Source organism: Nocardia anaemiae NBRC 100462, assembly GCF_001612725.1.
GTDB classification, from domain to species: domain Bacteria; phylum Actinomycetota; class Actinomycetes; order Mycobacteriales; family Mycobacteriaceae; genus Nocardia; species Nocardia anaemiae.
On the sequence record NZ_BDAZ01000025.1, the window covers coordinates 1 to 56752 of the forward strand.

General features: G+C 65.8%; 56 protein-coding genes (1 of these 56 cut by a window edge). 23 read left to right on the forward strand and 33 right to left on the reverse strand.

The features are described from left to right. Positions 1-345: 345 nt before the first annotated feature. From tyrS to NA5_RS41640, 6 genes are all read right to left on the reverse strand, one after another. Positions 346-1635 (reverse strand): tyrosine--tRNA ligase, encoded by a 1290-nt coding sequence (gene tyrS / locus NA5_RS16245; RefSeq protein ID WP_062986661.1) that lies wholly within the window; start codon positions 1633-1635, stop codon positions 346-348. Positions 1636-1857: 222 nt separating this feature from the next. Then, on the reverse strand, positions 1858-2295 hold the full coding sequence (locus NA5_RS16250) for a DoxX family protein (protein WP_063813427.1): 438 nt from the start codon (positions 2293-2295) through the stop codon (positions 1858-1860). A 106-nt stretch (positions 2296-2401) separates the two neighbouring features. Then, positions 2402-3013 (reverse strand): DNA-3-methyladenine glycosylase, encoded by a 612-nt coding sequence (locus NA5_RS16255; protein WP_062986663.1) that lies wholly within the window; start codon positions 3011-3013, stop codon positions 2402-2404. 22 nt (positions 3014-3035) lie between these two features. Then, positions 3036-4184, reverse strand: coding sequence for a low temperature requirement protein A (locus NA5_RS16260; protein WP_062987175.1), 1149 nt, complete (start codon positions 4182-4184; stop codon positions 3036-3038). A 44-nt stretch (positions 4185-4228) separates the two neighbouring features. Then, positions 4229-5119 carry an RNA polymerase sigma-70 factor gene (locus tag NA5_RS16265; protein ID WP_062986666.1) on the reverse strand — a complete coding sequence of 297 codons (891 nt, stop codon included), beginning with the start codon at positions 5117-5119 and terminating at the stop codon, positions 4229-4231. Positions 5120-5305: 186 nt separating this feature from the next. Further along, positions 5306-5563 carry a hypothetical protein gene (locus tag NA5_RS41640; RefSeq protein ID WP_174555236.1) on the reverse strand — a complete coding sequence of 86 codons (258 nt, stop codon included), beginning with the start codon at positions 5561-5563 and terminating at the stop codon, positions 5306-5308. A 118-nt stretch (positions 5564-5681) separates the two neighbouring features. Between NA5_RS41640 and NA5_RS16275 the strand changes: the two genes are divergently transcribed. The 4 genes from NA5_RS16275 (at position 5682) to NA5_RS16290 (ending at position 9440) form a co-directional block, all read left to right on the forward strand. Beyond that, positions 5682-7199 (forward strand): multicopper oxidase family protein, encoded by a 1518-nt coding sequence (locus NA5_RS16275; protein ID WP_062986670.1) that lies wholly within the window; start codon positions 5682-5684, stop codon positions 7197-7199. Between the two features lie 77 nt (positions 7200-7276). Next, positions 7277-8008: an ABC transporter ATP-binding protein gene (locus NA5_RS16280; RefSeq protein ID WP_062986672.1), complete on the forward strand. Its 732-nt coding sequence runs from the start codon at positions 7277-7279 to the stop codon at positions 8006-8008. Further along, positions 8005-8796, forward strand: coding sequence for an ABC transporter permease (locus tag NA5_RS16285; protein ID WP_062986674.1), 792 nt, complete (start codon positions 8005-8007; stop codon positions 8794-8796). The genes NA5_RS16280 and NA5_RS16285 overlap by 4 nt, the downstream gene beginning before the upstream one ends. After that, the gene (locus tag NA5_RS16290; RefSeq protein WP_245672258.1) at positions 8793-9440 is read left to right on the forward strand and encodes a TetR/AcrR family transcriptional regulator; all 648 of its coding nucleotides are present in this window, start codon (positions 8793-8795) and stop codon (positions 9438-9440) included. Before NA5_RS16285 ends, NA5_RS16290 begins: the two co-directional genes overlap by 4 nt. A gap of 35 nt (positions 9441-9475) precedes the next feature. Here the strand turns inward: NA5_RS16290 and NA5_RS16295 are convergent, their stop codons facing one another. The 4 genes from NA5_RS16295 to NA5_RS16310 all read right to left on the reverse strand — a co-directional run bounded on the left by NA5_RS16295 (position 9476) and on the right by NA5_RS16310 (position 14752). After that, positions 9476-9709 carry a Trm112 family protein gene (locus NA5_RS16295; RefSeq protein WP_040689305.1) on the reverse strand — a complete coding sequence of 78 codons (234 nt, stop codon included), beginning with the start codon at positions 9707-9709 and terminating at the stop codon, positions 9476-9478. Between the two features lie 21 nt (positions 9710-9730). Beyond that, the gene (locus tag NA5_RS16300) at positions 9731-10240 is read right to left on the reverse strand and encodes a GtrA family protein (RefSeq protein ID WP_062986676.1); all 510 of its coding nucleotides are present in this window, start codon (positions 10238-10240) and stop codon (positions 9731-9733) included. Then, on the reverse strand, positions 10237-12480 hold the full coding sequence (locus NA5_RS16305) for a hypothetical protein (protein WP_371856429.1): 2244 nt from the start codon (positions 12478-12480) through the stop codon (positions 10237-10239). The genes NA5_RS16300 and NA5_RS16305 overlap by 4 nt, the downstream gene beginning before the upstream one ends. A 67-nt stretch (positions 12481-12547) precedes the next feature. After that, positions 12548-14752 (reverse strand): hypothetical protein, encoded by a 2205-nt coding sequence (locus tag NA5_RS16310; RefSeq protein ID WP_062987181.1) that lies wholly within the window; start codon positions 14750-14752, stop codon positions 12548-12550. A gap of 258 nt (positions 14753-15010) precedes the next feature. Here NA5_RS16310 and NA5_RS16315 point away from each other — a divergent pair, with 258 nt between their 5' ends. Next, a complete protein-coding gene (locus NA5_RS16315) occupies positions 15011-16111 on the forward strand; it encodes a glycosyltransferase family 2 protein (RefSeq protein ID WP_084484183.1) in 1101 nt (366 codons plus the stop codon). After that, positions 16101-17240 (forward strand): dTDP-4-amino-4,6-dideoxygalactose transaminase, encoded by a 1140-nt coding sequence (rffA, locus tag NA5_RS16320; RefSeq protein ID WP_062986678.1) that lies wholly within the window; start codon positions 16101-16103, stop codon positions 17238-17240. Before NA5_RS16315 ends, rffA begins: the two co-directional genes overlap by 11 nt. A gap of 7 nt (positions 17241-17247) precedes the next feature. Here the strand turns inward: rffA and NA5_RS16325 are convergent, their stop codons facing one another. The 3 genes from NA5_RS16325 to NA5_RS16335 all read right to left on the reverse strand — a co-directional run bounded on the left by NA5_RS16325 (position 17248) and on the right by NA5_RS16335 (position 21314). Further along, positions 17248-17847, reverse strand: coding sequence for a class I SAM-dependent methyltransferase (locus NA5_RS16325; protein ID WP_157110448.1), 600 nt, complete (start codon positions 17845-17847; stop codon positions 17248-17250). A 132-nt stretch (positions 17848-17979) separates the two neighbouring features. Then, a complete protein-coding gene (locus NA5_RS16330) occupies positions 17980-18279 on the reverse strand; it encodes a hypothetical protein (protein ID WP_062986680.1) in 300 nt (99 codons plus the stop codon). A gap of 83 nt (positions 18280-18362) precedes the next feature. Then, the gene (locus NA5_RS16335; protein ID WP_084484184.1) at positions 18363-21314 is read right to left on the reverse strand and encodes an acyl-CoA synthetase; all 2952 of its coding nucleotides are present in this window, start codon (positions 21312-21314) and stop codon (positions 18363-18365) included. 550 nt (positions 21315-21864) lie between these two features. On the opposite strand from NA5_RS16335, the gene NA5_RS16340 reads away from it, so the two are divergent. The 5 genes from NA5_RS16340 (at position 21865) to NA5_RS16360 (ending at position 26989) form a co-directional block, all read left to right on the forward strand. After that, entirely contained in the window at positions 21865-23271 is a 1407-nt protein-coding gene (locus tag NA5_RS16340) for a family 2B encapsulin nanocompartment shell protein (protein ID WP_062986682.1), read from the forward strand. A 15-nt stretch (positions 23272-23286) separates the two neighbouring features. Continuing rightward, positions 23287-24840 (forward strand): family 2 encapsulin nanocompartment cargo protein terpene cyclase, encoded by a 1554-nt coding sequence (locus NA5_RS39305; protein ID WP_084484185.1) that lies wholly within the window; start codon positions 23287-23289, stop codon positions 24838-24840. Between the two features lie 51 nt (positions 24841-24891). Further along, the gene (locus tag NA5_RS16350; RefSeq protein WP_062986684.1) at positions 24892-25764 is read left to right on the forward strand and encodes a geranyl diphosphate 2-C-methyltransferase; all 873 of its coding nucleotides are present in this window, start codon (positions 24892-24894) and stop codon (positions 25762-25764) included. Further along, on the forward strand, positions 25761-26339 hold the full coding sequence (gene idi / locus NA5_RS16355; RefSeq protein ID WP_084484186.1) for an isopentenyl-diphosphate Delta-isomerase: 579 nt from the start codon (positions 25761-25763) through the stop codon (positions 26337-26339). The genes NA5_RS16350 and idi overlap by 4 nt, the downstream gene beginning before the upstream one ends. Before the next feature lie 305 nt (positions 26340-26644). Further along, positions 26645-26989: a hypothetical protein gene (locus NA5_RS16360; RefSeq protein WP_062986686.1), complete on the forward strand. Its 345-nt coding sequence runs from the start codon at positions 26645-26647 to the stop codon at positions 26987-26989. Between the two features lie 4 nt (positions 26990-26993). Here NA5_RS16360 and NA5_RS16365 read toward each other — a convergent pair whose 3' ends face one another. The 3 genes from NA5_RS16365 to NA5_RS16375 all read right to left on the reverse strand — a co-directional run bounded on the left by NA5_RS16365 (position 26994) and on the right by NA5_RS16375 (position 30016). Next, positions 26994-27725: an aspartate/glutamate racemase family protein gene (locus NA5_RS16365; protein WP_062986688.1), complete on the reverse strand. Its 732-nt coding sequence runs from the start codon at positions 27723-27725 to the stop codon at positions 26994-26996. Beyond that, positions 27725-29209, reverse strand: a complete 1485-nt coding sequence (locus NA5_RS16370; protein WP_062986690.1) for an NCS1 family nucleobase:cation symporter-1 — start codon at positions 29207-29209, stop codon at positions 27725-27727. The genes NA5_RS16365 and NA5_RS16370 overlap by 1 nt, the downstream gene beginning before the upstream one ends. A gap of 84 nt (positions 29210-29293) precedes the next feature. Beyond that, positions 29294-30016, reverse strand: coding sequence for a GntR family transcriptional regulator (locus tag NA5_RS16375; protein ID WP_062986692.1), 723 nt, complete (start codon positions 30014-30016; stop codon positions 29294-29296). Positions 30017-30178: 162 nt separating this feature from the next. Here NA5_RS16375 and NA5_RS16380 point away from each other — a divergent pair, with 162 nt between their 5' ends. Both NA5_RS16380 and ilvA read left to right on the forward strand, forming a co-directional pair. Continuing rightward, positions 30179-31348, forward strand: coding sequence for a serine hydrolase domain-containing protein (locus NA5_RS16380; protein ID WP_062986694.1), 1170 nt, complete (start codon positions 30179-30181; stop codon positions 31346-31348). A gap of 39 nt (positions 31349-31387) precedes the next feature. Next, positions 31388-32608 (forward strand): threonine ammonia-lyase, encoded by a 1221-nt coding sequence (ilvA, locus tag NA5_RS16385; protein WP_062986696.1) that lies wholly within the window; start codon positions 31388-31390, stop codon positions 32606-32608. A 36-nt stretch (positions 32609-32644) separates the two neighbouring features. Here the strand turns inward: ilvA and NA5_RS16390 are convergent, their stop codons facing one another. The 4 genes from NA5_RS16390 to NA5_RS16405 all read right to left on the reverse strand — a co-directional run bounded on the left by NA5_RS16390 (position 32645) and on the right by NA5_RS16405 (position 35929). Further along, the gene (locus NA5_RS16390) at positions 32645-33619 is read right to left on the reverse strand and encodes an ABC transporter substrate-binding protein (RefSeq protein WP_062986698.1); all 975 of its coding nucleotides are present in this window, start codon (positions 33617-33619) and stop codon (positions 32645-32647) included. Between the two features lie 54 nt (positions 33620-33673). Continuing rightward, positions 33674-34714 carry an ABC transporter permease gene (locus NA5_RS16395; RefSeq protein ID WP_062986700.1) on the reverse strand — a complete coding sequence of 347 codons (1041 nt, stop codon included), beginning with the start codon at positions 34712-34714 and terminating at the stop codon, positions 33674-33676. Next, a complete protein-coding gene (locus NA5_RS16400; protein ID WP_062986702.1) occupies positions 34711-35487 on the reverse strand; it encodes an ATP-binding cassette domain-containing protein in 777 nt (258 codons plus the stop codon). Before NA5_RS16400 ends, NA5_RS16395 begins: the two co-directional genes overlap by 4 nt. A 118-nt stretch (positions 35488-35605) precedes the next feature. Further along, complete coding sequence (locus NA5_RS16405) at positions 35606-35929, reverse strand: DMT family transporter (RefSeq protein WP_062986704.1); 324 nt, start codon at positions 35927-35929, stop codon at positions 35606-35608. 159 nt (positions 35930-36088) lie between these two features. On the opposite strand from NA5_RS16405, the gene NA5_RS16410 reads away from it, so the two are divergent. After that, a complete protein-coding gene (locus NA5_RS16410) occupies positions 36089-36760 on the forward strand; it encodes a hypothetical protein (protein WP_157110449.1) in 672 nt (223 codons plus the stop codon). Between the two features lie 6 nt (positions 36761-36766). On the opposite strand, the gene argH is transcribed toward NA5_RS16410, so the two are convergent. The 3 genes from argH to NA5_RS16425 form a co-directional block, all read right to left on the reverse strand. Beyond that, the gene (gene argH / locus NA5_RS16415; protein WP_062986709.1) at positions 36767-38188 is read right to left on the reverse strand and encodes an argininosuccinate lyase; all 1422 of its coding nucleotides are present in this window, start codon (positions 38186-38188) and stop codon (positions 36767-36769) included. Beyond that, positions 38185-39090 (reverse strand): SAM-dependent methyltransferase, encoded by a 906-nt coding sequence (locus NA5_RS16420; RefSeq protein WP_062986711.1) that lies wholly within the window; start codon positions 39088-39090, stop codon positions 38185-38187. Before NA5_RS16420 ends, argH begins: the two co-directional genes overlap by 4 nt. 111 nt (positions 39091-39201) lie before the next feature. After that, a complete protein-coding gene (locus NA5_RS16425; RefSeq protein WP_062987193.1) occupies positions 39202-40404 on the reverse strand; it encodes an argininosuccinate synthase in 1203 nt (400 codons plus the stop codon). Positions 40405-40658: 254 nt separating this feature from the next. On the opposite strand from NA5_RS16425, the gene NA5_RS40415 reads away from it, so the two are divergent. Continuing rightward, positions 40659-40814, forward strand: coding sequence for a hypothetical protein (locus tag NA5_RS40415; RefSeq protein WP_157110450.1), 156 nt, complete (start codon positions 40659-40661; stop codon positions 40812-40814). Positions 40815-40919: 105 nt separating this feature from the next. Here NA5_RS40415 and NA5_RS16430 read toward each other — a convergent pair whose 3' ends face one another. The 7 genes from NA5_RS16430 to NA5_RS16460 all read right to left on the reverse strand — a co-directional run bounded on the left by NA5_RS16430 (position 40920) and on the right by NA5_RS16460 (position 47853). Next, entirely contained in the window at positions 40920-41432 is a 513-nt protein-coding gene (locus NA5_RS16430) for an arginine repressor (RefSeq protein ID WP_062986713.1), read from the reverse strand. A gap of 115 nt (positions 41433-41547) precedes the next feature. Then, complete coding sequence (gene argF / locus NA5_RS16435; RefSeq protein ID WP_062986715.1) at positions 41548-42522, reverse strand: ornithine carbamoyltransferase; 975 nt, start codon at positions 42520-42522, stop codon at positions 41548-41550. Beyond that, a complete protein-coding gene (locus tag NA5_RS16440; RefSeq protein ID WP_062986717.1) occupies positions 42519-43733 on the reverse strand; it encodes an acetylornithine transaminase in 1215 nt (404 codons plus the stop codon). The genes argF and NA5_RS16440 overlap by 4 nt, the downstream gene beginning before the upstream one ends. Continuing rightward, a complete protein-coding gene (gene argB / locus NA5_RS16445; RefSeq protein WP_062986719.1) occupies positions 43730-44665 on the reverse strand; it encodes an acetylglutamate kinase in 936 nt (311 codons plus the stop codon). The genes NA5_RS16440 and argB overlap by 4 nt, the downstream gene beginning before the upstream one ends. Continuing rightward, complete coding sequence (gene argJ / locus NA5_RS16450) at positions 44662-45879, reverse strand: bifunctional glutamate N-acetyltransferase/amino-acid acetyltransferase ArgJ (protein WP_062986721.1); 1218 nt, start codon at positions 45877-45879, stop codon at positions 44662-44664. Before argJ ends, argB begins: the two co-directional genes overlap by 4 nt. After that, positions 45876-46934, reverse strand: a complete 1059-nt coding sequence (gene argC / locus NA5_RS16455; RefSeq protein WP_062986723.1) for an N-acetyl-gamma-glutamyl-phosphate reductase — start codon at positions 46932-46934, stop codon at positions 45876-45878. The genes argJ and argC overlap by 4 nt, the downstream gene beginning before the upstream one ends. 214 nt (positions 46935-47148) lie before the next feature. Further along, positions 47149-47853, reverse strand: a complete 705-nt coding sequence (locus NA5_RS16460; RefSeq protein WP_062987195.1) for an ArsR/SmtB family transcription factor — start codon at positions 47851-47853, stop codon at positions 47149-47151. 142 nt (positions 47854-47995) lie between these two features. Between NA5_RS16460 and NA5_RS16465 the strand changes: the two genes are divergently transcribed. The 5 genes from NA5_RS16465 to NA5_RS16480 are packed head-to-tail and all read left to right on the forward strand — an operon-like array spanning position 47996 to position 51177. Then, positions 47996-48565 (forward strand): dihydrofolate reductase family protein, encoded by a 570-nt coding sequence (locus NA5_RS16465; RefSeq protein WP_062986725.1) that lies wholly within the window; start codon positions 47996-47998, stop codon positions 48563-48565. 9 nt (positions 48566-48574) lie between these two features. Continuing rightward, positions 48575-48916 (forward strand): YciI family protein, encoded by a 342-nt coding sequence (locus NA5_RS41810; RefSeq protein ID WP_062986727.1) that lies wholly within the window; start codon positions 48575-48577, stop codon positions 48914-48916. Continuing rightward, positions 48913-50133 carry an RNA polymerase sigma factor gene (locus tag NA5_RS16475; RefSeq protein WP_062986729.1) on the forward strand — a complete coding sequence of 407 codons (1221 nt, stop codon included), beginning with the start codon at positions 48913-48915 and terminating at the stop codon, positions 50131-50133. The genes NA5_RS41810 and NA5_RS16475 overlap by 4 nt, the downstream gene beginning before the upstream one ends. A gap of 37 nt (positions 50134-50170) precedes the next feature. Further along, positions 50171-50305, forward strand: a complete 135-nt coding sequence (locus NA5_RS42860; RefSeq protein ID WP_281201719.1) for a hypothetical protein — start codon at positions 50171-50173, stop codon at positions 50303-50305. After that, on the forward strand, positions 50302-51177 hold the full coding sequence (locus NA5_RS16480; RefSeq protein WP_218020101.1) for an NAD-dependent epimerase/dehydratase family protein: 876 nt from the start codon (positions 50302-50304) through the stop codon (positions 51175-51177). Before NA5_RS42860 ends, NA5_RS16480 begins: the two co-directional genes overlap by 4 nt. A gap of 40 nt (positions 51178-51217) precedes the next feature. Here the strand turns inward: NA5_RS16480 and NA5_RS16485 are convergent, their stop codons facing one another. Further along, positions 51218-51970 carry an SDR family oxidoreductase gene (locus NA5_RS16485; protein WP_062986731.1) on the reverse strand — a complete coding sequence of 251 codons (753 nt, stop codon included), beginning with the start codon at positions 51968-51970 and terminating at the stop codon, positions 51218-51220. Positions 51971-52080: 110 nt separating this feature from the next. On the opposite strand from NA5_RS16485, the gene NA5_RS16490 reads away from it, so the two are divergent. Beyond that, the gene (locus tag NA5_RS16490) at positions 52081-52983 is read left to right on the forward strand and encodes a LysR family transcriptional regulator (protein WP_062986733.1); all 903 of its coding nucleotides are present in this window, start codon (positions 52081-52083) and stop codon (positions 52981-52983) included. A gap of 166 nt (positions 52984-53149) precedes the next feature. Here NA5_RS16490 and NA5_RS16495 read toward each other — a convergent pair whose 3' ends face one another. After that, on the reverse strand, positions 53150-53641 hold the full coding sequence (locus tag NA5_RS16495; RefSeq protein WP_062987197.1) for a pyridoxamine 5'-phosphate oxidase family protein: 492 nt from the start codon (positions 53639-53641) through the stop codon (positions 53150-53152). A 63-nt stretch (positions 53642-53704) separates the two neighbouring features. Here NA5_RS16495 and NA5_RS16500 point away from each other — a divergent pair, with 63 nt between their 5' ends. Continuing rightward, positions 53705-54685, forward strand: a complete 981-nt coding sequence (locus NA5_RS16500) for a helix-turn-helix transcriptional regulator (protein WP_062986735.1) — start codon at positions 53705-53707, stop codon at positions 54683-54685. A gap of 23 nt (positions 54686-54708) precedes the next feature. Here the strand turns inward: NA5_RS16500 and NA5_RS16505 are convergent, their stop codons facing one another. Beyond that, positions 54709-55863, reverse strand: coding sequence for an epoxide hydrolase family protein (locus NA5_RS16505; protein ID WP_062987198.1), 1155 nt, complete (start codon positions 55861-55863; stop codon positions 54709-54711). Positions 55864-55926: 63 nt separating this feature from the next. Here NA5_RS16505 and NA5_RS16510 point away from each other — a divergent pair, with 63 nt between their 5' ends. Next, positions 55927-56752, forward strand: the 5' portion of a protein-coding gene (locus NA5_RS16510; protein WP_062986737.1) for a helix-turn-helix transcriptional regulator. Its footprint extends 137 nt past the window's final position; only the first 826 of its 963 coding nucleotides appear in the window; the start codon lies at positions 55927-55929; the stop codon falls past the right edge of the window.

The following is a 56752-nucleotide window of genomic DNA, read 5'->3' on the forward strand; positions in this document are numbered from 1 at the left end:
ACGCACACAAGGTGACCCCAGATTCTCTCCGGGGGTCTTCTTGAGGCAACTGTCCTAGCCTAGCCAACCGCCCGCGCAGAGTCAAGTCCGCTCGTCCGATCCGGCAATGCTGATCGCCAGGCGCTCCTCGTCCTACCTCGTTTCCCAGGCCGCTGTGCTCAACGTTTCCGCTGCGCTTTGGGCTCCGGGTCGGTGTCCGTGTCGCTCTGACTCGGACAAAGTTACGCGGCGGGGAACGCGGAGTCAAATCCGCACTACACGCATGTCATTTCGCAGGTCAGAGGCCGTCTGAGAGCCCGAAAAACGGGCTGAGGCCACCTGAATGTGACCCGAGCCACGTGATCTTCATGCGCCTGCCCGCAGTACGCCAGCGAAGTTCCGCTTGCCGCGGCGCAGCACCAGCCACCGTCCGTGCAGGTAGTCGGCGTCGGCGGGCGTCCATTCCAGATCCGAGATCCGCTCATTGTTCACCGACGCTCCGCCTTCGTTCACCGCCCGACGGGCGGCGCCACGGCTCTCCGACAGTCCGGAGGCGACCAGCAGGTCGACGATCGTGCTCGGTTCACCCGCCCCGACTTCAGCGACCGTGCCGTCGACCGCGGCTTCGCGCAGGGCCGCCGACAGCGTCGGCTCATCGAGTTCACGCAGATCCGCGCGGCCGAATAGGGCCTGACTCGCCAACTGCACGGCACGGGTATTCGCCTCGCCGTGCACCAGATTCGTCATTTCCTCGGCCAGCTTGCGCTGGGCCTCCCGCGCGTGCGGACGCTCGGCCGTGGCCAGCTCCAGCTCGGCCACCTCCTCGCGGGACAGGAAGGTGAACCAGCGCAGGTACCGCACAACATCGGCATCGGCGGTATTCACGAAGTACTGGTACCAGGCGTACGGGCTGGTCATTTCCGGATCGAGCCACAGGCTGCCGCCGCCCGTCGACTTGCCGAACTTCTTGCCGTCGGCCGAGGTAACCAGCGGCACGGTCAACGCGTGCACCGATGCACCGTCGACGCGCCGGTTCAGCTCGACGCCCGCGATGATGTTGCCCCACTGGTCCGAACCGCCGACCTGCAATGTGCAGCCGTAGTTGCGGCGCAGCTGCAGGTAGTCGTTGGCCTGCAGCAACATGTAGCTGAATTCGGTGTAGGAGATGCCCTCGCCGTCCAGGCGGCGCTTGATGGTGTCGCGGGCCAGCATGACATTGACCGAGAAGTGCTTGCCGATATCGCGCAGGAAGTCAACGGTCGACAGCTGACCGGTCCAATCCATGTTGTTGGCGATGATCGCGCCGGTGGGTGAGTCGTCGAGGGAGACGAAGCGCTCGAGCTGCGAGCGGATCCGGCCCGCCCATTCCGCGACGGTATCGGTCGAATTCATGGTGCGCTCGCCAACGTCGCGCGGGTCGCCGATGAGGCCGGTGGCTCCACCGGCCAGCACGATCGGGCGATGGCCCGCGCGCTGGAACCGCTTCAGCGCCAACAGCGGCACCAGATGTCCGGCGTGCAGGCTGGCCGCGGTGGGATCGAAACCGGCATAGAGGGTCAGCGGCCCAGCGGCTACCGCCGCGCGCAGGGCGTCCAGGTCGGTGGACTGCGCGATCAGTCCGCGCCAGGTCAGTTCATCGATGATGTCGCCGCTCACGTTTCCGCCTCGCTGGCGCTCGGCTTCAGCGTGCGCGATGCGCGCTGGCACATGGTTCGCTCACTTCGTTCGCTCACGCTGCCCTATCTTTCCGCACCGGTCCCGGCGACCGGCATGCCCCTCAGTGTCGCCGTGAGCCGCCACGCACGGCGAACCATTTTCGGTAAACGCGACGACGATCGGCAGACCGCGGTCTGCCGATCGTGTGCGTTGTTCAGATGTTCAGCGGGCCAGCAGCTCCCGCACCGCGATGATGCTGTCGCGACGCTGCCAGGCGATCCAGACGAACACCACGCCGAGTACCAGCGGGAAGGGCGCCAGCGCGGCCGCGCCGAGCAGGAACACCTGGGTCAGGGCGGCGCAGACCATGGTGATGGTCAGGCCGACGGCCGCGGGGCCGGTCAGGCGGGGCACCAGCAGGCCGATGCCGCCTGCGAGTTCGACGAGGCCGGTGAAGTAGCGGAACCACTGGCCCCAACCGATCGTGTCGAAGGATTCGACCGCCGCATGCGCACCGAGCAGCTTCGGGGCGGCGGAGACGATGATGAAGAACAACGCGAGCAGGATCTGCACGGTCCAGAGCGCGACATTCATCTTCTTGCCGGGACGCTGGGCAACGGCGGTGGTGGTGATCGGGGCGACGGGGGCGATGGCGGTCATCTGTCTTTCCTTCTGGTCGGTCGCGCCGGGTGGAGCGCGTCAACAGATAGGACGGACACCGCGGCGAAAACTCATCGCCGACCCCGAAAATTCTTGTGACCTGGCGTCATACCGCTTCGATCGGAGCGCGCGGGCTGCGCCGGTAGACCGAGACCGCCGGTGAAGCGAGCCAGAATCGCCACGGCACATCCGCCGCACTGCTGACCCCGACGCGCGGTCCATTGGAAATCTCGGCGGGGTCGATCGCACCGTTCAGCTCCAACCGGATCGGCGACGCCGGGTCGAAGAGCGGAGTTCCGTAGTCGCTCAGCGTGATTCCGAGCGCGCTGCCGAGATTCCCTGGGCCCCTTGCCAAATCGGCGTCGCTACGGGCCGCGGGTCGTCGCGACCTGGCCGCCTCCACCCCGGCGATCACCTCGCCGGACCGGATGAGTACCGCACTGGCCGTGCCATCTGGGCCGCTGGTCACGTTCACGCACATGTGCATGCCGTAGCTGAGGTAGACGTACAGCACTCCGGCGGGCCCGAACATCACCGCATTGCGCTTGGTCCGCCCGCGTCCGGAATGGGATGCCGGATCCGGCCATGGTCCGGCCGGATCGCCGCCATATGCCTCTACCTCGACGATTCGCACGCCGACCGGTCCGGACCACAGCGTCGAGCCGAGCAGTCGGCGAGCCGCGGCGGGGGGTTCGACCGCGAGTTCCTCATTACGCACGACTCTCCATTGTTCCCGAAAGTCAGACGTAGCGGCTGTGCTGGCCCGAGCGCAGCGTGACGAGATCATCGATGATCACCGCGGCATAGCCGACCGCGACCAGCACCGCGAGCTGTGCCCAGGCGAACCACGCGATACCGATCGGGATGGTCGCGGCCACCGCGGCGGCGGCGAGCAGTCGCGACCACGGGCGCGGCAGACCGAGGGCGAGCCGGAAACAGAATTGGCCGAAAAAGTACAGCGCGACACCGCCGGAGAGCGCGGAGGCGGCGGCGATGGAAGCGGGTTCATTGCCGTGCGCGATGGTCATATTGATGCCCGCCGCGGTGACGGTGATGCCGATCAGCAGCGGGTAGAGCGCGTAGCCATAGGCGAGCACCGCGGGACGTGAGCGTTCCCGAGCCGGGACCGCGGCGAGTGCGTGCTCACCGCGCTCGTCATCGATGCCGAAATAGGCCCACCACAGCACATAGGCCAGGCAGAGTCCGAGCGCGACGGTGGCGGTCAGCGGCACAGTGAGCTTCTCCCCCGCCAGACCAAGTCCGATCGCGACGACCGATTCACCGATGGCGACGATGATCACCAGCCCGTTGCGCTCGCAGAAGTGGCTGGCCCGCACCACGAAATCACGGGTATCGACCAGGTACGGGCTCAGTATCTGCACCGCGAATGCCAGGCCCCAGCACAGGTATTGCCACCAGCCGTTGACGAATCCGCCCGCGAGCACGAGCCCAGCCGCGAGGGCGTTCAGGGGCGCGATGCGTTTGATCGCTTGGCTGGCCGAGGTACCGCCACTGACCCAGAACAGCCCGGTGTGCACCGTGTTGACCAGGACGTACCCGAGACCGAAGGCGAGACCGGTGCCGTGGAACGCGTCCGGGATCGCCAGCGCGAGCACGAAGAAGCCGAACATGCCGATCAGCAGCAGCGTGCGGCGCTGCGGATTGCTCGGCGCCACTTCGTTGGTGAGCCAGACGTAGCCGCTGTACATCCACCAGATCACCCCGAACAGCACCACTACCTGGGCCAGCGCCTCCCAGCCCGGATGGTGGGTGAAGACGTGGGTGAGCTGGGTGATGGTGAAGACGAAGACGAGATCGAAGAACAGCTCCAGAGTGGAAACCCGAACCTGACCTCCGTCCACGTTTGTTTCGGTGGTCTGGCTGGTCACGGCAGGATCGTAGAGCAACACGCGGGGGCGGGCCCGCCGAGTGGTCACCCGATGACGTCGGTTCCCATGTAAAGCCCCCTGAGCTTGCTCGGGTTCACCTGGAAGCGCAGGTTGTGGATGTGGCCATCGATGATGTCGTAGGTGAACGCCGCCACCGGGTTTCCGTCGATGCGTGCCAGCGCACCGAGTTCGCCATTGATATGCGCGGGTTCGAGGACGAGGCCCGCGACCGACGGCTTGGCGAGTACGCCGAGGACCCAGCGCGCCACATGATCCGGCCCGTACAGCGGCCGCCGGGCCGCGGTGACCACGCCGCCGCCATCGGACCACGACGTGACATCGGGCGCGAGCAGATTCATCAGGGCGTTGAGATCGCCACCGGCGCAGGCGGCCATGAACTGCTCGGTGATGTGGGTGCGCTCGGCCTTATCGGTATCGAAGCGCGGGCGGCGCGACTGCACATGTGAGCGAGCCCGGTGCGCGATCTGTCGGACGGTGGCCTCGGGCTTGTCGAGGGTGTCGGCGATTTCGGCGTGGCTGTAGCCGAAGACCTCGCGCAGCAGGAAGACCGCGCGCTCCACCGGATTCAAGGTCTCCAGGACAACCAGCATCGCGGTGGAGACGGTGTCGGCCAACTCGGTCTCCTCGGCGATATTCGGTGAAGTCAACAAGGGCTCGGGAAGCCAAGGGCCGACGTAGGTTTCGCGTTTGGCTCTGGCGGAGGTGAGCCGATTCAATGACAGGTTGGTGACCGTGCGCACCAGATACGACTTGGGATGCTGGACTGTCGACTGATCGGTCTCATTCCACTTCAGCCAGGTGTCCTGCAGGATGTCCTCGGCATCGGTGACGGTGCCCAGCATCCGGTAGGCGGTGGAAAACAGCAGCCGCCGGTGCTCGATAAACGGATCCTGCGTGGACGTTGCGTCGACCATCGGGCTCGTCCGCCTCTCCGGATATTCAGGCCATACAAGTGAGGTGCGCGTGAGCCACGTTCACGTCCTGCGTGAAGTGCGCAGTCGGGCGTACACGGCGAGCTACCCATGTACTTCCGACACATCGGCGCAAGACAATCTACCGCCGCCGATGGTGTTTCCCGGCGAGCGGTAGATTTTGTGCCTTCATGCGGGCCGATGCGTGGCCTTGCCGCCTTTGGACAGCTGGACCGAGACGGTCATCTTCTTGCCGAGCTTGTAGCTCGGCACCGGGCTGCTGCTGACGCTCTCCTTGTACGACACGGCGGCGCGTCCGGTCAGGTAGAAACCGGCCCGGGGTGTCGTCGGCCAAATCCTGCCCGCCGCGGTCTGGTGCATGCGCGGCCGTTCGGTGAAGCGGGCGGAGGGGTTGACGATGCTGGTTGGTGAGGACCATCGGACCAAAGCACCGCCACCGGACGTGACAGCCGCGCTATTGGGCGTCGGACACACATCGGATCAGGGGCGAAATGGGGACGCTCCCGGATGTGGTCAGGGGTCGTTGATCCATAACGTCAGCGGCATGTCTTCGGTTTCCCGTCCGCGCCGGTTGCGGCGGTTTCTCCTGGTTCTCGCGACGGTCACGACGGTGGTGCTGCTCTCGGTCGGCGGCTGCGTCACGTGGGTGTACAGCGGTGCGTCCGTATCCACCGTCGGCAGTGGCGAATTCGACAATGAGCTTGTGATTCCGCCGCTGGCGCAGTCGCGGTTGCGAGCCGATGGCACGCGCGTCTTCGAGCTCGAAATGCGTTCGGGGCAAACGGAATTCCGTGCCGGGCAGGCGACCACGACGTGGGGGTTCAACGGGAATTATCTCGGCCCGACGCTGCGGGCGCGGCGCGGTGAGAAGGTGGAAGTCGAAGTTCGGAACAATCTTTCGGAACAGTCGAGTGTGCACTGGCACGGGATGCATTTGCCCGCGGCGATGGATGGCGGTCCGCACCAGGTGGTGCAGGCCGGTAGCACCTGGACACCGCATTGGACCGTGGACCAGCCCGCCGCCACGCTCTGGTACCACCCGCATCCGCACGGCGCGACCGAACAGCACGTCCGGCGTGGACTCGCGGGACTGTTTCTCCTCGATGATGAAGTGTCCGAGGGACTTTCGCTGCCGAACAACTATGGCGTCGACGATCTGCCGGTCATCGTCCAGGATGTGAAATTCCGTGGCAATCAGCTCGATTCGTCGCACCGCATATTTCGCGACATCGGGTTCCTCGGCGACCGGACCATAGTGAACGGAACCCTGACGCCGTATCGGAATGTCGGTGATGAGCTCGTGCGATTGCGGCTGCTCAATGCTTCGACGGCGCGGGTCTACACCTTCGGCTTCGCCGATGACCGCCGCTTCTCGCTGGTCGGCACCGACGGCGGGCTGCTGGAGCGTCCGGCCGTACTCGATCGGGTGCGATTGTCGCCGGGCGAACGCGCCGAAATCGTGGTTCGCGTGCGCCCCGGCGAGCGGACGATGCTGCGCAGCACGAAACTCGATGCGGGACTGGACTTCTGGACGCAGCGATTCGCGGGCGGTGACGACAGCTTCGACATCCTCGAACTGCGCGCGGCACCGACATTGCGGCCATCGCCGGAATTGCCTGCGGCACTGGCACATCCGTCCACACCGGACGGCTCGGATTCGGTGCGCGAACGTGATTTCGAATTGAATCTGAGTGGTATCAACGGCAGTCCGATGGCAATGGACCGAATAGATCTGACGGTCACTCGCGGCACGGCCGAAACCTGGGTGGTGCACAACAACGATGGCATGCCGCACAACTTCCACATTCACGATGTGCAGTTCCGCGTGCTCGAACTGAACGGCGCACCGCCGCCAGACGCACTGACCGGGCCGAAGGACACCATCTTCCTGCCGCCGAATGCCACCGCGAAGCTCGCCATGCGGTTCGACGGACCCGCCGATCCGAATTCGCCGTACATGTACCACTGCCACCTGCTCTGGCATGAGGACCAGGGCATGATGGGCCAGTTTGTCGTGGTCGAGCCCGGTCAGTCGGCCGGTACACCGGCACATCATCACTGACGGGTCTTGCCCGAGGAGCCAGAGCGCGCTAAATTCATCACACAGTGAATTCAACACTCGATGAATTGAGGCGTCCCATGACGGACCTGCACTCATCCCACGCCGTCGAGGTGCGCAACCTCACCGTGCGCCGCGGCGGCCGCGAAGTCCTACACAACATCTCGCTGACCATCCCGCGCGGTTCCATTACCGGACTGCTCGGACCGTCGGGATGCGGTAAGACCACGCTCATGCGCAGCATCGTCGGCACCCAGATCGTGGCGTCCGGCGAGATCTCCGCGCTCGGATTGCCCGCGGGCTCAGCGGAACTACGGCACCGGATCGGCTATGTGACCCAGGCGCCGAGCATCTACTCCGATATCAGCGTGCGCGAGAACGTCGCCTACTACGCCGCGCTCTACGGCCGCGATCGCGATGACACCGACGAGGCCATCGGTGCGGTCGGCCTGCTGGATCACGCCCATCAGCGCGGCGACGAACTCTCCGGCGGTCAGAAGACCCGCGCCTCGCTCGCCTGCGCCCTGGTCGCACAGCCGGAGATGCTGATCCTGGACGAGCCCACGGTCGGACTGGATCCGGTACTGCGTGTCGATCTGTGGAAGAAATTCCACGAATTGGCCGCGAACGGAACGACCTTGCTGGTCTCCAGCCATGTGATGGACGAGGCCGAACACTGCGACGAACTGCTGCTGATGCGCGAGGGCGACCTGCTCGCCGAGCTCAGCCCGGACGAACTGCGCACCGAGACCGGTGAGCAGAACCTCGAACAAGCCTTCCTCACCCTGATCACGATGGGACGTGCGGCATGACCACCACCCTCGTACCGCGCCACCGGACGCCGACGCTGCGCCCCTATGCCGCGACAACCGGACGCATCCTGCGTCAGCTGCGCAACGACCACCGCACTGTCGCCATGATTCTCGTGGTTCCCGCAGTGCTGATGGCGCTGCTCTATTTCATCTACAAGGACACTCCGACCAACCCGTTCAACCCGGTGCCGATCTTCGACCGTGTCGGCATCAGCATGCTCGGCATCCTGCCGTTCATCGTGATGTTCCTGATCACCGCGATCGCCATGCAGCGCGAACGCACCTCGGGCACCCTGGAGCGGCTGCTGACCACCCCGCTGTCCAAGCTCGACCTGCTGGCCGGATACGGCACCGCCTTCTCGGTGGCCGCGGCGGCGCAGGCGGCGGTGGCCTGTCTGGTCTCTTTCGGGCTGCTCGGGCTGGATTCGGCGGGCAGTCCGGCCTGGGTGGTGGTGATCGCCATGATCGATGCGGTCTGCGGCGTCGCACTCGGGCTATTGGCAAGTGCCTTCGCGCGCACCGAATTCCAGGCCGTGCAGTTCATGCCGGTGGTGGTCGCACCGCAGATCTTCCTGTGCGGCTTACTTGTTCCGCGCGGGCAGTTGCCCGGTTGGTTGGAGGTGATCAGCAATGTGATGCCGTTGAGCTATGCGGTCGATGCGCTGCAACAGGTTTCGACCCATCCGGATGTCACCGGTGAGATGCTGCGTGACCTGGCGGTGGTCGCCGGATTCGCGATTGTCGCGCTCTGCCTCGGCGCGGCCACGCTACGACGGCGGACCGCGTGACAGCCGAAGAGATCGCACCGGACCCGACGGCCAACGGTGACCGGGGCACTCGCTCCGGTCGTCGGCCTGGTCGGTCGGGCGCGCGCGAGGACATCCTCGCGGCCGCCCGCGCCCGCTTCGCCGAAATCGGTTTCGACAAGACCTCGATCCGTGCCGTCGCGGCCGACGCCGGGGTCGATCCCGCGCTGGTCCACCACTATTTCGGGACCAAACAGCAACTCTTCGCCGCGGTGGTCGAGTTGCCGATCGACCCGGAGGCCACGCTGCGCCTGATCGAGGCCGCGCCGCTGGATCGGCTCGGCGAAACCATTCTCGGCTCGGTGGTCGCGGTATGGGATTCCCCCGCTGGTCCCGGGATAGTCGCGGCCGTGCGCAGCATTCTCGCTGGCGGCGATACCGCGCTGGCCAGGACATTTGTCCTCGATGTCGTCCTGGAACGGGTGCGGATGCGGATCGCGAAACCCGAGGATGACGGTCGTGCGCGGGTCGCGCTGGTGGGAACACAGATGATCGGCGTGCTGGTCGCGCGCAAGATCCTGGAGATAGAACCGCTGGCCTCGATGCCGAGTCCCGAATTGGTCGCGGCCGTGGCCCCCACGCTGCAGCGCTATCTCACCGGTGAAATCGACACTCCCGCATCATGATTAGCGCTATCGTGCGCCATCGAGCGGATAGCTGCTCAGGCGTCGGCGTGCTGGCTGGTGAACGCGGCGTGCTCGGCGTCGGTGACATCGCGGGCCTCATCGATCAGCAGCACAGGAATGCCGTTCTCGATCGGATAGGCGCGGCGCAGGCGGGGGTTGTAGAGGGCGGTGGCGCCCTTGTCGTCGCGGACCAACAGCAGCGGACCCTTGTCCTGCGGGCAGGCGAGCAGGCTCAACAGGGTGGCGTCCAAGGCGGTTTCCTCCGGCATATTCGATAACTTACCCGGCGCCTAGGTTCGCTCCGCACCCGAACCCGCGGATGGCGATTCGGGCACCGGCGCCCGGTGGAACGAGATGTAGCGATGCCCGAAGAAGCTGGCGACGGCGACCAGACCCATCACCACCACCGCGGACGGTCTACTCGGCAGATGCAGCACCGAGACGGCCAGCGACAGCAGTGCGATATTCATCAGCAGCCCCCCGGAATTGACCGCCACGAAGCGAACGAAATCGCGCAGCATATGTCCGCGCACCCGGAAGACCAGCGTGCGGTGCAGCACGAACGCGATGACGATGCTGACGGCATAGGCCGCGACGACCGCGACCGCGGGCGGCACATTACTACCGAGCACCGATAGCCACAGCACCGTCAGCCCCATACCGAGCGCGGTATTGAACGCACCGACCATCGCGAAGGCGATCTCCTGCCGACGCACCAACCGCAGCAGCAGACCCGGATCCTCGGCACCGGTCGCACCCGCGTGATCCGCCGCGAAATCGGCCTGCTGGTCAGCTGTCAACGAGCGGCTCCCGCCAGATCGGGTTCCGAGACCGTCGCGGTCACCGGCGGTTCGGACCGGTCCACGTCCACGTCACGCTCGCGACCGCGCACGAACATCCATTGCAATGCGCCGATTCCGAGCAGCCCGAGCAGGATCGCGACGCCGCCGATCTTCCACCCCGGCGGCCGCCAGGTCAGCACCAGATCGCCGTTCTCGGTACCAGCCGGAATATCCACGGCGACAAAGGTTTTCGCGACCACATCGAATGGGATCGCGCGGCCGTTCAGCGTCACCTGATAGCCCGGCCAGCCCAGCCGCGCGAAGACCACGCGGCCCCCACGGTCCGAACTCACGCGGACTCGGCTGGTCAGCTCCGATTCCGACACCGATGTCGCGGTGCCGCCGGAAACCGCAGAGACCCTGCCGTTCTGCGCGGACAGCAGCCCACCCACTCGCTCGAGCACCGCGATGTACTGCTCGTGGCCCGGGTAGTCGACCCACTGCCAGCCGGGCGGTGCGGGTTGATTGCGCGCATCGGGGTACAGCGCCTTCTGCAGCACTACCCGATCCACCTTCATCAGGTCGACGATCGTTCGACCGGTAGTGGGCTCCGTCGCGAAGGCCCGCCGGAAAGCGTCGGGACAGACGCTGGTGTCCCAGCGCATGCACAGCATTTCACCGAACCAGAAGTGCCCGTTGGGCGTATAACCGCTGACGTAGGTCTTCTCCAGATCCTTGGCGTAATTACCGAAGACCAGCGATCCGTACGCGCCACGCAACGAACGATCCTCCGGCCGGATGAGTCCGCGATCGGCCAATTGCAGTGTGGTGCCAGGAAATTTGGGGAAGGCGGCGCGCATCTCGGACCGCAGCTCGGGCAGGTTCCAGCTCATCGGTGTCGGCTGTGCCGCGTACACCTGTAGGAAGGCGATCGGGAACACCGAGACGATTGTCAACGCGCAGGCCGCGGCCATGCTCTTCTTCATCCCGAGCCATACGACAGCCGCGCCGAGTACGGCGATGCCGACCGCCGCCACCACATGCCAGACGACCTCGCGCGGCGCCGCCGAGAACGACCGCACCCACAGCAGCCCGATCAGCACACCCGCGGCGATACCGCGACCACGCCAATTGTCGAAGGTCGCGAAGCGCCCGAGCAGCACGCACACCAACACCAACAATCCCAGCGCCAGCATCGGCAACACCCGCGCTGGCCAGCGCAGCGGCCCGATGGTGCCCGGTCCCGCCGTCCACATCAGCGCCATCAACGCGACCAGCGCGATCGCGCTGAACTCCCGCCAGGACGCACGCGCCTTGCGCCAGTCGATGAAGGCCAGCGCCGGAATCAGGAACCAGGCGATATAGACGACCGGCATCGGCTGCACATAACCCCACCAGGAGTTGTACGCGGGCAGCGAGCTGGGCAAGCTGGCATTGAGCGATTCCGACCACGGCACGGTCAGGAACTGGTCGTTATTGATCTGAGCCGTACCGCGCCAGGTCACCTTGGCCGACAGCATGCTCGGCAGGTAGGTGGCCAATCCTGCCACCGCGGCGCACCCCGCGACCGCGAGCAGTCGCAGCGACGGCTGCCATTTGCGTTGGAAGACAACCTCACCCACGGCCACCGCGCCGATCATCAGCCCGGCCTCGACCGCGGGGAAAATGTATTGCACCGAGATGGCCAGGTACAGGAAAACGAAGGTGGGGATCGGCCCGCCCCGCCCCCGTGCGTAGCGAACGCCGGATGCCCAGGCGTGCACCAGCCACGCGGTACCGGTGAAGGCGGTGTACCAACTGGCCTCGTCGAAGAACAGTAGCCAACCGGTGAACGGAATCGACACGCCCGCAACGGCGGCCCACGGCAGCCGCGCCCCATATTCCAGGCAGACGCGGTACACACCGGTCCCGAGGATGACCGCGAAAATCAGCTTGACCACGGTGGTGTAGAGCGCGATGTTGTCGATCGAGGGCGCGATCAGATCGATCAACAGCTGCGGCGGATTCAGCAGGCCCGCCTCCTCGATGGCGTAGTTACCCGCCATCCAGTGCTCGGGGACCAGCACCGGGAACCGTCCATCGCGCAGAGACCGGCCGAGCATCACCCACAGCGGGCCGTACTGCGACTCGCTGTCATCGGTGTAGAAGTGCCTGGCATTGGCCAGCAGGACGGCACCGTATCCGGCGATCACACCGAGCGCGGTTATGAATCCCCACTTGTACACGTCCCGCCGGGCGGGGGCGCTACTTTCCACCACGAGTTCCAGACCCTACAGGGCGCACTGGTCGAGGGACACCTCCGATCGGGCCTGCGCGGATCGACCGCTATGAGACCGCGTCCGCCAGTTCACGATCCGGCTCGCCGGGGCTCGGGTCCGCCGCTGGCGGCTCCGGGTTCCGACGCCGCGATCGCACCCACAGCCACTGCAGCACCCCGATGGCCGCAATACCGACCGCGGTGGTGCCGATGCCGATCTTCCAACCCGGCGGCCGCCAGGTCAGCACCAGTTCGGCGTTCTGCGTGCCAGCGGGTACGTCGACGGCGACAAAGGACTTGGCCACGGTGGTGATCGGGATCTGCTTACCGTTCAGGGTCACCCGATAGCCCGGCCAGCCGAGGCGCGCGAATACCACCTTGCCGCCACCGGCGGAGGACACCCGCACCCGGCTGGTGGTATCGGTCTCCGAAATCGATGTCGCTGTCACATTTTTCGCATCCGCGACCCGGCCGTTCACCGCCGAGATCGGACCGTCGACGCGTTCCAGTACCGAGATGTAGCGCTCATGGCCGGGATAGTCGACCCACTTCCAGCCCTCCGGTGCCGCCTGGCCGCGCGCGTCGGGGAACAGGGCGCGCTGCAATACCACCCGGTCCAGCTTCATCAGATCGACAAGGGGACGCCCGGTGGTCGGCTCCGGGGCGAACATCCGCCGGTAGGCATCCGGGCAGACGCTGCTGTCCCAGCGCATGCACAGCAGTTCGCCGAAATAGAAGTGACCGGTCGGGGTGTACCCGTTGACATAGGTCAACTCGAGCGATTTGGCGTAGTTGCCGAAGACCAAGGATCCATAGGCGCCGTCGAGGCTCATATCACCGCGCTGCAGCAGCCCACGCTCGCCGAGTTGGATCGTGGTCCCGGGAAAGTCCGGGAACGCGGCCTTCGCTTCGGACCTGTTGGTCGGCAGATGCCATGTCATCGGTGTCGGCTGGGCCGCATTGACCTGATAGAACGCGATCGGGACCATCGCAACGATGGTCAGCACACCCGCAGCGGCCAGACTCCGATTACGTCCGAGCCATACCACCCCGGCGGCGAGCGCGCCGATCGCGGCGGCCGCCAGCACATGCCGGATCACATTGTGTGGATCCGCGGAGAAGGACCGCACCCACAGCAGCCCGACCAGCAGCCCGGCGGCGATGCCGCGACTCTTCAGATCACGGACGGTGGCGTAGCGCCCGAGCAACACGCAGACCAGCACGAGCAGGCCGAGTGCGAGCATCGGCAGCACCCGCACGGGCCAGCGCAGCGGACCGATCGAACCCGGTCCGGCACTCCACATCAGCATGATGATCGCGAACAGCGCGACCCCGCTGAGTTCGCGCCAGGATTCGCGGGCGCGCCGCCAGTCGATGAAGGCCAACGCCGGAATCAGGAACCAGGCGATGTAGGTGACCGGCATCGGCTGGATATAGCCCCACCATGAGGTGAACGCAGGCAACGTGCTCGGCAGACTGGCATTCAGCGATTCCGACCACGGCACCGTCAGGAACTGGTCGTTATTGATCTCCATGGTGCCGCGCCAGGTCACCTTCGCCGAGAGCATGCTCGGCAGAAAGGTCAGCAATCCGGCCAGACCGGCACCGGTCGCGGCGACGGTCAACCGCGCCACCGGCTGCCATGTTCGTTGGTAGACGAGCTCGCCCACCGCGACGGCGAGCAGCATCAGCGCCGCCTCTACAGCCGGGAAGATGTACTGCGTGGAGATGGCCAGGTAGAGGTAGATGAAGACCGGAATCGGCCCACCCAGGCCGCGGGTGTATCGCACCGACGACGCCCAGGCATGGACCAGCCACGCGGTACCGGTGAGCGCGGTCATCCAGCTGGCTTCGTCGAAGAACAGGAAGAAACCCGACAGCGGGAAGGCGACACCCGCGACCGCGGACCACACCGGCCGCGCGCCGTACACCAGGCAGATCCGGTAGACACCGAGCGCAGCGATGATCGCGAAAATCAGCTTGACGACGGTCGCGTACACCGCCATGTTGTCGACCGACGGCGCGATCAGGTCGATCAGCAGCTGCGGCGGGTTGAACAGGCCCGCATCATCCATCGTGTTGTTGCCCGACATCCAGCGCTCGGGCACCAGCACCGGGAAGGTGCCGTCACGTAGCGCGTGTCCCAATCCCACCCACAATCCGGTGTACTGGGATTCGGTGTCGTCGGTGTAGAAGTGCCTGGCATTGGCCAGCAGGACCGCCAGGTATCCCGCGATGACGCCGAGTGTGCAGACACCACCCCACCGGTACACCTCCCGACGCGAATCGGGGTCCCTGTCGCGGGCGTCGGGTCCTGCGTCTTTCGCCTCCGTCACTGCACCAACCGTCACGAGTTCCAAACCCTACAGCGCACGGTCGAGCTTGGCACCGAACCACGGACACCACCATGATGGTGCGATGATCTGCTCGGGAATGCCGCATGCGTACCGTGTTAAAGTTCACGGCGGCTCGGGCTCCGCTGTCCAGCGGAGAGTACCGGCACGCACCGTCATCGAAAGTTGATCCAGCTGATGCCGATTCCCACCGCCCATTCCAACCGCGCGCCCGCGGGGGCGACCAACGGACGCTCCGCTCGACCGGGAGCCGACCAGCCGCACGCGGTATCGGTCGTGGTCCCGATCTATCGGGGCGAAGAAACCATCGGTGGCCTGGTCGAAGAACTGCACCGGCTGACCGGTCCGACCGAAACCCCGGGCGGCGTCGCGTTCACGGTCGACGAGATCATCCTGGTACACGACCATGGGCCCGACCGCTCCGATGTGGTGCTGCAGGAATTGGAGCAGACCTATCCGGAGGTCCGCATCGTCTGGCTCAGCCGCAACTTCGGACAGGACGCCGCAACCATCGCCGGAATGTCGGCCGCCCAGGGCGACTGGATCGTCACCATGGACGAGGACGGCCAGCACGATCCCGCCTTCATCGGCGCATTCCTGGACGCGGCCCTGGCCGAGCGCGCCGATCTGGTCTATTCGAAGCCGACCAACACCCGCCCGCACGGATTCCTGCGCAACATCACCTCGCGCGGCGCGAAGGTGGTGCTCGCGACGATCTTCGCCTTCCCGGACTCCACCCGGTTCGAAAGCTACCGGCTCATCCGCGGCGATATCGGCCGCCAGCTCGCCGAGGTCGCCTCCAATGGCGCCTATCTCGACGTCGCGCTGACCTGGGTTGTCGGCACCGTCGCGCAGGTGCCGGTGACTTTGCGCGCCGAGGGCCGCGAGGAATCCGGCTACAACTACCGCCGCCTGTTCTCGCTGTTCTGGAAGATGGTGCTGTGCAGCGGTACCCGGGGCCTGCGGCTGGTCAGCCTGCTCGGGGTCACGCTCGCGCTGGCCGGTGGCGTGATGGCCGCGTTCGTCATATACGAGGCGCTCACCACCGATAATTGGGCGCCCGAGGGCTGGGCCTCGATGATCGTTGTGCTGCTGCTATGTTCGGGAACGATCTTGTTCTCGCTGGGACTCATCGCCGAATACCTCGGTGTGGCTTTGCATATCCTCGTCGGCAAGCCGCTGTATCTGACCGTAGGGTCGCCGACACCGCGCCCGGCCGAGAATCGAGAAATGACCACGACCACCGCCAGCAGGGGGAACGACCGGGTTGAGCACTGATCGCGTCATCTTCAGCCGCCCGTTCCGGGCCCGCCGGGAACTGGCCAATCTGGAGGCCGTTCTCGCCTCCGACCACAGTCACGGCGACGGGCGGTTCACCGCCTCGGCCACGGCGAAGCTGAAGGCCATCACCGAGGCGCCGCACGCGCTGCTGACCACCTCGTGCACCTCCGCACTGGAGATGGCGGGTCTGCTGCTCGAGCTCGGCCCCGACGATGAGGTGATCGTGCCGAGTTTCGCATTCACCTCGACCGCGACGGCGATGGCACTGCGCGGCGCAACCTGCGTCTTCGCCGATATCGACTCGGAAACGGGCAACCTGGATCCCGAATCGGTCGCCGCGGTGATCACCGAGCGAACCAAGGCCGTTGTCGTCATCCACTACGGCGGGGTGGCCGCCGATATGGCCGGGTTGCTCGCACTCGGTGACGCGCACGGCATCGCCATCGTGGAGGACAACGCGCACGGCCTCGGCGGCCGATGGCGCGATCGCCCACTCGGCACCCTCGGCACCCTCGGGACTCTCAGCTTCCACGACACCAAGAACGTGCACTGCGGCGAGGGCGGTGCGCTGCTGCTCACCGACGAGATCCTGATGTCACGCGCCGAGATCATCCGCGAGAAGGGCACCGACCGGGCCCGCTTCCTGCGCGGCGCGGTGGACAAGTACTCCTGGCAGGATATCGGCTCCAGCTATCTGCCCAGCGAGCTCAACGCGGCGGTGCTGGACGCGCAGCTGGACGAATTCGAGACGATACAGACCGGGCGGCACCGGGTTTGGGACGCATACGCCGCCGCGCTGCCGGACTGGGCAGCCCGCAACGATGTCCGGCTCATGGCGGTGCCCGAGGACCGGACACATACCGCGCATCTGTACTACTTGCGCACACCGACCGAGCGACAGCGCGACGATCTGATCGCACATCTGGCCGCACGCGGCATTTCCGCACCGTTTCATTACGTTCCGCTGGATTCCAGCCCGGCCGGACTCAAACTGGGCCGTACCCCGCGGCCCTGTGTGCGCACCGCCGAATTCTCGGGAACCGTTGTGCGCCTGCCACTTTGGCCCGACCTCACGGACGAGCAGATCGCCAGGGTCATCGACGCTGTCACCGCGTACACCGTCTAGGCGCCCCTCACGGGCTCAGCACGAACAGTTTCTCCCTGCCACCGGCGATCAGCGACCGCTGTACCACCCGCGGTTCGTAACCGCGGAAGAACGCGTCCAGGCTCGCCTCGCCGAACCGACGCGCCTGTGCGCCGTCGCCCGCATCGGTGAACCGCTGTCCGATCGCGGCGAGCAACCGGTTGTCGCTGGTGGCCAGGTTGCGAATCGGCTCCGCGACGATCACCTGTTTTCTCGCCGCCGCCAGCATCCGATCGATGACCGGAGCGGGCTCGGGCAGAAAGTGGTACAGGCTCGCCTGCATGATGACGTAGTCAGCCTCGGGCAGCGGCATATCGGAACGCAGGTTCCACACCGCACCGTGTCCGCCCGCCCGGGCCAGTCTGGCGATGAATCGACCGTTGAGGTCGAGTCCGGTGTAGTCGATGCATCGGTTGCGCAGATAGCGGGTGTACAGCGTCGCGGGCCCACAGCACACGTCGACCACGCTGGCGCCATCCGGTACGAGCTCGGCGATCGCGCGGAACCGAGCCGGGTAGTGCCGACCGTACAGCCCACGCATCAACAGCTCGTAGATGGTTCCGTTGCGGTAGATAAGGCTCGGCCTCACATCACCCCTGAACAGTTGTCGACCCGGCAACTATGCCATCCCGGATGCACCGGCAGCCCGCCCGGGCCGCACCCTCTCGGTAATGAATCAACCGGCTCGCCAACACGATCCGGCGCGCCAAGCGTACCCCGCCTATCGCTGCCCCTCGTGGCGGGCAGCTTCCTCGCGGATCTCGCGGAGTCTGGTCGCCGCATCCTTCGTCGGGCGGGTCGGGAGCGCGGGTGCTGTGGTGTTCGGCAGCTGTGGGGCTTGGACTTTGGCGTCGGTGGCTTTGCCGCGACTGCCGACATACAGCCGATATACGCCATAACCGGCCAACAGCAGGATCGCCAACGGCACCAGGGACAGCACCAGACTCTTCACGAACCCGATCACCATCAGCGCGCCGAGCAGCGCCAATATGCCGACGCCCAGTTTGACCTTCCACGACATCTCGAAACCTCCGTTGTCGCCGCGGACCTGGCATCCACGCTACCCCGCCGTTCCGGCCGCAACCGGAACGACGGGGCGCGGATTCATTCAGCGCCGAAGATGGTTCCTGCCTCGTCCGCGGTGAGGATTTCATAGGCGTCGGATTCCCGGTTGTACCACCAGGTATCGGGCCCAGGCTCGGGACGGCCCGCGGCCTGCACGGCCCGCGTCGACGGGCGGTAGGAGGAGCTGCGCGGGATCTCGTCGACGACGTAGACGATGTCGGGGCGCTGGTTCGGATCGAGTGCGCGGACCGCCTCGGTCACATCCTTGGGTTCGAGCCGGAAACCCTGGCGGACGCTGACCGCCGCCACCGCGAGCGCATGTTCGCCGACGGGCAGTCCGTAGGCGACCTCCATATCGACCGCGGTGATGTCGTTGAGCACGTCGACGATGGGCTGGGTGAAGACCGGGCCGCGTTCGGTGTGGATCACCGTGTCGGTGCGATCGACCAGCCAGTAGTCGCCGTCGCTGTCGCGGCGGAACAGATTTTCGGTCGGCATCCACGCATCGCCCGCGGTGAACACCCCGCGGAGCCCGCCGTCGGAGAGGTCGATGCCCTCGGTCGCCTTACCGATCAGCAGACCGACTTCGTTGTCCGCGCACCTGCGCACGAAACCGGACCCATCGGTCTGAATCCGCTCGGTGACCGGGTCATAGGCGACCAACTCCACCTTGGCGGTGCCGGGCACGGGGCGCCCCTTGCAGCCCGCCTTCACACCGGTCACATTGGCCAGCACCACATCGCCTTCGATGGAGGCGTAGAACTCCAGCACCCGGGCGGGGGCGAACTGTTCGGTGGTGCGTCGCCACAGGCCCGCGGGCATGCCCGAGCCGATGAACAGGCGGATCGGATGCTGATGCCCGGCCGGGAAGACTTCGGCGTCGAGGATGTCGCGCAGCATGGTCCAGGTGTAGGTGACCACCGTGACGCCGTAGCGGTGCACCTCCTCGCCGAACCGCGCCGGATCCAGCGACCTGGCCAGTGCGATCCGGCTGCCGCCCGCGATCGCACCGCCGAGACTCACCAGCAAACCGGACGAATGATGCAGCGGCGCAAGGCAATAGACGGTGTCCTTGCGATCCAGATCGGCCGAGGTCGCGGTGCCGAAGGCGGACAGCGCCCAGCGGTGGTTGGTGATGTATTTGGTCTCCAGGCGGTCGCCGGTGCCGGTGACGAGCACGAATGCCAACTCCCGAGCCAGACCCGGATCCGGGCGGTACCAGGCGGGCAGCTGCACCCGCGTGGGATCGATCTGTTCCAGATCGGTCACGTCCGCGCCTGACGGAATGTCGAGAGTGCGCGCGCTACCGCCGCCGAGGACCAGCACGGGGGTACCGGTAGCCGCTGCCGCTCGCAGATTCTCCGGATCCGAGATCAGGATCTTGATCCCGGTGAGTTCGATGGCGCGCTCCAACTCGCTACCGGGGGCGAGCAATACCGATACCGCGCCGAGGCGAGAGAGCGCGGCCACGCTGGCCAGCGCGCTCGGCCTGGTCTCCATCACCACACCGACGCGCATGGCAGGGCGGATGCCCACGGAGATGAGCCCGCGCACGACGTTATCGATGCGCGCGTTGACCGCCGCGTTGGTGTGCACGCGATCGTCGAACAGGAACAGATCGCGCAGCGGCGCTCGCCGACCCTGCTCGGCCACCAAGCGGCCCAGCGAGATACGGGTATGCGGCTGGATCATGCCGAGCCGGGTCAACCGCGGCAACGCGCGTGCCGCCTCACCGGCGAGTTCGATCGAACCGCGCACGGTATTGCCGGCAATGCCCTCCAGCGCCTTGCCGACGCCCGCGCCCGCCTCGGCCAGGGTGGCCGCGGTGTGCACGACCCGGGTCGCCGCCGAATTCGGACGGTTGCTCGCGACATGTTCGGCCATCGGCTTGATCTCCGGCGGCAGCGGCTGATCGCCGTCCATCCAATCGACCCACTGACGCACCAACGGCCAGGTGTGTCTGGTCGCCATGCTGCCTGCGACGAGGCCGAAATGCCCTGCGACCAAACTGGCTTCGTATACCTCGGCATTGGGTGCGGCCCGGACGATGCCGCGCACCGCGGCGGGCTGGCCGATATCGTCGACCTCGCCGACGAAGGCCAGGATCGGGCACTTCAGCTCGGCCAGCGAAATCGGCTGGTCCCGGATCACGAAGCCACCGAGCATCATTCGGTTGTGCGCGACGAACTGCTTGAGCAGGTCCGCCGCGGCCGGACCGGCGTAGCCGACCCAACCGTCGTTATTGAGGAACCGACGCTGACGTTCCTTCGGCAGCAATGCTTCCCGATCGTGCAGCTGGCGCAGGAAGTCGATGCGCGATTTGGCGGTCTTCACCGGATCGAGCATCTGGAAGCCGAGCCGGACCATCGAATCGGTGATCGGCAGCCGGGTCACCACATGGTCGGCCAGGAACTCCGCGACATCGGAGACCATGCCGTAGGGCAGTCCGAACGGCATACCCGCGACCACATCCACCGGGCTGCCGAAGGTCACGATGCTCGCCACGCCCTTGCCGAAGCGGTAGGCGGTGGTCTGATAGGCGAACATGCCGCCCTGCGAGTACCCCATCAGGTGCACATTGCTGCCGGTCGCGTCGCAGACCGTATCGATCGCGCTGTTGACCGCGAGGACGTGATCGGCCAGATCCCGTTCCCAGCCGCCCTCCTCACTGGCGGGCGAACCGAAATCGACCACCCAGCAGTCGATTCCGCCGCGGTGCAGAATGCCGACCGCGCCGTCATCGGCGTTCACATCCCAGATGTCGGCATTGACCATCAGCGGAGGTACCAGGACCGCGACCGGGCGACCCGGCGTCGGATCGTCGGGGAAGTAATGGCGCAGCCGATACATTCTGCGCCGTTCGACGATCTCGAACGGCGACGACTCGACATCGTGGGTCAATCCGCCGAAGCGGATGACCTCGAGGCCGTTCTGGGCCGTTGCCATCAACCGCTGCACCGACCCGACCACACTTTCCACATTCAACTTCACGATCGCTCCTGGCCCTACCCTGCAAAGTGACCCACATCACACACCCCGATGTGCTCAGACGAGCTTCCCACACCGTGTATCCATTATGGGGCGGCTGTGACGGGTTCCATGCCAGGTCGGGGCCGATGATGCGGGATGTTCGCGGCGGCGGTGCGCAAAAGATACCGACCGTACAGCCTTGCTCGGTCCGCGCCGATTCGTGCCAGGTCGTTATCGGCAGTTATCCACATCGAGGTCATGTCGTAACCATCCGAAAAACATACCAGCATTCTCGTGGCTTCATCTTCGAGATTCGTGTGCGCACAGCATCTTTCGCGGTTTAGGATCGAGGCCGTTCGGAACGCAATGTCGCGTAAGCCAATTCGCACGGGAGAGTCGGTTACCGTTCGCATGTCTCGGTCCTGCCACTTCTCCCGGCAACCATGCCGCCATACCCAGCAGGCCTGCCGCCTGTCGAATTGTTGTGCACCACCGCAGATTTCGAAAAGCCATCAACCACAAGTACAGCACAATCGACCGTCTCGGTGACCATCTCAGGTGAGGACCACGCATGACCATCGAAATGCCAGTCCAAGCAGAAACCAACGGGCGCAAGAGCCTCAGCACCGGTGCCGCCCATCAGCTCGCGCACACCACCAAGTCCGAGCCGCAGATGCAGGGCATCACCTCGCGCTGGCTCACTCGCATGCTGCCGTGGACGCAGGTCAACGGCGGTATCTATCGAGTCAACCGACGCCTGACGCACACCGTGGGCAACGGTGAGGTCGAGTTCATCATCGACGGCTCGCAAGCCAGAGTGATCCCGATGGAACTCACCGAACTTCCGCAATTGCGGGACTTCGACGACGAAGAGGTGTTGAGCGCACTCGCCCAGCGTTTCGAGCAGCGCGATCTCGAACCCGGTACGGTGGTCGCCGAATTCGGCAATCCGATGAATCAGGTCATGCTGATCGTGCACGGCAAGCTCAGCAAGATCGGCACCGGGGAATTCGGCGAGCAAACCAAGCTGGGCATGCTCGGCGGCGGTGATTTCTTCGGCGATGAAACCCTCATCGATGGTTCCGGTATTTGGCCGGTGACCGTCAAAACCGTCACCCGGACCACCATGCTGGTACTGCCCCGGCAAACGCTCGAAGAAATGCTCGAGTCGACCCCGGCGCTGCGCGAGCAATTGTCCCGTGTCGCCGCCGCACCGGCGCGCCCGCAAAACCACAAGGGCGAAGCGAATATCGAGATCTCCTCGGGCCACTTCGGTGAACCGTTGCTGACAGGTACCTTCGTCGACCTCGACGCCGCCCCGCGCGAGTACGAGCTGAGCCTCGCGCAGAGCGTGCTGCGGGTGCACACCCGCGTCGCCGATCTGTTCAACGATCCGATGAACCAGATCGAACAGCAGCTCAGACTCACCATCGAGGCGCTCTACGAGCGGCGCGAGAGCGATCTGGTCAATAATCCCGATTTCGGGTTGCTGCACAATTGCGACCTGAAACAGCGCATCTACAGCGAGTCCGGGGCACCGACACCGGACGATATGGATGAACTGCTGAGTATGCGGCGCAGCACGAAACTGTTTCTGGCACATCCGAAGGCGATCGCCGCTTTCGGTCGTGAATGTAGTAAGCGCGGCCTGTATCCGGATCCGGTCGAGGTGGACGGACACCGCGTGTTCGCCTGGCGCGGCGTCCCGATCTACCCGTGCAGCAAGATCCCGGTCAGCGATACCCAGACCACCTCGATTCTGGCCATGCGCACCGGCGAGAAGGATCAGGGCGTCATCGGCCTGCACCAGACCGGAATCCCGGACGAATACGAGCCGAGTCTGAACGTCCGCTTCAAGGGCATCGACGACCAATCGATCATCTCCTACCTGGTCAGCTGCTACTACTCGGCGGCCGTGCTGGTGCCGGACGCGCTGGGCGTGCTCGACAACGTCTTGGTCGCCCGGCAGGCGGACTGACCGGGGTGATGACCGATGTCGGTGCTTTCCCGCGCCTCGGCACCACCCGCCACCCACGAGGTGGCCGCCGCTGTCGCGGCACTGCTGTCCAATCTCGATACCACCGCTCCACCGACACTCCCGCTGGAGGTTCCGGCACCGGAAACCTCGGCTTCACCTGAAAACACCGAAATACCGGAAAGTACGGAAACACCCGAATGCACAGCAACACCCGAATCATCCGAAACCCAGGCGGTGGAAGCTGATTCGCCAGAACTGGACCGACCTACCCAACCTGAGACGATTGTTCCGCGCAGCCTGCTCGGACCCAGCGGCCTGGGTGCGGCTGCACTCCTACTTCCGACGTCCACCACCACCCAAGCGGGATTACCTACTACTGAGGTACCCGACCCCGCACGCACACCTACTATTCGGGCGGCTGGTCTCCAGCCGCCACCGATAGCGTTTCATGCCCCATCGACCGCTGTCGGCGTGGCGCAGGGGGCCGCGCCGACAGCTACCGAACCGGAATCCCCTCGGAGTCGAATTCCACTCGGCCCCACCGGATTAGGTACCGCGTCGGCCTACCTGCACGGCACCGCGGCACCGATTCCACCGCTGTACTGTCCACCGCCGCTGCGCGATGACCCGGCGTTGGCCGAACTGGTCAACGACGGGCTCATCGACTGGGCGCGGGATATCGGTCTCTACGCCGGGCGCCTGGACGAACTGCGCGATGCCGACTTCGGCCAGTTGATCATGCTCGCCCATCCGGACAGCGACGATCCCGACCGGCTGCTCGCGGCCGCGAAATGCGCCGTCTCGGAATGGTCGGTCGACGATTACTACTGCGAGGAAGGAGCCGATGAGACCGCACCAGACGGCACACCGTCCAGTGCCGAGGCCGAACTCGGTCCCCGACTCGAATTGGCGGCCGCCGCAATGGATCCCGTCCATCTCCCGGCGCGCTACCAGGCCCAGTTGGAACGGGCGTTACAGGCCGATCCGATCCTGCGCGCGTTCCGTACCTCCTTCGAGCATCTGTCCCGGTATGCGACCCCGGCGCAGCTGGCTCGACTGCGTACCGAGATCGCCGGATGGTTCATCGCGCTCGGCGCGGAGGCCGGTTGGCGGGCCGCACACCGGATGCCACCGGTGTGGGAGTACCTGACCAATCGGCAGCCGCACAGTTTCCTGCCATGTATGGCGCCGATCGATGTGGTCGGCGGCTATGAGCTCCAGGCCGCCGAGTACACCGACCCGCGGGTGCGCCGGGTCGTCACCACGGCCGCACTCGCCAGTCAGATGGTGAACGACCTGTATTCGATGGCACGCGAAGACGTTTCGGACGGAAGGGAATTCAATCTCCCGACGGTCTTGGCCGCGGAGGAGCACTGCTCTCGGCGCGAGGCCGTGCTGCGCACCGCCATCGTGCACGACGAGCTGGTGCACCGATTCGAACAGGAGGCCGGTCCATTGGCCGCCGCCGGATCGGCCGAACTGCGGCGTTTCCTCGGCGGACTCTGGGCATGGATGGGCGGCAACCGCGCCTGGCATGCCGCGAGCAAGCGCTACAACGAATCGAATTAGCCAGTACCGCAACGAAATCAGTAGTACCGGAACACGAGAGGATGATCAGGCATGACCATGCTCAATCCCGCCACGGGGTCCGTCCTGCGCACCAGCTACCAGAAAGCCGTTGCCGAGTACTGGAACAACAATCCGAACGACGACCGGGTCAATACCAAACTCGGTGAGGTCGACGGGCTGTTCCACCACCACTACGGCATCGGCGAACCCGATCAGGCGGCGCTGGCCGGGCCCGCGGATTCCCGCGAGGAACGGATCGTCAAGGAACTGCACCGCCTCGAGACCGCCCAGGCATCGCTGCTGCTGGACCACCTCGGCGATATCCGGCCCGGCGATCGGCTGATGGACGGGGGGTCCGGCCGCGGTGGTACGAGTTTTATGGCCAATCAGCGTTTCGGCTGTCAGGTCGACGGCGTCACCATTTCCGAATACCAGGTCGGCTTCGCCAATGATCAGGCCGCCCATCGCGGTGTCGCGGACAAGGTGCGCTTCCATTTCCGGAATATGCTCGACACCGGTTTCGACAACGGATCCATGCGCGGCATCTGGACCAACGAAACCACCATGTATGTGGATCTCGGTGAGCTGTTCGAGGAGTTCTCCCGGCTGCTCGAACCCGGCGGTCGCTACGTCTGCATCACCGGCTGCTCCAACGATGTCAACGGCGGACGCTCGGCCTCGGTCAGCTGGATCGATGCCCATTACGGCTGCATGATCCATCCGCGCAGCGAGTATTTCCGGGCCTTGGCCGACAACAATCTGGTGCCGGTCAATGTGATCGATCTGACCGCGGCCACGATCCCGTACTGGGAGCTGCGCACCGAATCCGAACTGGCGACCGGGGTGGAGAAGCCTTTCCTGACCGCTTATAAGGAGGGGAGCTTCCAATACCTGCTGATCGCCGCCGATAAGGTGGGTCGGTGACCGAAACGCTGGCCAAACCCGTCACCGACCGCGAGGCCCTGCCCGTCGAGCTCGTCGACGCGGCCGGGCACGCGGTCGGTGTGTGCCCGGTAGCGCAGGCGCATACCGCGCCTGGGCTGCTGCACCGCGCGTTCTCGGTGCTGCTGTACGACGATGCGGGTCGGGTGCTGTTGCAGCAGCGTGCCGCGGTGAAGACGCGGTTTCCGCTGCTGTGGGCCAACACTGCCTGTGGCCATCCCGCGCCGGGTGAGCCGGTGGCGGCGGCCGCCGCGGTCCGGTTGGCCGAGGAGTTGGGTTTGGCCACCGCGCTGACCGAGGTCGGCATCTTCCGCTATCACGCGCAGGATTCCGCGACCGGTCGGGTGGAGCACGAATGGGATCATGTGCTCATCGGGCGTCTGGATGCCGAGTTCCTACGGACCGCGGCGCCGCGACCGGATCCGGCGGAGGTCGCCGACTACGCGTGGATTCAGCCGGAGGCACTGCGGGATGCGATCGCCGACGATCCTGGCAGCTACACCCCATGGTTGCTCGGTGTGCTCGATATCGCGGAAGAAGCTGTTCGGGTCATCTGAAGGTCATCCCACCGACCCGGCCGAAGCCGGTACATAGGCCGAGGCAGTCACCGATCATCTCTGGCGCGATCTCGTAGTCGGTGATCCGCGCGTAACTGCCTCGGCCGAGTCCGGTCAGCTCGAGTGGGCCGGGCTCACATATTTAGATGCGCATATCTACGTTTCAGCAAGTATTCCTCCGGAAATGGCGGTACTTGTAACGCCGAACAAAGCCTTCGAGAAATCACAGGCACGACACAGGGTGCGAACAGGAGCGACTCGGATCCTGGATCGCGTACGAGGTCTTGAATTCAGCGAGGTGCACGATGGTCGAAGTCGAAGTCACGGACGATAAGGTGACGGTTCATGTGCTCGGCGGGCATCGACTGCTGGCCCTGCGCGAGCACGTGACCTTCGATCTGGCCGATATCAAAGGGGTAACACCCGCCCCGGTCGATCTGCGCCCGCCGTGGGTCCGCGCGCCGGGCACCTTCTTTCCCGGCGTGATCGCGGCGGGCACCTACCGCGGCAGGCGCCGAAAAGAGTTCTGGGACACCAGGTTCGACGGCAAGGCCATTCTCATCGACCTCGCCGGTCCCGGGTTCACCCGTCTCGTCGTCGATGTCGACGATCCCGATGCGGCCATGGAAACCCTGACCGCCGCCGCCTGACGGATCACGGGTTCGAGCCGAAGGAGCGCAGCAGACCGCGATACGACTTCGGTGCGGGCGTGGCGAACTCTCCCCTACCCGATTTGCGCAGGCCGAGGGTGATCAGCGACTGCACGGTGAGGGTGGCCGCCGCTACGCCGTCGATCACCGGTACGCCGATCTGGTCGCGAATGTGGTCGCACAGGTCGGCCATGCCCGCGCAACCGAGGACGACCGCATCGGAGCCATCGGCGTCGACCGCATCACCGCATGCCTCGGTGATGATCTTGCGGGCATCCGGATCTTCCAATGCGAGCACCGGGATTTCGCAGGCGTGGATGCCGCGGCAAAAGCGTTGCATGCCATAGCGGTACACCAGTTCATCCGCCCGTCCGATGGTCCGGCTCAGCGTCGTGACGATGCTGAAACCGCCGCCGAGGTGACTCGCGGCATGCATTGCCGCCTCCGCGATGCCTATCACCGGGCCGCGTGCCAGTTCTCTGGCCGCATCCAGGCCCGGATCGCCGAAGCAGGCGATCACGTAGCCGTCCATACCTTCCCGTTCGCCGCGTTGGATGGCGGCAAGAATGCCTGGGACGCTGAGGGCTTCGTCGTAGTGACTCTCGATCGAGGCCGGGCCCATCTCGGCGGTAACCGCGTCGAGCAGTGTGCCCCGGCCCGTTACGGCGCGGGCACACTGCTCGATCGTGTCGGTCATCGCCCGAGTGGTATTCGGGTTGACGACCTGGATGCGCATCAGGCACTGACTCCCCGCACCGCCAACCGGGTTCGGGTGGCCAGCAGATAGTAGGTGAGGAAGCCGATGCCGCAGCCGATGAACCAGCTGTACTGTGCGGCGGTGTACATGCCGGTGACATCCTTGGCGAGTACCGGGATCACCGCGACGATCGCACCGACGGCGGTGGCGACGATCGCCGCCCGATTGTAACCCTTACTGTACCAATAGGTTCCGGTCTGCGACAAGGTGAACAAGTCGTCGACGACAACCTGTTGTTTGCGCACCAGGTAGTAGTCGGCGATGAGGACACCGAACAGCGGGCCGATGAATGCGCCGAGCACTTCCAGGGTGTAGTGGATGACCTCCGGATTGTTGTACAGATTCCAGGGCGTGATCAGCACCGAGCCGACCGCGGCGATCATGCCGCCCGCGCGCCAGCTGATCCGCTGCGGGCTGACGTGGGAGAAGTCGAAGGCCGGTGAGATGAAGTTGGCGACGATATTGATGCCGATGGTGGCGATGGTGAAGGTCAACGCGCCGAGGACGATCGCGAAGGTGCTGTCGATACGGGCCACCGTCGCAACGGGATCGGTGATCAGCTGACCGTAGACCGGGACCGTCAGCGATGCCGTGATCACCACCAGCAGCGAGAACAGCAGGAAGTTGACCGGCAGCCCGAGCAGATTGCCGCGGCGCACCGCCGCGAAACTCTTTCCGTAGCGAGAGAAGTCGCCGAAGTTCAGCATCGGACCGGAGAAGTAGGACACCACCAGTGCGATGGCACCGAGCATGACCGGCACCGAGGCCCAGCCGGTGTACTTCACCTCGCCGAGCTTCAGGTCGATGGCGCTCCAGCCCGCCTTGGCGATCAGATAGCCGCAGAGCAGGAACATCACCACATACACAGCGGGACCGCAAAAGTCGATGAACTTCCGAATGGATTCCATGCCGCGCCAGAACACGCAGGCCTGCACCACCCACAGCAATAGATAACTGCCCCACCCGAGCAGCGAAAGACCGAGGAAGCCATAGTCGTCGACGACCGCATACGGGGCCAGGCTCGGAAACAGTTTCACCAGTACGACATCCAGCGCCGCCGAGGCGAGGAAGGTCTGAATCCCGTACCAGGCGACGGCGATCAGACCGCGGATGACGGCCGGAATATTCGCACCGAGCACCCCGAATGCGCTGCGGCACATGACCGGATACGGCACCCCGGTCACCTGACTCGGCTTGGCGACCAGATTGCAGAAGAAATAGACGATGGTGATGCCGATCAGCAGCGCAGCGAGCACCTGCCAGCTGGCCAGTCCGAGTGCGAACAGGCTGCCCGCGGTGACGTAGCCGCCGACGCTGTGCACATCCGACATCCAGAACGCGAAGATGTTGTAGGACCCCCAGGTCTGCTTGCGCAGCGGGGCCAGATCCGCATTTGTCAGCCGTGGATCGTAGGCGGGCGGCGTGGATACGGCCGGGGCCGGGGTGGTGAGCGTTTCGGTCATGGTGTTCCCATCCGAGGGTGAAACTGTGATCGAAACGACGGTAAGAACCACGCATTGCCCAGCCATTGCGCAGTTATTGCCCGGCTATTGCGCGATCGATATATCTTCCGGTGCGAGCAGTCCGGTATCGGTGGGCAGCGTCGCTATTACCGTCTCCAACCTGCGGTGATGCCGTTCGGCGATCAGCAGCAGGCGATCCACATCGCGGGCCATGAACGCATCGAGCATCAGCGCGTGATCGGTGTGCAGGCGCACGCGGTCACCGCGGCCGATATGCACCATGGACTGCACCGGCTCGGTGACATTCCACGCCGATTCGAGCATGTGCAGCAGCCGGAACATCCGCGACGGTTTGGTCAGTGCCACGTGGAAATGGCGTGACTGGCGGTGGTAGGCGACCGGGTCGTCATCCCGAATCGCCTGTTCCAGTAGCGAATTCACCTCGAGTAAGCGGGCGCGGTCGGCGTCGCTGGCATTGCGCGCCGCGGCGGCGAGTGAGGCGGTTTCCAGGGTCTCCCGCACGATATACATTTCGCGCAGCTCGTTGGAGGTCAGCTGGGCCACCGCGTAGCCGCCGTGCGGCCGATGCGTGACCAACCCCTCCCCGATCAATGTCTTGAGCGCCTCCCGCACCGGAATGTGGCTGACGCCGAATAATTCGGCGACCTCGCGCAGCGGTATCACGGTGCACGGCGGCACGGCCCCGTCCAGAATCACCCGGCGCAGTTCGCCGAGGATCACTTGCGGTCGGCCTGGCTCGTCGACAACCAACCTGGCCAGTAGCGCCGATCGTCGTCTCGGGGGCATACGGCCACGCTATGCGAGCCGTGTTGCGATCTCCGTCGCGGATGTGACGGTCAGGAAAAGTTCACCGAACCGACTGGTCTCACGGTTGGAAGTTCGGCACCCCGATGGGCCGCGACACCGTCGTGCCATGCTGTTGGTCGGTCGAATGACAGAGGTATTCCCATGACACTTACGACAACGCAGTCGGTCGACCGTCGCTATGTGCGCCTGGTCGCCGAATTCGACAGGCTGTTTCGCCGACCGAGCGACGGCGGCGGCGCACTCGTGGTCTATCAGCACGGCGAACCGGTGGTGGATGTGTGGGCCGGATTCGCGCGGCCGGGCGTGCCGTGGGCCGCCGATACCGTGGCCATGGCCTATTCCACCGGCAAGGGTGTGGTCTCGACACTGGCGCACCGACTGGCCGAGCGCGGACTGTTCGACTACGACGAGCCGGTCGCCACCTACTGGCCCGAATTCGCGGCGGCGGGCAAGGAGCGCATTACGGTGCGGGAAATGCTCACGCACCGGGCGGGCCTGCATCGGCTGCGCGATCTGTTGCCGGGGCCGGTGCCGCGCTACTTCGACGATGCCGAGGTCACCGCGGCACTCGCGGCCTGCTCCCCGGATCCGCGCCATACGATTACCAGCGGCTATCACGGAATCTCCTTCGGGCATTTGGTCGCCGAGCTGATCCGGCGGGTCTCCGGTTCGGATTTCACCGAGCTGTTGCGCACCGAAATCGCGGAACCTCTTGCGGCCGAAGAGCTCTGGTTCCGGGTGCCGGAATCCGAGCGCGGTCGCATCGCCACGAACTTTCCTCGGCTCACCGTCGCGGGGATGAGTTGGGACAGCAGTGCCCGGCTCATGGGCCGGACTCGTTTCGCTGCGGCCGCCGAAACCACGCCGCGCGGATTCGCCGATATGGTTTCCGATCCGCGCCTGCACGATTCGGTGATACCGGGCGTCAACGGGGTCTTCTCGGCGCGCGCCCTGGCGCGGATGTACAGCGCGCTGGCGACCGATGGGCGACTCGGCGACTTCCAGTTGCTACGGCCGGAAACTATCGAGCAGATCACCCAGCGTCAGGTATTCACTCCCGATTACGTTCTGGCATTTCGCATTCCGTGGGCGCTGGGGTATCACGGTGTGCCGATGAAGCCGTCGAAGGCCGAACCGGTTTCCGCCTTCGGGCATTTCGGCCTCGGTGGTTCGGGTGCTTTCGCTGATCCGGCCACCGGCATGTCGCTGGCCTTCGTCACCAATCGGCTCGGCGGGAGGCTGACGCCGCTCGGTGATGCTCGGCTGGCGCGGCTCGGTGCCATTGCGCACAATCTCGCGAAGACCGGATAGTCGCGGCGCATTCGTGCCATGGGCTGGCAGCATGGGCGCATGGAGTTGCTGGGACTGGAACGGATCGAGGCGGCCGCGGCGGCATTGGCGCCGGTGATTCGGCGGACGCCGGTGGTCGCGTCACGGGTGTTGTCAGAACGTGCCGGAACCGAGGTGCGGCTGAAGTGCGAGAATCTGCAACGCACCGGCTCGTTCAAGCCGCGCGGGGCGTATTTCCGGATCGCGAACCTCCCGGCCGACGATCGGGCGCGCGGCGTGGTGGCGGCCAGTGCGGGCAATCACGCACAGGGAGTGGCTTGGGCCGCGGCTTCGCTCGGGATTCACTCGACGGTGTTCATGCCGGTGGGAGCTTCGCTGCCGAAATTGGTGGCCACCAAGGCATACGGGGCCGAGGTCCGCCAGGTCGGCGAGACCATCGACGACTCGCTCGATGCCGCACTCGATTTCGCCGAGCGGACCGGTGCCACACTGATCCATCCGTTCGATCACGCCGATATCGTCGCCGGACAGGCCACGGTGGCCCTGGAGATCATCGAACAGATGCCCGAGGTCGGAACGGTGATCGTGCCGACCGGCGGCGGTGGGCTACTCGCCGGGGTCGCCATTGCCCTGCATCATGTCGTACCGCACGTACGGGTGGTCGGGGTGCAGGCGGCGGAGGCGGCGGCCTGGCCGGATTCGCTGGCGGCGGGCAAACCGGTACGGGTGGCGCGGATGTCGACCATGGCCGACGGTATTGCCGTCGGGCTACCGGGTGAGGTGCCGTTCGCGCACGTCGCGGCGCATGTGCCCGCGGTGGTGACGGTGGATGAGGATGCGCTGTCCAAGGCACTGCTGCTGTGTCTGGAACGCGCGAAGTTGATCGTCGAGCCCGCCGGTGCCGCCGCCGTGGCCGCCCTGATGAGTCGCGAGCCGACCGAACTCGGATTGCGGGGGCCGGTGTGCGCGATCCTGTCCGGCGGCAATATCGATCCGATGATGCTGACCAGGATCATCGGGCACGGTCTGGGGGCGGCAGGGCGCTATCTGGCTGTGCGCGTGACGATTTCGGATCGGCCGGGTGGGCTGAGCGGATTGCTCGCGGTAGTCGGCAAGACCGGTGCGAGCGTGGTGGATGTGGTGCACTCGCGGACCAGTGGGTGGCTCGCGGTCGACGAGGTCGAAGTATCGCTTACATTGGAGACCCGTGGTCCGACACATCGCGACGAAGTGCTTGCCGCTCTGGAGAATTCGGGGTACGCGGTTCGAGTGGAGGATTAGTCGGGTCCGAGCATGCTCGGACCCGACGTCGACCCGTCAGCACTTGCGCTTGTAGAAGTACTTCGAGTTGGCGTCCATATCGGCCTGGGTGATGGCCACCATATCGGTCTGGATATTGCGGGTGACCGGCTTACCCTCCAGTGCGGCCGCGGCCTCGTCTACGCCCTTCGCACCGATCCCCGCCGGATCCTGTGCGATAAGTGCCTGCACTGTACCGGCTTTCAGATCCTCGACCTGTTTGGGACTTGCGTCGAAGCCGACCAATTTGACCTGGCCGAGCTTGTTGGCATTGCGCAATCCGGTCGCCGCGCCCTCGGCCGAGCTGAGATTGGTGGCGAAGATCCCGGCGAGGTCGGGATGGGCGGCCAGCGTCGCGGTGACGATCGAAGCCGCCTGTGCCGCTTCATTATTGTTGTACTGTACGCCGAGTGAGGTGATGCCGGGGAAGGCCTTCACCGCATCTTCGAAGCCCTGTGCGCGCGCGTCGGTGGTGGAGGTTCCGGCCTTGGTGTTGATCACCAGCACGGGTCCCTTGTCGCCGATGAGCTTGGCCAGCGTCTGTGCGGCCAGTTCGCCGCCCTTCTTGTTATCGGAGGCGATCGATGACAGCGCGATCGAGGTGTCGTCCAGTGCGGTATCGACCTCGATGATCTTGATCCCGGCGTCCTTGGCCTGTTTGATCGGGTTCGCCATCGCCTGCGCGTGTGTCGGGGCGATCAGGATGCCGCCCGGCTTGTTGGCCACCACTCCGGTCAGTACCGGCGTCTGCGCGCCCGCATCGAACTTCGTCGGCGCCTGCGTCTCCAGCTTGTAGCCGAGTTTGCTCGCTTCGTCCTGTGCGCCGCACTGCATGGAGATGTAGAACGGTTCGTCGGCGACACCGGGAATCAGCACCAATTTCTTGGCATCAGTGCCGCCGGAATTGTTCACCGAGCCACCGCATCCCACCACCAGCGCGCCGACCGCCGCGATTGCGCCGATCACCACCGCGGTCCGCTTCGCCACCCTCATTTGGCTACCTCCGCCTTATTTTCTTATCGCGCAGTGTTGTAACTGCATACCTCTCTACTTGCGGTCCCGGGCCCGGCGGCGCAGTTGGTCGAACCACACCGCCCCGACCAGCACCGCGCTCACCGCGATCGGCTGCCAGAACACCGGCACCCCCGCGATAACGAAACCCTTGCGCAGCACCGACGGAATGAAGACCCCGATGACCGTGCCGACAATGGTGCCGATCCCGCCGAAAAGGCTTGTTCCGCCGATGACTACACCGGCGATGGCATCCAGATTGTCGGTGCCGTGTCCGCCGATGGTGGTCGTGCCGAAGTAGGCGAGATTCATGAATCCGGCCAGCCCGGCGAGCAATCCGGTCATTAGATAGACCAGCACGAGGTGACGGGTGACCGCGATGCCCGAGCGCCGCGCGGCCTCCTCGTTGGAGCCGATCGCGTAGGTGTAGCGGCCGAATCGGGTGGTGTGCAGCACCCAGGCCGCGAGCACGGTCACGGCGGCGGCGACCAGCACCAGATTCGGTACCCCACCCAGTGACGTGCCGAAACCCAAGGAATTGCGCAATTTATCGGGCACGGTTCTGGTGTCGACACCGCCGGTGATGAGTTGTGCCGCACCGAGTGCCGCGCCGAAAGAGCCCAGTGTGACGATCAGCGGTGGAATCTTGGCCTTCGCCACCAGGATTCCATTGAGCAATCCCCAGATACCGCCGCCCGCAATGGAAATCAGGAAGCCGATTCCGATAATCCCCCAGCCCGCCCCGGTGGCGTTCTCGTCGGGACTCAGCCATTCCATCGTTTTCGCGCCGAGTACGCCCGCGAAGATCAGCACCATGCCGACCGACAGGTCGATGCCGGAGGTGATGATCACGAAGGTCATGCCGACCGAAAGGACCAGCAGCACCGAGGTTTCGATCAGCAGGGTCTGCAGGGTGAAGCGGGTCGGAAACGCGTCGGGACGAAGGATGCTGAAGACGACGCACAGAACGACGAGCACCACACCGATCCACAGCGTGCTCGCGCCCAGAAGTCGTTGCAGTACAGTGCGTTCCGGCAAATCGGGGCCGCCGTTCGGCTCCGCCGCGGTTTTCGTCATGCGGCGTCCTCATCTGACAGCGCGCCGGTCATCGCGCCGACCAACTGCTCCAGGCTCGCGTCGGCGGCGACGAATCGGGCCACCCGCTTGCCGAGGCGCAGCACCTCGATCCGGTCGGCTACCGCCAGTACCTCGGGCATATTGTGGCTGATCAGGACGACCGCAATGCCCTGGTCGCGCACATTGCGGATCACCTCGAGCACCCGCTCGCGCTGTACAACGCCGAGCGCCGCGGTCGGCTCGTCCATGAAGACGACCTTGCTCGCCCACAGCACCGCCCGCGCCACGGCGACACTCTGGCGCTGTCCGCCCGAGAGTGCGCCGATCGGCACATCGGTGCTCTGCAATGTCACGCCGAGGCGTCGGAAGTGTTCGACGGCTTGGGTTCGCATCGTCCGCTTGTCGAGCATGCCGAGTTTGCCCGCCAACCCACGGCGAACCAGTTCCCTGCCGAGAAAAAGATTGGCGGCCGGGTCCAAATCGGGTGCGACGGCGAGATCCTGGTACACGGTTTCGACGCCGAGCCTGCGTGCGGCGGTCGGCGAGCTGAGCACCGTTTCCGAACCGTCAAGCAGAATGGTCCCCGAATCCGGTTGTTCCGCCCCGGAAAGGCATTTCACCAGCGTGGATTTTCCCGCGCCGTTATCGCCGATCAATGCGACGACCTCACCGGCGCGCACCTGAAAGTTGGCTCCCCGCAACGCTTCGACACCGCCGTAGCGTTTCACCAACACTTGAGCCTCGAGTACTACATCGCCCGGTTCCGATGCCATACCCTCACCCGCGTCGACTCAGTTGAGCAAACGTCCGATCCATCGGCCGATGCTACGTTCGCCGCCACCTCCCATGGGACGAATTCGACAAAATGCGCAGGGCGCAACGAGACCATGCTCAGTGTGCGCCACCCAGTTCCAGTGCCAGGACGCCGAGGATCACCAATGCGATGCCGCCGACCTGGATCAGCGAGAGTCTTTCATCGAGGAAGAGGACACCGATGACGGCGATGGCCGCGACGCCGACCGCCGACCAGATGCCGTAGGCGACGCCGATCGGCATGCCGCGCTTCAATGCCTGGGAGAGGAAGAAGAAGGCCGCGCCGTAGCCGATCACGACGATTATCGAAGGCAACAATTTGGTGAAACCGTCAGAGATTTTGAGCGATACGGTCGCGGTGATTTCGGAGGCGATGGCCAGCGCCAGCAACAGCAAGGTCATCGGCGCAGCGTAAACCGTTGCGGCATTTAAGCCTTTGCACCGGTGGTTCGAAAGATCACCACCGCAGACTGGCGCGCAGGCCGCCGGTTTTCGGCGGCGCTGGCAATCGCCGTGAATGTGTCTTCGGTTCGCGGCACTCGCCGACCGAAGGAGGATCCGATGGATGGGGCGGCTCTGGCGGTATTGGTGATCGCGATGGCGCTGCTCGCAGGGGTGCCGATCGTGCTTCTGAGCGTGGCACTGCCGCTCGCGCTTCGCGCCGAGCGCCAACGCAAGCGGGCGCTGTGGCAGTGGGCGGTGCAGCACGGTTGGTCGTTCGCGGAGCGCTCGAAGGCACTTTGGGTGGCACGCCTGCCCGGTGGCGGACGCCGAGCTCTCGGCGTGACACTGTCCGGGATGATGGGCGGCCGCTTGGTGACCGTGGCCGAACACTCGTACACGACGACCACATCGAGCGGTGGTTCCACCAGGACCCAGACGCATCACTACGTCGCCGTCGTGGTCGTGCTGGATCGCCCGCTCCCGTCCGTCGCCGTCATCAGTCGCGGTGCGATGTCGAAGGTCGGCCGCGTGCTGTTCGGCGACCGGCCCACGGCGACCGGCAACGAGGCATTCGATGCCCGCTTCCGGATCAGGTCCGCCGACCCGAGCTTCGCCCGCTGGCTGGTGGGCAAACCGCTGATGGATGCCCACCTGGCCGCAGCCGTGCCGGACTGGAGCCTGGTCGGACAGGACCTGCTGACCTACCGCCTAGGCCAATTGCACCACCCACACGCCATCCCGGGCCTCGTCGCCCCACTGGCCCGAGTAGCAGACCTCTTGGGCCGCTGAGGGGCGTTAGGGGAACAGGGGGCGCAGTTCGGCCAGGGTGTTGCGGATCTGGTCGAGTTGGGCGGCGACCTGGATGCCCGCGGTGCCGCCGCGGGCATTGCGGGAGGCGATCGAGCCCTGCACGGTGAGCACTTCGCGGACCTGCGGGGTCAATGCCGGATCGATGGCGGCGAATTCTTCGTCGGTCAACTCGTCCAGGCCGACGCCGCGCGCCTCCGCGGCGCGCACGCAGGCACCCGCGGCCTCATGTGCGACACGGAACGGAACACCCTGCCGGACAAGCCATTCGGCGATATCGGTGGCGAGGGTGAAACCGGCGGGGGCGAGTTCGGCCATCCGGTCGGTGTGGAAGGTGAGCGTCGAGATCAGGCCCGCGATGGCCGGGAGCAGCAGTTCGAGCTGGGCGACCGAGTCGAACAGGGGTTCCTTGTCCTCCTGCAGGTCCCGATTGTAGGCCAGCGGTTGGGCTTTCAGGGTGGCCAGCAGTCCGGTCAAGTTGCCGATGAGGCGACCGGCCTTGCCGCGGGTGAGTTCGGAGACGTCCGGATTCTTCTTCTGCGGCATGATCGACGAGCCGGTGGACCAGGCGTCGGCGAGGGTGATGTAGCCGAATTCCGGTGTGCTCCAGATGATCACCTCTTCGGCCATGCGGCTCAGATCGACGCCGATCATGGCGAGCACGAACGCCGCCTCGGCCGCGAAATCACGCGCCGAGGTCGCATCGATCGAATTCGCCGCCGCGGCATCGAAATCCAGTTCGGCCGCGATGGCTTCCGGATCGAGTCCGAGCGAGGAACCGGCCAGCGCGCCGGAACCGTAGGGCGACACCGCCGCGCGCTTGTCGAAGTCACGCAGCCGATCGATATCGCGCAGCAGCGGGTGCGCGTGGGCGAGCAGATGATGCGCGAGCAGCACCGGCTGCGCGGCCTGCAGATGCGTCTTGCCGGGCATCACCGCGTCCGGGTGCGCGGCGGCCTGGGCCACCAGCGCGTCGACCACATCGAGCAGTCCGGCGGCGATCCGACGCGCCGCACCGCGCAGCCACATCCGAAAGAGCGTGGCCACCTGGTCATTACGCGAGCGCCCTGCCCGCAGTCGTCCGCCGAGTTCGGCGCCGACCCGATCGATCAGTCCGCGCTCCAGCGCGCCGTGCACGTCCTCATCGGCCTCGGCCGGGGCGAACGCACCCGAACCCACGTCCGCCGCAAGCCGATCCAGTCCGGCGAGCATGGCGGCGAGATCGGATTCCGACAGCAGTCCCGCCTTGTGCAGCACACGCGCGTGCGCCTTCGACGCGCGAATGTCGTAGGGAGCCAGCGCCCAGTCGAAATGCGTCGACTTGCTCAGCGCGGCCATTGCCGCGGCCGGTCCGGACGCGAAACGTCCGCCCCAGAGCGCCCCTTCGTTGGTGCTGCCGCTCTGCGTCATCGTGTGCTGTCTCCTCCGGGTCGTCGGGCGGTGAACAAAGTGTCGGTGGTCATTTTCGCGGCGGCGTCTTCGGGCACTTCGCGGCCGCGGCTGCGCAGTACCTCGACCGGATCGGCACGGGTTATCGTCCAGCCGTGGCCGGTGAACCAGTCGATCGGATCGCTGCGGCCCTCGTCGGAGTACCACAGGTCGCCGACGTCGACCCGGATGTCGAGTCCGGCGGATTCCGCCTCGCGCAACCTGTTCGGGTCCGGTGCGGAACCTCCGGAGCGGTATATCGCGATGCGACTGCCCGGCGCGCTCAGCGCCTCGATGTTGTCGAACAGCCGGTCCTGCGCGTCCGCCGGGAGGTAGCGCAGCAGTCCCTCGACCAGCCATGCGGTCGGTACGGCCGGGTCGAATCCGTGCTCCCGCATCACCCTCGGCCAGTCATGGCGCAGGTCTACCGCAACCTCGCGCCGTTCTGCCGCAGGTTCGACATCGGCGAGCGCTACCGCCTTGAACTCCAATACCTTTGGCAGATCGAGCTCGAATATCGTTGTCCCGCCAGGCCATTTGAGCCGGTAGGCCCTGGCGTCCAAACCTGCTGCCAGGATGACGATCTGGTTGATGCCGTCGGCGGCCGCGTCCTGGAAGTAGGTGTCGAAGTAGCAGGTACGAGCGATCAAGGAGCCGATGATCGGGCCCATTGCCCGCGTCGCGGCCGCCTCGAGGCCCTCGACCTCACCGCGGGCGATGCGCGTCCACGACTCCGAGCCGACCGCCGTCACCAGCAGTTCGGCATAGGGGTCGTGGAACAGCGCGTCCGGACGGCGGGATTCGGCCGCGCGCATGGCGGCGACACCGAGGGCGGTGGCGCCCACGCTCGATTCGATATCCCAGCTGTCGTCGTCGGTCCGCATGGCGCTCCTTTCGGGTCGGCGACTCACGGCGCGCCGACCCGATCGAGCCTAATAGGCGCAGTCGGACCAAGTCCGTCGCTCTTGCGCCTGGCCCGAGCGAAGGCGCAAGCCCTACTTCTGGTTGAGGTCGCGGCGCGCCGCGACCTTGGAGGACAGGCCGTGGATCTGCACGAAACCCTTGGCGAGAGACTGATCGAAGGTGTCGCCCTCGTCGTAGGTGGCCAGGTTGAAGTCGTAGAGCGACTGCTCGGAGCGGCGGCCGTTGACCACGATCGAACCGCCGTGCAGCACCATCCGGATTTCCCCGGTGACGTGCTGCTGGGTTTCGGCGACGAAGGCGTCCAGCGCGCGCTTGAGCGGGGAGAACCAGAGGCCGTCGTAGGCAAGCTCGCCCCAGCGCTGCTCGACCTGCCGCTTGTAGCGACCCAATTCGCGCTCGATGGTGACGTTTTCCAGGGCCTGGTGCGCGGTGATCAGCGCGATCGCGCCGGGGGCCTCGTAGATCTCACGACTCTTGATGCCGACGAGCCGGTCCTCGACCATATCGAGGCGGCCGACGCCCTGGCGGCCCGCACGATGGTTCAGCTCGACAATGGCCTCGAGCACGCTGACCTGGCGGCCGTCGACGGCGACCGGCACACCCTTGTCGAAGGTGACGATGAGTTCGTCGGGCGCTTCGAAGTTGACCGTCGGGTCCGAGGTGTAGTCGTAGACGTCCTTGGTCGGCGCGTTCCAGAGGTCCTCGAGGAAGCCGGTCTCCACCGCGCGGCCCCACACGTTCTGGTCGATCGAGAACGGCGACTTCTTGGTGACATTGATCGGCAACTGGTTCTCCTCGGCGAAGGCGATGGCCTTCTCCCGAGTCCAGGCGTAATCGCGGACCGGGGCGATCACATTCAGGTCGGGGGCCAGCGCGCCGATGCCGACCTCGAAGCGGACCTGATCGTTGCCCTTACCGGTGCAGCCGTGCGCGACGGTGCTGGCACCGTGGAACTTGGCGGCCTCGACCAGGTGCTTGACGATGAGCGGACGGCTGATCGCCGAGACCAGCGGGTACTGGCCCATGTACATGGCGTTGGCCTGAATCGTCGGCAGGCAGTATTCGTTGGCGAATTCGTCGCGCGCGTCGACCACGATCGCCTCGACGGCGCCGCAGTCCAGCGCGCGCTGGCGCACCACATTCATGTCCTCGCCGCCCTGGCCCAGATCGATGGCGACCGCCACGACCTCGGCGCCGGTCTCCTTGCCGATCCAGCTGATCGCAACGGAGGTATCGAGCCCACCGGAGTAGGCGAGTACGACGCGCTCGGACATGTCTTTGTGCTCCTCGGTTTCGTGCTTGTCTGCAGGTCGTGCCCGCATCCGCGGGCGGCGGGGCGCGGCGCTCACCGACGCGCCCAAATCGCACGTCAGGCGGCCCGCACCGTCATGCAAATGATTATGCACGATGATGCAAGCCCATTCACAACCGGGTCCGAGTTCCACCTTCTCGGTAGCACCTTGGCACCCCCTAGCGCCTATGTCACGCTTTATCCGGTAACTGTCGGAGCGGGCAAAGGACGGACCCAATGCTGCTGCACCTCATAGCAGGAGAATTCAGCACCCTCGGCAACGACGTCCTCGACATCGGCCGCGCCTTGGTCGACCTCGTACAAGACATCATCAACGTAGGCACCCCCGGCAACACCCCGCGCGGCGGCGGCGGCCAATACCCCTTCGGCTGACCCTGCGATCGCATCGCATACGCAGTGCCTACGCATAGGTTGTGCCCTATGCGAGGTAGGCACTGGGTATGCGTCACCATCGCAGCGTGCGGATGGGATCCCGGCTCAGGCGAGTTCCTCGATCTTGGCGGCTAGTTCGGCGCCGGTGAGGGGCTCGCGGGCTATTACGGCGATGGTGTCGTCGCCCGCGATGGTGCCGACGATGAAGGGCAGCGCGGCGCGGTCCAAGGCGCTGGCCAGGTAGTGGGCGGCGCCGGGCGGGGTACGAAGCACGGCGATATTGCCGCTGGAGTCGGTGGAGACCAGCAGGTCGCCGAGGAGTTTGGACAGGCGATCGGTGCCGCCGGTGACGCCGCGCACGGGGCTGCCGTCCTCGGGCACCACATAGACACCCGCACCACCATCGGCGGCACGCAACTTCACTGCGCCGAGTTCGTCGAGGTCGCGGGACAGGGTGGCCTGGGTGGTCTCGATGCCTTCGGCGGCGAGCAGTGCGGCGAGTTCGGTTTGACTGCGGACCGCATGCGCCGTCAGCAGTTCGATGATGCGGGACTGGCGACCGGCGCGGGTTCGAGCGATAGCAGGGGCGGACTTACCCGCGTCGGGTTGGACTGTCATGGCCGAGCCTCGCTGCCGCGTCTCGCGCCGAGCCGCGCGAACGCCGTGTCGAATCGCGGACCGATGTGGCCACAGACCGCCTTCGAGCCTGTCACTCCCGCGGCACCACAGACACTCACCGCGCCTCACCTCGCTTGGCCAACAACCACACCAGCAGTGCCTTCTGCGCATGCAGCCGGTTTTCCGCCTCGTCCCACACCACACTATGCGGTCCGTCTAGCACCTCATCGGTGATCTCCTCACCGCGATGCGCCGGAAGACAATGCAGCACAACGGCATCCGGCTGCGCCTTGGCAAGCAGATCGTCGTTGAGCTGGAACGGACGGAACGGGCCGACGCGATCGAGACCGTCGTTCTCCTGCCCCATGGAGGTCCAGGTGTCGGTCACCAGAGCATCGGCACCCGCCGCGGCGGCGACCGGATCGCCGGTGAGGGTGATGGTCGCACCGGTCTCGGCGGCCCGCTTGCGCGCGGCCTCCAGAATCCACGGCAGCGGCTCGAAACCCGTTGGCGCGGCGATGGTTATGTTCAGCCCGGCGGTCACACCACCGAGCAGCAGCGAGTGCGCCATATTGTTCGCACCGTCACCGAAGTAGGTGAGGTTGCGTCCGACCAGACTGCCCTTGCGCTCGACGAGCGTCTGCAGATCGGCGAGCACCTGACAGGGGTGGAACTCGTTGGACAACGCGTTGACGATCGGAACCGTTGCGGTGGCGGCCATTTCGTCGAGTCGCACCTGTTCGAAGGTGCGCCACACGATCGCATCGACATAGCGTGAGAGCACCTTGCCGGTATCGCCGAGCGTCTCCTCGCGTCCGAGCTGGGTGTCGCGACCGTCGACCACCACCGCGTGCCCGCCGAGCTGCGCGATACCCATTTCGAACGAGAACCGCGTGCGGGTGGAGTTCTTCTCGAAGATCACCCCGACCCCGCGCGGACCTTCCAACGGTCGGCGCGCGAACGGATCCTTCTTCAATTCCGCTGCGAGCGCGAGGATTTCGGCCTGCTCAGCAGGGCTGACGTCATCGTCGCGCAGGAAGTGCCGGACCGGGCCGCCCCTCGTGGAATCGCTCGGCGATTGTGTACTCATTTGGCCCCCTTGGCGTCCGCGATCGCACCGTCGAGGATCTCGGGCAGATCGCCGACGAAATTGTCGGACTGGGTCTCGGTGAGCACCAGCGGCGGCGCGAGCCGAATGATGTTGGGCTTGGGCGCATTCACCAGATAGCCCGCCTCCCTCGCCCGATTCTCGACCTCGGCCGAGATATCGTCGGTCAGCACGATACCGAGCAACAGGCCCGCGCCGCGCACATGATCGATCAGCGGGTGCTCGAGCAGTTCGATGCCGTCGCTGAGCCGCTTGCCGACGGATTCGACGTGCGCGAGCAGATCGGTCTCATCGATGGTCCGCAGCACCGCCAAAGCCGCAGCGGCACAGACAGCATTGCCGCCGAAGGTGGTGCCGTGCAGGCCGGGCGTCAGCAGATCGGCGGCCGGTCCGGTGGCCAGCACCGCGCCGATCGGCAGTCCGCCGCCGAGCCCCTTGGCGAGGGTGATCACATCCGGAACGATGCCGAATGCCTGATGCGCGTAGAACTTTCCGCACCGGCCGATACCGGTCTGCACCTCGTCGAGCACCAGCAGCGCACCGTGGCGCGCGGTGATCTCGCGTGCCTTCACCAGGTAATCGATGGGCGGCACGACAACGCCGCTCTCCCCCATGATCGGTTCGAGGAATACCGCCGCGGTGTCCTCGTCGACAACCGCCTCGAGCGCCGCCGCATCGCCGTAGGGCACATGGACGACACCGGCGGGCATCGGCTCGAACGGCGTCCGCTTGGACGGCTGTCCGGTGAGCGCGAGCGCGCCCATGGTCCGGCCGTGGAAGGCCTCATCGGTCGCGATGATCTTGGGCCGACCGGTCAGCCGCGCCATTTTGAACGCCGCCTCAATGGCCTCGGTGCCGGAGTTGCAGAAGAACGCGCGTCCGTGGCCGTCGCCGAATTCACCGTCGCCGAAGTGCGCGAGCAGCCGTTCGGCCAGTTCGATGACCGGTTCGTTGGCGTAGATATTCGAGGTGTGGCCCAGCGTGCCGAGCTGCTGGGTAACGGCTTCCAGAATCGCCGGATGGGCGTGACCGAGGCTGTTGACCGCGATACCGCCGAGGAAGTCGATGTAGCGTCTGCCGTCCGCGTCGTAGACCACCGCACCGGCACCGCGCACCAGCGCGACCTTGGGGGTGGCGTAGTTCTTCATCAACGCGGCGGACCACCGCTGTTGCAGCTCTGCTGTGTCACTCATATTTTCGTTCCGTTCAGTGTGTCCGCCGCGCTCGTCGGGAGCGGGGCGGGCGTCACCATCGTTCCGATTCCTTCTCCGGTGAACAGTTCCAACAGCACCGAATGCGGGACCCGACCGTCGATGACATGTGCGGTCGGCACCCCGCCCTGCACGGCGCGCAGGCAGGCTTCCATCTTGGGCACCATGCCCGCATCCAGTCGCGGGAGCAACTCGGCTAGTTCGGCGGCGTCGATGCGCGAGGTGAGCGACGAACGGTCCGGCCAGTTGGTGTACAGGCCCTCGACATCGGTCAGGATCACCAGCTTTTCCGCGCCGATGCCCTCGGCGAGTGCGGCGGCGGCGGTGTCGGCATTGATGTTGTGCACCACGCCGTCGGCGTCCGGGGCAATGGTGGAGACCACCGGAATGCGCCCCGCGCCGATGAGGTCGAGCACGGCGTCGGCGTTCACTTCGGTGACATCGCCGACCAGACCGATATCGGTGGCCTCGCCATCGACATCGACGGTGCGCCGGGTCGCGGTGAACAGCCGCGCGTCCTCACCGGAGATGCCGACCGCGTACGGACCGTGCGCGTTGACCAGCCCGACGAGTTCGCGCCCGACCTGACCGAACAGCACCATCCGCACCACGTCCATCACCTCGGGTGTGGTGACGCGGAAGCCGCCGCGGAATTCGCCTTGTAGACCGAGCTTTTTCAGCATCGCGCTGATCTGCGGTCCGCCGCCGTGCACCACCACCGGATGTACGCCGACGGTGCGCAGGAACGCCATATCGGCGGCGAAGGCCTGTTTGAGCTCCGCATCGATCATCGCGTTGCCGCCGTATTTGACGACCACGATCTTGTCGCGGAACTTCTGCAGCCACGGCAACGCGTCGGCGAGGACGTGCGCCTTGTCCAATGCCGAAAGTTCCTGCACCGCATCGCTGGTCATGAGCTATAGGCCGAATTCTCTTCGACATAGCCGTGCGACAGGTCGGTGGTGCGCACGGTGGCGGTTCCGTCACCGACATTCAGTTCGATCCGCACCTCGATATCGGTGCCGGACAGGTCGACCTCGCGCGCACCTGGCGCGCCGACGCTGTCCACGCAGACCGGATTTCCGTTGAACGACACCGAGATCCGGTTCGGATCCAAGGTGATCGGGGCGATGCCGACGGCGGCGAGCACCCGGCCCCAGTTCGGGTCGGAACCGAACAGCGCGGTCTTGACCAGACTGTCGCGGGCGACGGCGCGCGCCGCGATCAGCGCCTCGTCCTCGGAGACCGCACCGGCGACGGTGATCAGCACCCGCTTGGTCACGCCCTCCGCGTCGGCCATCAGTTGGGCGGCCAGATCGTCACAGACCGCGAGCACCGCGGCATCGAGGTCTTGCTGTGACGGCGCGACCTCGCTCGCCCCGTTGGCGAGCAGCAGCACGGTGTCATTGGTGGAGCAGGAGCCGTCGACATCGAGCCGATCGAAGGTGAGCCGAGTCGCGTTGCGCAGTGCGCGATCCAGTTGTTCGGCGCTCGCGGCGGCATCGGTGGTGAGCACCACCAGCATGGTGGCCAGCGACGGTGCGAGCATGCCAGCTCCCTTGGCCATGCCGCCGACATTCCACTTGTCGCGGTGGTGGAAGGCAGCTTCCTTGGGCACGGTGTCGGTGGTCATGATCGCGTGTGCCGCATCGAGTCCGCCGGACAGGCCGCCGCCCATTTCGTGCACGATCTCGGTGACGGCCGGTACGACCTTGTCCATCGGCAGCCGATCGCCGATCAAACCCGTTGAGCAGACCGCGATTTCGCCCGCGCCGGTTTCGGTGCCCCAATTGCTCAGCGCCTTGGCCAATTCCTCGGCGGTCCGGTGGGTGTCCTGGAATCCGCCCGGACCGGTACAGGCATTGGCCCCACCGGAATTCAGGATCACCGCGCGCAACCGGCCACCGGTGAGCACCTGCTGCGACCACAGCACCGGTGCGGCCTTCACCTGGTTGCGGGTGAACACACCAGCGGCCGCGTATTCCGGCCCCTCGTTGAATACCAGTGCCAGATCGGGTTTGCCGCTGGCCTTGATGCCCGCGGCGATGCCCGCCGCCCGGAAGCCGAGCGGTGCGGTCACGCCCTGGCTCCGGACCAGTTTTCCTTCCGAGGTTTCGATCGTCGTCACGGTGCCACTCCTACGGTGGAAAGTCCTGCGGTCTCGTCGAATCCGACGGCCAGATTCATGGATTGCACCGCGGCGCCAGCGGTGCCCTTGGTCAGGTTGTCGATCGCGCCGATCACCACGAGCAGTCCGGCGTCGGCATCCACCGCGACCTGGAGGGTGACGGCGTTGGAGCCGAGCACCGAACCCGTCTGCGGCAGTGTGCCTTCCGGCAGCAACTGCACGAATGGTTCATCGGCGTAAGCCTTTTCATAGACCGCGCGAGCCTGTTCGGCATCGACTCGGGTCGGGGCCGTGCAGGTCGCGAGGATGCCGCGCGGCATCGGCGCCAGCACCGGGGTGAACGATACGGCGACCTCACTACCACCGGCGGCCTGCAGGTTCTGCGCGATCTCCGGGGTGTGCCGATGTGCGCCCGCGATGCCGTAGGCCCGCACCGAACCCATCACCTCGGAGCCGAGCAGACCGATATCGAGTTTGCGGCCAGCGCCCGAAGTACCGCTCACCGCAACCACATTCACCTTCGGTTCGATGATTCCGGCGGCGATCGCCGGTGCCAGCGCGAGACTCGCGACCGTGGGATAGCAACCGGGAACGGCGATCCGGCGCGCGCCGCGCAGCCGGTCACGTCCGCCCGGCAGCTCCGGCAGGCCGTAGGGCCAGCTGCCCGCGTGGCTGGTGCCGTAATACTTCTCCCAGGCCGACGCATCGGTCAGCCGGAAGTCGGCGCCGCAGTCGATGATCACCGTCGACTCCGGAAGCTGCTCCGCGATGGCAGCGGACTGCCCGTGCGGCAGGCCGAGGAAGACGATATCGTGTCCGGCCAGCTCGTCGAGCGTGGTCGGCGCTAGTACACGATCGGCGAGCGGCAGCAGATGCGGCTGGAGCTCCCCCAGCTTGCTGCCCGCATTCGAGCCCGCGGTCAGTGCGCCGATGACCAGGCGCCCGTCGCGGTAGGCCGGATGGCCCAGCAATAGGCGCAGCACCTCACCACCGGCGTATCCACTCGCACCGGCCACCGCAACCCGCAACACCGGGCTACCCGATGAATCAACCATGTGATGATTATGCACGATTATGCAAGCCCATTCATCAACCGGGTCCTGGCCTACTGCTACCGTCCCACATCACCAGGCGATTCCGCATCGCCCGGGCAGTGATACCCGGGAAGATGGCGGGTCAACCACGTCGATGAGATTCCGCACTCGAAGACATGCTGGAGCACGGCAAGTGTGGCCAGCCGCCGCGCGGATGCGCGAAGCGGGCTCCGGCTCAGGCAACCGTTGCGGGATCGATACCGAGCGTCTCGCGTAAACCGATCTCACCCTTCGATGTGAGACGCACAGCGCGACCGGACCCGATTCGCCGCACCCAATCCAGTGCCTGCAGTCGGCGGCACAACTGCGCTCCCGCGGCACCGCCGAGGTGAGTGCGGCGCTCGGTCCAGTCGAGGCAGGGCCGGGCGGTCGGGCGGCGAGTGCGCAGCGTGTTCGTCTCGATGCCCATCGGCCCCGTCAGCCAGGCCAAACCCGCCTCGGTGAGGGCGAACCCGGTCTCGTCGTCGAGCAGTTCACGCTCGATCATGGCAGCGGTGATCGCGACGCCGAGTCGGCCAGCGAGGTGGTCGTAACAGGTGCGGCCGCGGGCCAGGGCGGCCGCCGCAGTGGACGCGCGGAGCGTCGTGGCCTGCGGACGTACCGGTTCCAGGTGGGCGACCATGGTCTCCAATAACTCGGCGACCTGCGGATCAGCCAGCTGCACATAGCGGTACCTGCCTTGACGGCGTTCGATGAGCAGACCGCCGTCGAACAGCCGGTTCAGATGCTCGGTCGCGGTAGATGGCGCCACCCCGGCATGGCGGGCCAGCTCACCCGCCGTCCAAGCGCGACCGTCGACCAGGGCCAGGCACATATCGGCGCGGGTGCGGTCGGCCAGCAGGGACGCCAGTCCGGCCAGCTCGGCTCCTCGGGTTTGCATCACTCCATGATCGCGCCGAGATATTTCGGCAGGCACCGAAATATCCGACCGATTTCTCTCCGCGATGTCGATCCGCCATAGGGCCGTTCGTGTAGGTGGTGAAGCCGGTAACCGACCGGCCAACGGAAAGGTAGGACTCCCCATGAGCAAGATCATCGCGGTCGAGCACCTCACCCTGGACGGCGTCATGCAGTCCCCCGGCGCGGCCGATGAGGACCCACGGGACGGTTTCCGCCACGGCGGCTGGGCGCATCGCCACGACGACCCGGTGCAGGCCCGGGTGATGGGCGAACATATGGCGACCCATCATGGGGGGCTGTTGCTCGGACGCCGGACCTACGAGCAGTTCTACGGCTACTGGCCGCATCAGACCGACAATCCGTACACCGAGGTACTGAACAAGACCGAGAAGTTCGTCGCATCCCGGACGTTGACCGAACCGTTGCCATGGGAAAACTCCACGCTGCTCGGCGGCGATGTCGTCGCCGCGGTGCGCGGACTGCGGCAGGATCTGGTGGTGCTCGGCAGCGGCAATCTGCTGCAAACGTTGATGCGCCATCATCTCGTCGACGAGTATCTATTGCTGATCCATCCGATCGTGGTCGGCGGCGGGCGGCGGCTGTTCGAGGGCGCGGATCTCGGCGAACTGCGACTCGTCGATAGCGCCACCACCCCCACCGGCGTCGTGATCGCCACCTACCAGCGGGGATGAGGAGGAGTCGTGAAGGAGTATCTGCTCAGCATCTATCAGCCCGACGACACGCCGCCGCCGGACAATCTCGACGAGATCATGCGCGATCTGTACGCGCTGAACGACGAGATGCGTGCCGCGGGCGCCTGGGTTTTCGCCGCGGGCCTGCATGCGCCGAGCACCGCCACCGTGGTGCGGGCCCAAGGCAACGACATGCTCGTCACCGACGGCCCGTACATCGAAACGAAGGAGCACATCGGCGGATTCACCGTCATTCAGGCGGCCGATCTGGACCAAGCGCTCGACTGGGGCAAGAAGATGGCCGCCGTGATCACCTTGCCGATCGAGGTCCGTCCGGTGGCCGATCATTGAGCACCGACGCCGCGATCGCGGCCGTATTCACCGAACACTACGGCCGCGCGGTCGCCAGCCTGATCCGCGTCTTCGGCGATATCACCATCGCCGAGGACGCGGTGCAGGACGCGTTCACCGCCGCCGTACAACGCTGGCCGACCGACGGACTCCCACCGAGCCCGCCCGGCTGGATCATCACCACCGCACGCAACCGAGCCATCGATCGCCTGCGGCGCGAGGCATCTCGCGATGATCGCCATGCCGAGGCCGCACTCCTGCACGCCGACAACGAACCCGACGATATGAGCGCCGTCCAGGACGACCGCCTCCGACTGATCTTCACCTGCTGCCACCCGGCACTATCGCTGAATGCCCAAGTGGCACTGACCTTGCGACTCCTCGGCGGTCTCACCACACCCGAAATCGCGCATGCCTTCCTGACTTCGGAATCGACCATGGCGCAACGCCTCGTCCGCGCCAAGGGCAAGATCCGCGACGCCCGCATCCCCTACCGGCTCCCGCGCGACGCCGACCTGCCCGCCCGCCTGCGCGCGGTACTGGCCGTCATCTATCTCATCTTCACCGAGGGCCATACCGCCAGCTCGGGCGATCGGCTGATACGCACCGACCTGTGCACCGAGGCAATCCGCTTGGGGCGCTTACTCATCGAGTTGATGCCTGACGAACCGGAAGTACATGGACTGCTCGCGCTGATGCTGCTCACCGAATCGCGCCGCGCCGCACGCACCGCACCGGACGGGTCGCTCGTGCCGCTTCGCGAGCAAGACCGTCACCGTTGGGACCGCGCCCTCATCACCGAAGGCCACGCCCTGGTCCGAGAGTGCCTGCGCCGCAACCAACCCGGCCCCTACCAGATCCAGGCCGCGATCAACGCCGTGCACGCCGACGCCCCCGACCCGGAATCCACCGACTGGCAACAAATCCTGCAACTCTACGACCAATTGGCCGCCATAGCACCGACTCCGGTGGTGGCGCTGAACCGCGCGGTGGCGGTCGGTGAAGTCCACGGGCCTGATGCGGCGCTCCCGCTGCTCTTTATAATCGATCTACCGAATCACCATCTCTACCACGCGATCCGCGCCGACCTCCTACGCCGACTCGGCCGCACCGCAGAGGCAATTCAGGCCTACGACGCCGCCATCGCCCGCACAGACAACACCGCAGAACAGACCTTTCTGCGGCGCCGCAGGGATGAGCTCGCCTCAGCTAACTGATGGCCTGTACAGACCAGGCGGGCTCTAGGCTCGAATGATGCCTGATGCACTGATCGTGGGTGGGTCCGGTGTGATCGGATGCGCTATCGCATTGCGGCTGACGGCTGCGGGCTGGCAGGTGCGAGTGACGGGACGCACCCGCCTGCCCGCGACCTCCATACGGCCGGTGTGAGTTTCATCGCCGCGGATCGCGCCGACATACAGCGGGAGTTGGCCGCCGGAGTAGACCTCCTCGTCGACTGCGCCTGCTACACCGCCGACCACGCTCGAGCCCTGGTGGAACTAGCGGCGGAAGCCGGTTCGACGGTACTGCTGTCCAGCAAGGCGGTATACATCGATGCCGCTGGCAACCACGCGAATTCGGATATCGAGCCTCGATTCGACGGCCCACTACACGAAACCGCACCGACAATGCCGCCCGGCGATATCGACTACAACTCCCGCGCTGGTTACGGAGCGAACAAGGTTGCCGCAGAGCAGGTCTCGCTCGACAGCGGCCTCCCCATCACTGTGCTACGACCATCGCGAGTCCATGGAGTGGGCAACCGTCGCCCACGCGAATGGGTCTTCGTAAAGCGAATACTTGATGGGCGCCGCTCGGTCCTGCTGCGCCGCAGAGGCAGTGGGATCGTCCACACCACCGCTGCGGCCAATATCGCGGCTTTGGTCGAAACCGTCGCGCACAATCCCGGCACTCGCATCCTCAACATCGCGGACCCGGACGCTCCGACTGCCCTCGCCATTTCCCGCATCGTCGCCCGTCATCTCGTGCACGATTGGGCCGAGGTCCTGCTCGACGATCAGCCATTGGGCCGCACACCATGGGACTCGGCCCACCCCGTCATCCTCGACACCTCCGCGGCCGCCGCACTCGGCTATCAACCGGTCGGCGACTACGCGACAACCGTTGCCGCGCAACTCGACTGGCTGATGTCCGCGGCAAGATCCGGCGATCCCTCGCGAATCCTGCCCGCTGACAACGATCCATACTTCCGCCGGTTCTTCGACTATCCAGCAGAAGACGAGTTCCTGGCTGGGCGGTGATCCGACCGCTCAGCGCAATGGTGAATCCGACTGGTGATGTTCATGCCAGGCGGCCTCCGCCGTCGATGTGGAGGGTGGTGCCGGTCAGGAATGGGTTGGTGAGGGCTAGCAGGGCGGCGGCAGAGATGTCGGATGGTCGGCCGAATCGGCGGGCGGGGTTGGCGGCGGCGACGGTGGTGAGGAACGGTTGTTTGTCCGCGCCCAATCCGTCCCAGGATCCGGAATCGACAATGCCCGGGGACAATGCGTTCACGCGGATCGGGGCGAGTTCGACCGCGAGCGCTTCGGCGAGGAAGCTCACCGCGCCGTTGGCGGTTGCCATGACCGACCGTCCTGGCGCGGGCCGCCAAGCCGCGACGCCGGAGAACAAGAGGATCGCTCCCTCGCCGCGGATTCGGGTGGCGAAGTGCTTGGCGAGCAGGATCGGGCCGATGACCTTCGCATCGAAAGCCCGTGTGACCGCGGTTCGATCCAACTGCGTGACCGGACCATTGGCGTGTGCGGCGGCCACCGAGACCAGGTAGTCCAGATCGCCGATCTGCTCGGCGAGCAGGCGGATCGAATCCTCATCGTTCAAGTCGACGGTCGCACCGAGCACTCGCGATCCCAGCGCGGCCGCGTCGAGAACACCCTCGTCCGCAATACGGGCGACCGCGCCATCGACGACCTCGCGGTCCCGGCCCGCGAGCACGACATGTGCCCCCGCAGCGAGAGCGTCCGCGGCGATCTGCCGCCCGATTCCGGAACCTCCCCCGATGACGAGCAGCTTCTTTCCATTCATCGCATCCGACATGTCTTGTCTCCTCCGTAGTGGTTGCCTTTCATCGAGATCGAACGTGGTCCGACTGCCCGGCAATCCCGTCGCGTCATGAATCTTTTCTGGCTTTTCGATAGAATTTACGAATGGCAACATTGCGCGCCCTGGAATGCCTTGTCGCGGTGCTGGATTGCGGTTCCGTGACCGAAGCCGCCGCGCGCCTGCACATGTCGCAGCCCGCCCTTTCACATCAGCTCGCGGCGTTGGAACGCGAAATCGGCACGCCGGTGGTGCAGCGGCTGCCACGCGGCGTACGCCCGACCGCGGCTGGTCGCGCGATCGTCGCGGACGCGCGGGCCGCGCTCGCCGCCGCGGAACGCGTCGTTCATACGGGCCGCGCCGTCGCCGCGGGCACCGACGGACAACTTCGCATCGGTTGCGCGGAGAGCATGACGGCCGGACTGCTGGCACCGGTCCTCCGTGCCTGGCATCGGCGGTATCCGGGTATCTACCTCGCATTGACGGAACAATCGAGCGCCGACGCACTGGCCGAACTGGCCGTATCGGGCCAGGTGGATATCGCCGTCGGCCCACAGCCTTCGCGCTGGGACGGGTCTCTGGATGTCATCGGCGAAGAGGAGATCGTCGCGGCCCTACCAGCCGCCGAAAACTCAAGTGCGGCGATAGCTTTCGATGATTTAGCACGCCAACCGATAGTGCATTATCACCCGGACAACGGCCTCGGTACCTGGCTCGACGAGATCGCCGCCCACCACGGTGTCACGCTCACCGCGGCAACCCGCACTCGCCAGGTGACCACCGCGGCCCAGCTGGCGGCCGCCGGACTCGGCATCGCACTGGTCCCGACCACCGCATTGACCGCGTCGTTCAGTGGCGCGGTAGCCAGTTTGAAACCGCATCTGACCCGAAAGGTCGTCGCCATGACCGTTACGCCGAATGATCCACTGGTACAACGCTTCACGGCCGACCTGCGCCGCCGCGGCGTTCCAGTTCCGGCGTCGATCGCGGCCCAGCTCACCCGGCGCTGACGGGTCGGTGCCGAGCTCGCCATCGCTCGCACCGCGATGGCGTGGCCCAAGCGCAGTCCGCGTGACCGCACGGCGACCTCCACCCGCAGCGCCGAGACGGCCCGGTAGTGAGCACGCCAACTGCCCAGCCTGCTCACCGCTGACGACCACCCGATACCGACCGCACTCAGTGCTTGCGCACCACCCGCTCCCCCTGCCCGGGCTTCCAGATGGTGATGTCCAGGTGATCGTCGATGACCTGGACGGTGGAGGCGCTGGTCAGGTCTGCGGTGTAGAAGTGGTCGAATTCTTGGTCGCGGATGTCGAATCCGGTTTCGTCGAAGAGTTGTTGGGCGAAGCGGGCGTGTACTTCTTTGTCCGGGAGGTCGGTGACGGTGCCGAAGAGCTTCGCGTCACCGTCGCTGACTTGGGTGTCGACAGTTGCGGTGTGCAGGCAGAAGCGGGGGTCGCGGGCGAGGTCCTTGAATTTGGTGGTGTTCGGCATGCCCGCGATCACCAGCATGCCCTCGAAGATCCGCGGTTCGATGGGGCTGATTCGTGGGAAACCGTCGGAGCGCAGGGTCCCGAGCATGCAGAGATTGCCGGTGGCCTGATGCCGACGAGTGAACACGGCGGCGATGCGTGGGGCTTCTTCGGTGAACTGGCTCCATGTGGTCATGAGGTCGACGGTACGGCCCAAACCTGACACCTTCTGTCAGGTTTTACGGCTAGTCTCGAAATCATGCGAGCGAGTCGACTGGTGCAGCTGTTATTGCTGCTGCAGACCCGCGGCCGGAGCACTGGGCCGGAGCTGGCGCGCGAGTTGGAGGTTTCGGTGCGCACGGTGTACCGAGATATCGAGGCGCTGTCCGCTGCGGGCGTGCCGATCTACAGCGAACCGGGGCGAACCGGCGGCGTGCGGCTGGTCGACGGGTACCGCACCCGGTTGACCGGTCTCACCACCGAGGAAGCCGATGCGGTACTGCTCGCCGGACAACCCGCGGCCGCCGCCGATCTCGGACTCGGCACGGTATTGGCGACCGCGCAGCTCAAGGTGCTCGCCGCACTACCACCCGAATTGCGCGGCCGGGCAACGCGAATCGCGGAACGCGTCCATGTGGACGCGCCGGGCTGGTTCCATCGCCCCGACGAAACACCAACGCTGGCAACGGTCGCCGATGCGCTGTGGCATGATCGGCGACTCGATATCCGTTATCGGCGCAAGGATCGCACCGTCGAACGCCGCCTCGATCCGCTCGGCCTCGTATTGAAGGCCGGGACTTGGTATCTCGTCGCCCGCGACGGATCGGCCATCCGCTCCTATCGCGTCAGCCGGATCGCATCGGCCGAGCAGAACGGCGAAACATTCACGCGGCCAGACGATTTCGATCTGGCGGAGCATTGGTCGGAATCCGCCGACGATTTCGCCCGATCGATGCTGCGCGTGCGGGCCCGCTGCCGGATCGCGGCTACCCAGCTGCGACTGCTCCGGCTGATGAACGAGCCCGCCGCGGTCGCCGAGGCGATGGCATCGGCAACCGAACCGGACGCCGACGGCTGGGTCGAGGTAACCGTTCCGTCGGAGTCCTACGAGGTCCTTGCGGGTGCGATCCTGCCGCTCGGCGAATTCTGCGAGGTTCTCGACCCGCCCGAATTCCGCGACCGGCTCGCCGCGACGGCCTTCGCGATGGCCGAACGCTACCGAGGCCCGCGCGTTTCCTGAGCCAGCCGCACACCCAGCAGCTCTCAGCGCAGCGAGCGGAAGAATGCGCGCACATCGCTGGTCAGCAGGTCCGGCGCCTCCATTGCCGCGAAGTGCCCACCCCGGTCGTATTCGGTCCACCGCACGATATTGTGCTGCCGCTCGGCGAGCACGCGAATGGAGTTGTCACCGGCGAATACCGCTGCCGCAGTGGGCACTCCGGAATTCCGCGCTGGCGTCCCCCACGAGTCCCCCTCCCCATACAGCCTGATCGAGGAGACGAACGTCCTGGTGAACCAATAGAGGCTGACATTGGTCAGCAGCGCATCACGATCCACCGCCTCGTCCGGCAACTCGAGCGCGGGATTGGTCCAGCGCTGAAACAGATCCACGATCCACGACAGCAGACCGGCGGGTGAATCGTGCATGCCGATGGCAAGGGTCTGCGGACGCCCTGCCTGCACCATCGCATAGCCGAACCGGGTGTAGCTCTCGCTCCCGGTGAGTTTGTCCAGCTTCGCCCGATCCTGCGCGCTGTAGTCCGGTTCCGTTCCGTCGCTCCAGGACGGCAGCGTGATCGGCCCGTTCACATGGATGCCGAGCACATGGTCGGTGGCGATCCGCCCCAGTTCGGTCGAGACGAAGAATCCCGCATCGCCGCCTTGCGCCCCGTATCGGTGGTAGCCGAGCCGTTCCATCAGCTTCGCCACCACCTGCGCGTACTGCTCGGTCGAACCGTCCCCGACCTTCGGTCCGACCTCCGAGAAGGCGAATCCCGGCAACGACGGGATGACCAGATGGAACGCATCGGCCGGATCACCGCCGTGCGCCCGCGGATCGCTCAAAGGTCCGATCACATCGAGGAATTCGATGAACGAGCCGGGCCAGCCGTGGCTCAGCACCAGCGGCACGGCATCGGGTTCGGGCGAGCGGACATGCAGGAAATGCACCTGCTGCCCATCGATATCGGTGACGAACTGCGGCAGCTCGTTCAGTCGCGCTTCGACTGCGCGCCAATCGTATTCGGACCGCCAGTACTCTGCGAGGCCCTTCAGATACGAGATCGATACGCCCTTGTCCCAACCGCTGCCCGGGATCTCATCCGGCCACAGGGTATTCGCCAACCGGGCGTGCAGATCATCGATCTGCGCCTGCGGGATCTCGATGCGGAAGGGGCGGATGTCCTGTTCGGTACTCATGAAGGCGACGGTATTACCCACTTAGGACAGCATCGTTCCTAAGTATCTGACATCCTGGATTTCGTGTTGGAGACCTCGGCGCGCCTGCTCAAACTGCTCGCCCTGCTGCAGTCCCACCGCGACTGGACCGGGACCGAACTCGCCGAACGACTCGGCGTCACCGGCCGCACGGTCCGCCGCGATGTGGATCGGCTGCGTGAACTCGGCTACCCGGTGCATGCCACCCAGGGCACCGCGGGCTATCGGCTCGGCGCCGGTGCCGCGCTGCCGCCGCTGCTGCTCGATGACGAGGAGGCCGTCGCGGTGGCGGTCGGCCTGCGCAGCGCCTCCGACGGCACCGTCGCGGGCATCGAGGAGGCGTCGCTGCGCGCGCTCAGCAAACTCGAACAGGTGCTGCCGCCGCGACTGCGCCACCGGGTCCGCACGCTGCGTGGTGCGACGGTCCGGGTCGGGACGCCGGACGCAACAGTCGAACCGGACACCTTGATGGCCGTCGCCGAGGCCTGTCAACGGCACGAACGCCTGCGCTTCGACTATCGCGCGCACAGCGGCGCCACCACCCGTCGTACGGTGGAGCCGCACAGCCTGGTCCATTTCAGCAGGCGCTGGTATCTCGTCGCCTGGGATGTCGATCGCGGTGATTGGCGCACCTTCCGAGCCGACCGCATCTCGCCACGAACACCTACCGGCCCGCGCTTCATGCCGCGTGAAATTCCGGAAGGCGATGTGGCGGCGCACCTTTCGCTACAGTTGTCCGCCCGAGCATGGCCGCATCAAGCAATCGCTCTGCTGCACAAGTCCGCCGAGGATGCCGCGGCGAATGTCTGGCCCGGCATGGGCGCCCTCGAAGCCGTCGACGACCACAGCTGCCAACTGCACGTCGGCGCGG

Excerpts from the sequence above, each read along its gene's own strand:
- NA5_RS16500 (WP_062986735.1), top strand. The coding sequence starts at position 53,705 with ATGCGAGCGAGTCGACTGGTGCAGCTGTTATTGCTGCTGCAGACCCGC.
- NA5_RS16485 (WP_062986731.1), bottom strand. The coding sequence starts at position 51,970 with ATGTCGGATGCGATGAATGGAAAGAAGCTGCTCGTCATCGGGGGAGGT.
- NA5_RS16365 (WP_062986688.1), bottom strand. The coding sequence starts at position 27,725 with ATGCGCATCCAGGTCGTCAACCCGAATACCACTCGGGCGATGACCGAC.
- NA5_RS16390 (WP_062986698.1), bottom strand. The coding sequence starts at position 33,619 with ATGAGGGTGGCGAAGCGGACCGCGGTGGTGATCGGCGCAATCGCGGCG.
- argH (WP_062986709.1), bottom strand. The coding sequence starts at position 38,188 with ATGACGCAGAGCGGCAGCACCAACGAAGGGGCGCTCTGGGGCGGACGT.
- NA5_RS39305 (WP_084484185.1), top strand. The coding sequence starts at position 23,287 with ATGTCGGTGCTTTCCCGCGCCTCGGCACCACCCGCCACCCACGAGGTG.
- NA5_RS16465 (WP_062986725.1), top strand. The coding sequence starts at position 47,996 with ATGAGCAAGATCATCGCGGTCGAGCACCTCACCCTGGACGGCGTCATG.
- NA5_RS16505 (WP_062987198.1), bottom strand. The coding sequence starts at position 55,863 with ATGAGTACCGAACAGGACATCCGCCCCTTCCGCATCGAGATCCCGCAG.
- NA5_RS16285 (WP_062986674.1), top strand. The coding sequence starts at position 8,005 with ATGACCACCACCCTCGTACCGCGCCACCGGACGCCGACGCTGCGCCCC.
- NA5_RS16275 (WP_062986670.1), top strand. The coding sequence starts at position 5,682 with ATGTCTTCGGTTTCCCGTCCGCGCCGGTTGCGGCGGTTTCTCCTGGTT.
- argF (WP_062986715.1), bottom strand. The coding sequence starts at position 42,522 with ATGAGTACACAATCGCCGAGCGATTCCACGAGGGGCGGCCCGGTCCGG.
- argB (WP_062986719.1), bottom strand. The coding sequence starts at position 44,665 with ATGACCAGCGATGCGGTGCAGGAACTTTCGGCATTGGACAAGGCGCAC.
- NA5_RS16420 (WP_062986711.1), bottom strand. The coding sequence starts at position 39,090 with ATGCGGACCGACGACGACAGCTGGGATATCGAATCGAGCGTGGGCGCC.
- NA5_RS16295 (WP_040689305.1), bottom strand. The coding sequence starts at position 9,709 with ATGCCGGAGGAAACCGCCTTGGACGCCACCCTGTTGAGCCTGCTCGCC.
- NA5_RS16380 (WP_062986694.1), top strand. The coding sequence starts at position 30,179 with ATGACACTTACGACAACGCAGTCGGTCGACCGTCGCTATGTGCGCCTG.
- NA5_RS16250 (WP_063813427.1), bottom strand. The coding sequence starts at position 2,295 with ATGACCGCCATCGCCCCCGTCGCCCCGATCACCACCACCGCCGTTGCC.
- NA5_RS16430 (WP_062986713.1), bottom strand. The coding sequence starts at position 41,432 with ATGACAGTCCAACCCGACGCGGGTAAGTCCGCCCCTGCTATCGCTCGA.
- NA5_RS16350 (WP_062986684.1), top strand. The coding sequence starts at position 24,892 with ATGACCATGCTCAATCCCGCCACGGGGTCCGTCCTGCGCACCAGCTAC.
- NA5_RS16405 (WP_062986704.1), bottom strand. The coding sequence starts at position 35,929 with ATGACCTTGCTGTTGCTGGCGCTGGCCATCGCCTCCGAAATCACCGCG.
- NA5_RS16370 (WP_062986690.1), bottom strand. The coding sequence starts at position 29,209 with ATGACCGAAACGCTCACCACCCCGGCCCCGGCCGTATCCACGCCGCCC.
- NA5_RS16340 (WP_062986682.1), top strand. The coding sequence starts at position 21,865 with ATGACCATCGAAATGCCAGTCCAAGCAGAAACCAACGGGCGCAAGAGC.
- NA5_RS16265 (WP_062986666.1), bottom strand. The coding sequence starts at position 5,119 with ATGGTCGACGCAACGTCCACGCAGGATCCGTTTATCGAGCACCGGCGG.
- NA5_RS16375 (WP_062986692.1), bottom strand. The coding sequence starts at position 30,016 with ATGCCCCCGAGACGACGATCGGCGCTACTGGCCAGGTTGGTTGTCGAC.
- NA5_RS16460 (WP_062987195.1), bottom strand. The coding sequence starts at position 47,853 with ATGCAAACCCGAGGAGCCGAGCTGGCCGGACTGGCGTCCCTGCTGGCC.
- NA5_RS40415 (WP_157110450.1), top strand. The coding sequence starts at position 40,659 with ATGCTGCTGCACCTCATAGCAGGAGAATTCAGCACCCTCGGCAACGAC.
- ilvA (WP_062986696.1), top strand. The coding sequence starts at position 31,388 with ATGGAGTTGCTGGGACTGGAACGGATCGAGGCGGCCGCGGCGGCATTG.
- NA5_RS16410 (WP_157110449.1), top strand. The coding sequence starts at position 36,089 with ATGGATGGGGCGGCTCTGGCGGTATTGGTGATCGCGATGGCGCTGCTC.
- NA5_RS16360 (WP_062986686.1), top strand. The coding sequence starts at position 26,645 with ATGGTCGAAGTCGAAGTCACGGACGATAAGGTGACGGTTCATGTGCTC.
- NA5_RS16440 (WP_062986717.1), bottom strand. The coding sequence starts at position 43,733 with ATGAGTGACACAGCAGAGCTGCAACAGCGGTGGTCCGCCGCGTTGATG.
- NA5_RS16425 (WP_062987193.1), bottom strand. The coding sequence starts at position 40,404 with ATGTCCGAGCGCGTCGTACTCGCCTACTCCGGTGGGCTCGATACCTCC.
- NA5_RS16280 (WP_062986672.1), top strand. The coding sequence starts at position 7,277 with ATGACGGACCTGCACTCATCCCACGCCGTCGAGGTGCGCAACCTCACC.
- NA5_RS16330 (WP_062986680.1), bottom strand. The coding sequence starts at position 18,279 with ATGTCGTGGAAGGTCAAACTGGGCGTCGGCATATTGGCGCTGCTCGGC.
- argC (WP_062986723.1), bottom strand. The coding sequence starts at position 46,934 with ATGGTTGATTCATCGGGTAGCCCGGTGTTGCGGGTTGCGGTGGCCGGT.
- NA5_RS42860 (WP_281201719.1), top strand. The coding sequence starts at position 50,171 with ATGCCTGATGCACTGATCGTGGGTGGGTCCGGTGTGATCGGATGCGCT.
- NA5_RS16315 (WP_084484183.1), top strand. The coding sequence starts at position 15,011 with ATGCCGATTCCCACCGCCCATTCCAACCGCGCGCCCGCGGGGGCGACC.
- NA5_RS16395 (WP_062986700.1), bottom strand. The coding sequence starts at position 34,714 with ATGACGAAAACCGCGGCGGAGCCGAACGGCGGCCCCGATTTGCCGGAA.
- NA5_RS16400 (WP_062986702.1), bottom strand. The coding sequence starts at position 35,487 with ATGGCATCGGAACCGGGCGATGTAGTACTCGAGGCTCAAGTGTTGGTG.
- NA5_RS16490 (WP_062986733.1), top strand. The coding sequence starts at position 52,081 with ATGGCAACATTGCGCGCCCTGGAATGCCTTGTCGCGGTGCTGGATTGC.
- NA5_RS16495 (WP_062987197.1), bottom strand. The coding sequence starts at position 53,641 with ATGACCACATGGAGCCAGTTCACCGAAGAAGCCCCACGCATCGCCGCC.